General features: G+C 71.4%; 35 protein-coding genes (1 of these 35 running past the window's edge). 13 read left to right on the forward strand and 22 right to left on the reverse strand.

The features are described 5' to 3' along the window. Nucleotides 1-163 precede the first annotated feature (163 nt). Both LIU39_RS16755 and LIU39_RS16760 read left to right on the forward strand, forming a co-directional pair. Nucleotides 164-1,006: a nitrilase-related carbon-nitrogen hydrolase gene (locus LIU39_RS16755; protein WP_227047523.1), complete on the forward strand. Its 843-nt coding sequence runs from the start codon at nucleotides 164-166 to the stop codon at nucleotides 1,004-1,006. Next, complete coding sequence (locus LIU39_RS16760) at nucleotides 1,003-2,316, forward strand: aspartate aminotransferase family protein (RefSeq protein ID WP_227047524.1); 1,314 nt, start codon at nucleotides 1,003-1,005, stop codon at nucleotides 2,314-2,316. The genes LIU39_RS16755 and LIU39_RS16760 overlap by 4 nt, the downstream gene beginning before the upstream one ends. A 77-nt stretch (nucleotides 2,317-2,393) precedes the next feature. On the opposite strand, the gene LIU39_RS16765 is transcribed toward LIU39_RS16760, so the two are convergent. The 5 genes from LIU39_RS16765 to LIU39_RS16785 form a co-directional block, all read right to left on the reverse strand. Beyond that, nucleotides 2,394-2,660 (reverse strand): hypothetical protein, encoded by a 267-nt coding sequence (locus tag LIU39_RS16765; RefSeq protein ID WP_227047525.1) that lies wholly within the window; start codon nucleotides 2,658-2,660, stop codon nucleotides 2,394-2,396. Between the two features lie 13 nt (nucleotides 2,661-2,673). Beyond that, a complete protein-coding gene (locus LIU39_RS16770; protein ID WP_227047526.1) occupies nucleotides 2,674-3,696 on the reverse strand; it encodes a hypothetical protein in 1,023 nt (340 codons plus the stop codon). Further along, a complete protein-coding gene (locus LIU39_RS16775; RefSeq protein ID WP_227047527.1) occupies nucleotides 3,693-4,007 on the reverse strand; it encodes a hypothetical protein in 315 nt (104 codons plus the stop codon). The genes LIU39_RS16770 and LIU39_RS16775 overlap by 4 nt, the downstream gene beginning before the upstream one ends. A gap of 220 nt (nucleotides 4,008-4,227) precedes the next feature. Continuing rightward, nucleotides 4,228-5,067, reverse strand: a complete 840-nt coding sequence (locus LIU39_RS16780; RefSeq protein ID WP_227047528.1) for a heparin lyase I family protein — start codon at nucleotides 5,065-5,067, stop codon at nucleotides 4,228-4,230. Between the two features lie 156 nt (nucleotides 5,068-5,223). Continuing rightward, entirely contained in the window at nucleotides 5,224-7,035 is a 1,812-nt protein-coding gene (locus LIU39_RS16785) for a helix-turn-helix domain-containing protein (protein ID WP_227047529.1), read from the reverse strand. A gap of 329 nt (nucleotides 7,036-7,364) precedes the next feature. Here LIU39_RS16785 and LIU39_RS16790 point away from each other — a divergent pair, with 329 nt between their 5' ends. After that, complete coding sequence (locus LIU39_RS16790) at nucleotides 7,365-8,276, forward strand: YceI family protein (protein ID WP_227047530.1); 912 nt, start codon at nucleotides 7,365-7,367, stop codon at nucleotides 8,274-8,276. Nucleotides 8,277-8,370: 94 nt separating this feature from the next. Here the strand turns inward: LIU39_RS16790 and LIU39_RS16795 are convergent, their stop codons facing one another. Beyond that, nucleotides 8,371-9,249, reverse strand: coding sequence for a substrate-binding domain-containing protein (locus LIU39_RS16795; protein WP_227047531.1), 879 nt, complete (start codon nucleotides 9,247-9,249; stop codon nucleotides 8,371-8,373). Between the two features lie 432 nt (nucleotides 9,250-9,681). Between LIU39_RS16795 and hydA the strand changes: the two genes are divergently transcribed. Both hydA and LIU39_RS16805 read left to right on the forward strand, forming a co-directional pair. Beyond that, nucleotides 9,682-11,091, forward strand: a complete 1,410-nt coding sequence (hydA, locus tag LIU39_RS16800) for a dihydropyrimidinase (protein ID WP_227047594.1) — start codon at nucleotides 9,682-9,684, stop codon at nucleotides 11,089-11,091. 79 nt (nucleotides 11,092-11,170) lie between these two features. Then, complete coding sequence (locus LIU39_RS16805) at nucleotides 11,171-11,362, forward strand: DUF1059 domain-containing protein (protein WP_227047532.1); 192 nt, start codon at nucleotides 11,171-11,173, stop codon at nucleotides 11,360-11,362. Nucleotides 11,363-11,427: 65 nt separating this feature from the next. Here LIU39_RS16805 and LIU39_RS16810 read toward each other — a convergent pair whose 3' ends face one another. From LIU39_RS16810 to eccD, 11 genes are all read right to left on the reverse strand, one after another. After that, nucleotides 11,428-14,913, reverse strand: a complete 3,486-nt coding sequence (locus LIU39_RS16810) for a right-handed parallel beta-helix repeat-containing protein (protein ID WP_227047533.1) — start codon at nucleotides 14,911-14,913, stop codon at nucleotides 11,428-11,430. Nucleotides 14,914-14,968: 55 nt separating this feature from the next. Continuing rightward, a complete protein-coding gene (locus LIU39_RS16815; RefSeq protein ID WP_227047534.1) occupies nucleotides 14,969-16,492 on the reverse strand; it encodes a hypothetical protein in 1,524 nt (507 codons plus the stop codon). A gap of 99 nt (nucleotides 16,493-16,591) precedes the next feature. Beyond that, nucleotides 16,592-30,769, reverse strand: coding sequence for a WXG100-like domain-containing protein (locus tag LIU39_RS16820; RefSeq protein ID WP_227047535.1), 14,178 nt, complete (start codon nucleotides 30,767-30,769; stop codon nucleotides 16,592-16,594). A gap of 4 nt (nucleotides 30,770-30,773) precedes the next feature. Further along, the gene (locus LIU39_RS16825) at nucleotides 30,774-31,103 is read right to left on the reverse strand and encodes a hypothetical protein (RefSeq protein WP_227047536.1); all 330 of its coding nucleotides are present in this window, start codon (nucleotides 31,101-31,103) and stop codon (nucleotides 30,774-30,776) included. 133 nt (nucleotides 31,104-31,236) lie between these two features. Beyond that, nucleotides 31,237-31,575 (reverse strand): YbaB/EbfC family nucleoid-associated protein, encoded by a 339-nt coding sequence (locus LIU39_RS16830; RefSeq protein ID WP_227047537.1) that lies wholly within the window; start codon nucleotides 31,573-31,575, stop codon nucleotides 31,237-31,239. Beyond that, nucleotides 31,490-33,601 carry a WXG100 family type VII secretion target gene (locus LIU39_RS16835; RefSeq protein ID WP_227047538.1) on the reverse strand — a complete coding sequence of 704 codons (2,112 nt, stop codon included), beginning with the start codon at nucleotides 33,599-33,601 and terminating at the stop codon, nucleotides 31,490-31,492. The genes LIU39_RS16830 and LIU39_RS16835 overlap by 86 nt, the downstream gene beginning before the upstream one ends. 79 nt (nucleotides 33,602-33,680) lie before the next feature. Beyond that, on the reverse strand, nucleotides 33,681-34,166 hold the full coding sequence (locus LIU39_RS16840; protein ID WP_227047539.1) for a hypothetical protein: 486 nt from the start codon (nucleotides 34,164-34,166) through the stop codon (nucleotides 33,681-33,683). 174 nt (nucleotides 34,167-34,340) lie between these two features. Further along, a complete protein-coding gene (locus LIU39_RS16845; protein ID WP_227047540.1) occupies nucleotides 34,341-34,658 on the reverse strand; it encodes a WXG100 family type VII secretion target in 318 nt (105 codons plus the stop codon). Between the two features lie 78 nt (nucleotides 34,659-34,736). Further along, nucleotides 34,737-35,048: a WXG100 family type VII secretion target gene (locus LIU39_RS16850; RefSeq protein WP_227047541.1), complete on the reverse strand. Its 312-nt coding sequence runs from the start codon at nucleotides 35,046-35,048 to the stop codon at nucleotides 34,737-34,739. 105 nt (nucleotides 35,049-35,153) lie between these two features. Next, complete coding sequence (gene eccB / locus LIU39_RS16855) at nucleotides 35,154-36,680, reverse strand: type VII secretion protein EccB (RefSeq protein WP_227047542.1); 1,527 nt, start codon at nucleotides 36,678-36,680, stop codon at nucleotides 35,154-35,156. Nucleotides 36,681-36,800: 120 nt separating this feature from the next. Continuing rightward, entirely contained in the window at nucleotides 36,801-38,195 is a 1,395-nt protein-coding gene (gene eccD / locus LIU39_RS16860) for a type VII secretion integral membrane protein EccD (protein ID WP_227047543.1), read from the reverse strand. 449 nt (nucleotides 38,196-38,644) lie between these two features. On the opposite strand from eccD, the gene eccCa reads away from it, so the two are divergent. Then, the gene (gene eccCa, locus LIU39_RS16865) at nucleotides 38,645-42,616 is read left to right on the forward strand and encodes a type VII secretion protein EccCa (RefSeq protein WP_227047544.1); all 3,972 of its coding nucleotides are present in this window, start codon (nucleotides 38,645-38,647) and stop codon (nucleotides 42,614-42,616) included. Between the two features lie 118 nt (nucleotides 42,617-42,734). On the opposite strand, the gene LIU39_RS16870 is transcribed toward eccCa, so the two are convergent. Further along, the gene (locus LIU39_RS16870) at nucleotides 42,735-43,949 is read right to left on the reverse strand and encodes a S8 family serine peptidase (RefSeq protein ID WP_227047545.1); all 1,215 of its coding nucleotides are present in this window, start codon (nucleotides 43,947-43,949) and stop codon (nucleotides 42,735-42,737) included. Nucleotides 43,950-44,168: 219 nt separating this feature from the next. On the opposite strand from LIU39_RS16870, the gene LIU39_RS16875 reads away from it, so the two are divergent. The 3 genes from LIU39_RS16875 (at nucleotide 44,169) to LIU39_RS16885 (ending at nucleotide 47,267) form a co-directional block, all read left to right on the forward strand. Then, nucleotides 44,169-44,960 carry a nucleotidyltransferase family protein gene (locus tag LIU39_RS16875; RefSeq protein ID WP_227047546.1) on the forward strand — a complete coding sequence of 264 codons (792 nt, stop codon included), beginning with the start codon at nucleotides 44,169-44,171 and terminating at the stop codon, nucleotides 44,958-44,960. Nucleotide 44,961: 1 nt separating this feature from the next. Next, nucleotides 44,962-45,828, forward strand: a complete 867-nt coding sequence (locus LIU39_RS16880) for a TIGR03620 family F420-dependent LLM class oxidoreductase (RefSeq protein WP_227047547.1) — start codon at nucleotides 44,962-44,964, stop codon at nucleotides 45,826-45,828. A 437-nt stretch (nucleotides 45,829-46,265) separates the two neighbouring features. Further along, on the forward strand, nucleotides 46,266-47,267 hold the full coding sequence (locus tag LIU39_RS16885) for a TIGR03842 family LLM class F420-dependent oxidoreductase (RefSeq protein WP_227047548.1): 1,002 nt from the start codon (nucleotides 46,266-46,268) through the stop codon (nucleotides 47,265-47,267). Nucleotides 47,268-47,341: 74 nt separating this feature from the next. Here the strand turns inward: LIU39_RS16885 and LIU39_RS16890 are convergent, their stop codons facing one another. From LIU39_RS16890 to lplAB, 3 genes are all read right to left on the reverse strand, one after another. Then, nucleotides 47,342-48,208 carry a hypothetical protein gene (locus LIU39_RS16890; protein WP_227047549.1) on the reverse strand — a complete coding sequence of 289 codons (867 nt, stop codon included), beginning with the start codon at nucleotides 48,206-48,208 and terminating at the stop codon, nucleotides 47,342-47,344. Then, a complete protein-coding gene (locus tag LIU39_RS16895) occupies nucleotides 48,208-49,482 on the reverse strand; it encodes a VWA domain-containing protein (protein ID WP_227047550.1) in 1,275 nt (424 codons plus the stop codon). Before LIU39_RS16895 ends, LIU39_RS16890 begins: the two co-directional genes overlap by 1 nt. 98 nt (nucleotides 49,483-49,580) lie before the next feature. Next, nucleotides 49,581-50,642, reverse strand: a complete 1,062-nt coding sequence (lplAB, locus tag LIU39_RS16900; RefSeq protein ID WP_227047551.1) for a lipoate-protein ligase LplAB — start codon at nucleotides 50,640-50,642, stop codon at nucleotides 49,581-49,583. Between the two features lie 201 nt (nucleotides 50,643-50,843). Between lplAB and LIU39_RS16905 the strand changes: the two genes are divergently transcribed. From LIU39_RS16905 to LIU39_RS16915, 3 genes are read left to right on the forward strand one after another with little or no spacing between them, the layout of a single operon-like run. Beyond that, nucleotides 50,844-51,794 (forward strand): hypothetical protein, encoded by a 951-nt coding sequence (locus tag LIU39_RS16905; RefSeq protein WP_227047552.1) that lies wholly within the window; start codon nucleotides 50,844-50,846, stop codon nucleotides 51,792-51,794. Further along, nucleotides 51,791-52,474 carry a hypothetical protein gene (locus tag LIU39_RS16910; protein ID WP_227047553.1) on the forward strand — a complete coding sequence of 228 codons (684 nt, stop codon included), beginning with the start codon at nucleotides 51,791-51,793 and terminating at the stop codon, nucleotides 52,472-52,474. The genes LIU39_RS16905 and LIU39_RS16910 overlap by 4 nt, the downstream gene beginning before the upstream one ends. Further along, the gene (locus LIU39_RS16915; RefSeq protein ID WP_227047554.1) at nucleotides 52,455-53,297 is read left to right on the forward strand and encodes an inositol monophosphatase family protein; all 843 of its coding nucleotides are present in this window, start codon (nucleotides 52,455-52,457) and stop codon (nucleotides 53,295-53,297) included. Before LIU39_RS16910 ends, LIU39_RS16915 begins: the two co-directional genes overlap by 20 nt. Before the next feature lie 25 nt (nucleotides 53,298-53,322). Here LIU39_RS16915 and LIU39_RS16920 read toward each other — a convergent pair whose 3' ends face one another. After that, nucleotides 53,323-54,513: an SLC13 family permease gene (locus LIU39_RS16920; RefSeq protein ID WP_227047555.1), complete on the reverse strand. Its 1,191-nt coding sequence runs from the start codon at nucleotides 54,511-54,513 to the stop codon at nucleotides 53,323-53,325. 151 nt (nucleotides 54,514-54,664) lie between these two features. Between LIU39_RS16920 and LIU39_RS16925 the strand changes: the two genes are divergently transcribed. Continuing rightward, nucleotides 54,665-57,671 carry the 5' portion of a WD40 domain-containing protein gene (locus tag LIU39_RS16925; protein ID WP_264482881.1) on the forward strand. 2,828 nt of this gene lie beyond the right edge of the window, so the window shows 3,007 of its 5,835 coding nt (coding positions 1-3,007); it begins with the start codon at nucleotides 54,665-54,667; its stop codon lies beyond the right edge, outside the window.

Here is a 57,671-nt window from a genome sequence, read left to right on the forward strand (position 1 = left end):
GCCCGGCCCCGCGTCCACCCCCGTCGCGCGGCCCACCCCCACCCCCGTCGGCCACGCCGCACCCGAGATGGTCTTGCCACCGCCCGTAGCCGGGCTTACGGTCGCCTCCACACGCGTGGAACCGCGTGGGCTGCAGGCTGACGCACCGACAAAGGAGCAGCTCATGGCCGATGTTGTGCGTGCCGCACTGGTCCAGGCGACCTGGACAGGCGACACCGAATCGATGATCGCGAAGCACGAGGAACATGCTCGGGCGGCGGCCGCGCAGGGCGCGAAAATCATCGGTTTCCAAGAGGTCTTCAACGCCCCCTACTTCTGCCAGGTCCAGGAGCCGGAGCACTACCGCTGGGCCGAGCCGGTGCCCGACGGGCCGACCGTGCGCCGTATGCAGGACCTCGCGCGCGAGACCGGCATGGTCATCGTGGTGCCCGTCTTCGAGATCGAGCAGCCCGGCTTCTACTACAACACCGCGGCCGTCATCGACGCCGACGGCACCGTCCTCGGCACCTACAGGAAACACCACATCCCACAGGTCAAGGGCTTCTGGGAGAAGTACTACTTCAAACCGGGGAACGCCGGCTGGCCGGTCTTCGACACCGCTGTCGGGAAGGTCGGCGTCTACATCTGCTACGACCGGCACTTCCCGGAAGGCTGGCGCCAGTTGGGGCTCAACGGCGCCCAGCTCGTCTACAACCCGTCCGCCACCTCCCGCGGCCTGTCCGGCTACCTCTGGCAGCTGGAGCAGCCGGCCGCCGCGGTCGCCAACGAGTACTTCGTCGCCGCGATCAACCGCGTCGGCGTCGAGGAGTACGGCGACAACGACTTCTACGGCACCAGCTACTTCGTCGACCCGCTCGGCCGGTTCGTCGGCGAGGTCGCCAGCGACTCCAAGGAGGAACTGGTCGTCCGCGACCTCGACTTCGGGATGATCGACACGGTGCGTCAGCAGTGGGCGTTCTACCGCGACCGGCGCCCCGACGCGTACGAGGGGCTGGTGCAGCCGTGACCCAGGGATCCCAGGGCCTGCACGAACGCCACCGAGCCGTACTGCCCTCCTGGCTCAGCCTCTACTACGAGCGGCCCGTCGAACTCACCCACGGCGAGGGCCGGTACGTCTGGGACGCCGAGGGCAACCGCTACCTCGACTTCTTCGGCGGTATCCTCACCACCATGACGGCGCACGCGCTGCCCGAGGTGGCCAAGGCCGTCAGCGAGCAGGCCGGCCGGCTCATCCACTCCTCGACGCTCTATCTCTCCCGCCCCATGGTGGAGCTGGCGGAACGCATCGCCGCGCTCTCCGGCATCCCCGACGCCCGGGTCTTCTTCACCGCGTCGGGCACCGAGGCCAACGACGCCGCTCTGCTGCTGGCCACCACGTACCGCCGCTCCAACCAGATCCTGGCGATGCGCAACAGCTACCACGGGCGGTCGTTCTCCACCATCGCCGTCACCGGCAACGCCGGCTGGTCGCCGACCAGCCTCTCGCCGCTCCAGACCCTGTACGTGCACGGCGGGGTGCGCACCCGCGGCCCGTACGCGGAGCTGTCCGACGCCGACTACATCGCGGCCTGCGTCGCCGACCTGGAGGACATGCTCCAGCAGACCGCGGGCGGCATCGCCGCGCTGATCGCCGAGCCCGTTCAGGGTGTCGGCGGCTTCACCGGGCCGCCGGACGGCCTGTATGCCGCCTTCCGCGAGGTGCTCGCCCGGCACGGCATTCTCTGGATCAGTGACGAGGTGCAGACCGGCTGGGGCCGTACCGGCGACCACTTCTGGGGCTGGCAGGCGCACGCGGACAACGGTCCGCCCGACGTCCTCACCTTCGCCAAGGGCATCGGCAACGGCATGGCCATCGGCGGTGTGGTGGCCCGCGCCGAGGTGATGAACTCGCTTCCCGCGAACTCCATTTCGACCTTCGGCGGCAGCCCGGTCACCATGGCCGCGGGCCTCGCCAACCTCACCTACCTCCTGGAGCACGACCTCCAGGGCAATGCCCGGCGCGTCGGCGGACTGCTCATCGAGCGGCTGCGGGCGGTCACGGCCGGTCTTGACGTGGTGCGCGAGGTGCGCGGCCGCGGCCTGATGATCGGCATCGAACTGGTCCGCCCCGGCACCGACGAGCGGTCGGCGGAGGCCGCGTCCCTGGCCCTGGAGGCGGCCCGCGCGCGCGGCCTGCTGATCGGCAAGGGCGGCCAGGGCGGCGCGGCACTGCGCATCGCACCCCCGATGACGCTCACCGTCGCCGAGGCGGAAGAGGGCGCCGCCCTCCTCGCCGACGCGCTGGGGGAGATCCAGGGCCGGCTCGCCGCATCTTGAGAGAGTGGCAGGCGGGAGGTCAACCCAGGCTGTGGCAAGCAGAGTTGACCTCTCGCCGCTTTCGGTGGGCGGTCGCGTCAGCCCAGTACGGCTGCGAGCGCCGCCGCGTCCTCCGGCTTCTGCACCCGGAGCGCGATCCAGGAGGCGTCGGCGAACTCCAGGTCGGCCCGGAACTTCTGACGGGCCGGGTGCGGTGCGCGGCGCCTGCCGTACGTGCCGCGCGGGTACGCGGCGAGCAGCCGGGCGGGGAAGTGCTCGTGAAGGCCCCACGGTTCGCTCAGGACCAGCAGCCGGTGGGTGGTGACGGTCGGCACGAAGTCGTCGTTCTCGCCGCTGAGCGGCATCTCCGGTGTGTTGTCACCCGAAAGTCCTCTCGATGCTGCCCGGTTCCTTGTGGTCCGGGTCGAGGCTGCCGGTGTCCACGCGGTAGGGCGCGGGAGCCTCGGAGCCGTCCTGGAGGACCGAGCGCTGCCCGGTGTCGCTCTTCGCGTACTCCTCCAGCGGTTTCTTCCGCTTCTGTTCCAGGCCGGTGCTTTCCCCGGCCTTGTCCACCAGCTTCGCGGCCTGTTTGCAGGGCTGTCCGATGGCCTGGCGCTGCAACAGGCTCAGGCCGTCCTCCTTGCCGTCCTTGCCGCTCAGGGCCTTGGCCGTGGTGCGGACGTGCGACGCGGCCTGCCGGACCTTGCGGGCCTCGGCCAGCACTTCCTTGACGGACTTTCCGCTGCGCACGGTCTCCTTGAGTTCCTTGACGGCCTGCTGGAGTTTGCGCAGCGTCTCGGCGAGCTTCTCGGAGATCCGGGCGATCCGTGCGAAGGCGGCGGTCACCTCGGCCCCGCTGACCAGGGCGTCGACGACGGTGGCCAGGCCCGCGGTGACCAGGTCGAGGATGAAGCTGGTGGCGAGTTCGGCGATCAGCATCGGGACCGGATCACTGAGCAGCTCGATGACGGTTTCTTCGGCGAGCGCGCGCTCCTTCGCCGCCTGGCCGAGGATCTTCGCGCTCTGCGCCATGTCGTACGCGGTGTCGTCGACCGCCTTGACGACGTGGCCCATGTGCGTGCCGAAGCCGTCCGACGACCGGCCGTGCCGGTGCTCTGCGAGTTCCCCGGCGCCGGTCCGCAGGCCGTTGGCCACCTCGCGCAGGTCCTTGGCCTGCGCGTGCCGGATCTCGGCCGCGGCGGACAGTTCGGCGGGGGCGCCGGTGCCCTTGTCCAGTGCGCCGGTCTTCTCCAGCGTCCACTGGACGGCTACGTCCATGGCGCCGCTGATGGCGCCCCGGTCCGGGCTCTCGGCCTGGGGTGTCCCGGGGAACCCACGGTGGTCGGGGCGTCCCGTCCAGGCGTACGCGGCGCCGGGCCCGCCCGTGGCCGTGCCGCTCACCGCTGGATGTCCTGGATGCTCGACACGGTGACCTGCTCGCTGTCCTCGTGGTGCAGGGCGGAGTGGGTGGGGCCGTCCGCGGTGTGCCGCAGGATGTCGGCGAGGTCCTTGCAGTCCTGGACGTCCGTATCGGCGTGGTCCTCGTAGGACCGGAACAGGCCGTCGGCGTCGGGCAGTTTGCCGAACGCGTCCGCCGGGACGCGGATCGCGCCGATGCTGCTCGTGATCTGCGAGACGCGGTCCGCGGCCCGGTCGATGGCCGTGGCGTAGGTGTGCAGCGCGTCGGGATGGACGCGGTACCCGGCTTGCATGGTTCTTTCCCGGTTGGCGCGCGTGGGTTCACTGGGCGTGCGTCAACTTAGGGGGCCGGTTCGGCGATATGACCCGATGCGGGGGTTCGATTGCCGGGAACGGGGAGGGAAATGAGGCGCTGTTGACGCCGGGGCGGGGATTTCGTTGCTTGCTGCGCAGGTCGGGTGCGGTCCCGCCGGGTGGCGGCGCGGGGCCGTGTCGTCCGCGCCGCCGCCGGGATCAGGGGGCGACGTCCTCGTACGAGCGGCCGACCGCGGGGCTGTTGAGGTAGGCGGTGGCCGGTCCCTTGACGCCGTCGGAGCGGTAGACGCCCCATTTGTCGGTCACCCAGTCGGCGCGCAGGGTGGCCGCCTTGTACGGTGCGGTGCTGCCGGCCAGTTTCTGGGCGGTGCCGTTGTGCCAGAGCTTGACCCAGCCCTTGGCGGGATCCTTGGAGATCTTGATGCCGACGACGAAGTCGTGCCAGGTGTTGAGGGTGAGGTTGGTGTGCCACAGGTAGGTGGTCTTCATGTCCGGGTCGCAGTAGTCGAGGTCGACGGTGCCGTCTCCTCGCGCGCGCAGTGACAGCGGTGGCGTGGCGGCGCCCGATCCGTAGTCCTTGAGCTGCCACAGGACCACCCAGTCGCCCTTGGCCGTGGGCAGCGGGCCCCACATCGACCGCCAGCCGATGTAGAAGACGTCGCCCTCCTTCGAGAAGCGCAGCCGGCCGCCGTCCGCGGTGCGCTGCCCGCGGGTCTCGACCCGTACCCGGGTGGGGGCGTCGATCTTGTCGCCTGATGTGTGCAGTGCGTACGTCGGGCCGTAGCGGCCGGTGGGGTCGTCGACGGTCTTGACGGAGCCGGGCTTGGTCTCGGTGCCTTCGAAGGACTTGGTTCCCTTGGTAGGGTCGGCGCGCCACAGGGGGGCCGCCAGGTGCTGGTGGGTGGTGAGGGGGGCGTGGTGGCCGGTGGTGTGCTGCGTGGTCTGTCCGTTGGCGGTGGCCGCCCAGGTGCCGGCCAGTGCGACGCTGGTCAGAAGAGCAACTCCCCAGAGAACAGGGCGTGTTGAAGCTCGTTTCATCGCAGGCTCCCGATGTGGGGGGTGGGATGCGAGTGAAAGTTAGGTTTGTTTCCAGTTGACGTCAAGGGGTGCGGCAGGGTGAGGTTCCGCCGCTGTGCGCGCCGATGACGGGCCCGGAAACCGTGGGGCCGGTGTCGTCGCAGGCCGGGGGTGTGGTCAGCGGTAGCCGCGGAGTTTGCGGTAGAGGGTGGCCCGCGCGATGCCGAGTGCGGCGGCCGCGCGTGCCTTGTTGCCGCCGTGGGTGCGCAGCGCTTCGAGGATGGTTTCGCGCTCGGCGCGCTCGATGGTGCCCAGGTGCCGGGAGGCCGGCTGCTCCCGTACGGCGTCCGGCAGTTCGTCCCGCCGGACCGGGCCCGTGGCCCGCCGATGCCAGGCCATCTCCCTTACGAGATGGGCGAGTTGGGTGACGTTGCCGGGCCAGGAGTGCCGTTCGAGTGCCTGCACGGCGTCCAGGGTCCAGGTCAGCCGGGGGTGTCCGGGTGCCGGGGCGGGGGTCAGGTGCGACAGCAGGGCCGTGAGGTCTTCCGGGCGCTCCCGCAGCGGGGGAAGAGTGACGGAACGCGCCGCCATCGTGTCCAGCAGCCGGGACAGGCACGGGCCGATCTCGGTGCCGGGGGTCCGGGTGACGACCAGCGGCAGCTCCGGGCGCGCCTCAAGGAGTGCGATCAGCGCGGCCACGTCCCGCTGGCCCAGCCGTTCGACGTGCCGCAGCAGCAGCGGCCGGGTGATCCGGTCGTCGGTCCTTCCGCGCCTGTCCTGGTGGGACGTCAAATAAGGCCGCAGGTCCTCCAGTTCGCCGTCGGGTGCGCTGGCGGCGTCCACGGTCAGCGGCTCCGTCGCCCCGTCGGGGCCGCGGAGGACGGCGCGGCCCAGTGCCGTCTTGCCGGTGCCGCGTTCCCCGGTCAGCAGCAGCGGGCCCGGCGTGCGCGCCAGGTCCACCGCGCGGTCCACCGCGTGCCGCCACGGCACCGAGTCCCCGGCCAGCGCGCCCGCGGGCCCGGCCGCGACCGGACGCCGCGTGGCACGGCCCGCCGCATCCGCCCGCGCCACCGCGACGACACCGACGACGGCGTCCGCCTGCCGCACCGGCACCGGCCGGGCCACCAGCCCCTCGCCCAGCCGGATCTCCGGGGCGCTGTCCGGCCGGGAGCCGGGAGCCCCGTCGCCCGCGTGCGCCTCCGGAACGTCGCCGCCCAGCAGGGCCGCCGCATACCGCTCCAGTCCGCGCAGCGCCTCGGGGGACAGCAGCCGCGCGGCCTCCTCACTCACCAGCCGGCTGCGCCCGTCGAGGGCGACCGCCGGCTGCCCGCCCGCGCTCTCCCGGAGGAACGCGTCCAGGATCAGCCGCTCCGGCGGATGCGGCGCACGCCCCGCGAGCCCGGCCTCGATGGCCGCGGCCGTCGCCTCGACGAGCGCCGCGTCCGGATGCGGGCCGCGGTCCGCGCACAGGCCGGACACCACCGTGACGGTGCCCAACGCCCGTGCCGCTCCCGGCAGGCGCAGCGGCACGCTGACGGCCGACACGTCCTGCCACAGGTCCAGGAAGTGCTCAGGCCCGTGCACCTCGGCCCGCCCACCACGGCGCAGGGCCAGCGCCGCGCTGTTGTGCCCGACCGCCTCTTCCGACAGGTCGCGGCGCAGGGTGTGCTGTGACCTGCGGCCGAGCCAGCACAGCACCCGGCACCGCTCGTCGGCGACGATCACGGAGCGGTCGCCGGTCTCCAGCGTGGGCGCCAGGCGCTCCAGTACGGGGCGCGCGGCGGCGGGCAGCGGCGCGTCAGGGCCGGTCGGCGCGGCGGGCACCGCGGCCAGGTCGGGCCGCACGCCGAAGAAGGAGGCACGGCGCCAGGCGGATCCGAGGTCGCCGGGGACGCCGTCCGGCAGTGGCCGGCCTGCGAGGAAGTGCTCACGGGCCTGGCGGATCCGGGACAGCTGTGGCGGTACGCGGAAGGAATCAGTACGGGTCACGACCTCACCACCGTAGTGGGGCGGCCGGCCTGCGGGGTGCGGTGGGGCGGCCGCGGGGTGCCGGCAGGCCGTGCGGTGTGTCCAGGTGTCTCGAAATGAGACACCCATGCGTCCGGTGCGTGTTCCAAGATCATTAGTTGTCCGTGCTCTGCGGCGGGAAGCCCGGCAGGGCGGCACACACCGGGCACGCAGTGCGGGAGCCGGGTACGCGGTACCCGGCGGGACCGGGCACCCGGGCCACGGAATCCGGCCGCAGGCACCGGCCGCGTGGCAGGCCGCGCAGCAGCACGACCACGAAACACGCACGCCGATGAAAGGGTGCACACACCATGGCCCTCGCATTGTTCCGGCGCAGCCGGGCCCACGGCTCACGCGGCGGAGCGGGCTTCCGGCTTCCCCTCCCGGTGGGGGCGGGCGGGGTCAGCCGTACGGTGGCCGACCCGATGGGGCAGCCGCTGGGCGGCGCCGACGTCACGATCACATCGACCGCCACCCAGCGGGTCGTACAGCGGGGCAGCACCGACCCGTTCGGGCTGTTCTGCGCGGCCCTGCCGCCGGGCAGCTACAGCCTGATGATCTCGGTGAACGGCCTCCAGCCGCACCACGAGACGCTGGAGGTCGTCGCGGGCCGGACCCGGCCGCCCGTGCACGTCCAGCTGGCCACCGCCCGGCCGCTGGAGCTGCCGCCGGCCGGCACCTGGCTGTTCGATCCGCCGCACACCGCCATCCGCTTCATCGCCCGGCACGTCGGCATGGCGAACGTGCACGGCCGCTTCACGCGCTTCGAGGGCGGCATCCGGGTCGGCGCCGACATCGAGCACTCGCACGTCGAGGTACGGATCGACGCGTCCAGCCTGACCACGGGCAACAAGACCCGCGACGACCACCTGAGGTCGGCGGACTTCCTCGACGTCGACGCCTACCCCTACCTCCACTTCTCCAGCAACCGCTTCCTCTCCCGCGGCGGCGCCAAGTGGTCGGTGCAGGGTTCGCTGACCATGCACGGCGTCAGCCGGTCGGTCGCGCTGGACACCACCTACCTCGGGGTGGTGAACGGCGGATACGGCCAGGAACTGCGCTGCGCCGCCCTGGCCAAGGCCGAACTGCACCGCGAGGACTACACGTTGAACTGGCGCAGCATGCTCGCCCGGGGCATCGCCGTCGTCGGCCCGACCGTGAAGCTGGAGCTGGACGTCCAGGCGATGTACCGCAGCCACGACACCCCGACCCCGCCCGAGTGACCCCGCTACGGTCCGGGTCGGCGGCCACGGCGCGCGCCGTCCCGGACCGGTATGGCCCCACGCGGCCGTACACCGGGCCGCGCCGGACCCGGCCTCATCCCGCCGCGGCCCGCATCGCGTCCGCGACCTCACGGAAGAAGCGGGTGTGTGCGCGCTTGCTGGACGGCGCCTCGGGGTTCCACGGCACCAGCCGGGCCGTGGACTCCAGGGCGCGCCAGTGGGCGTTGGTGCGCAGCGTGCCGACAGGCGCGGCATTGGCGCGGACGTCCGTCAGGACGATGTCGGCGCCCAGCGACGCGGCCTCGGCCCAGCCGACCGTGCACCAGTTCGCGCCGGGCCCTGCGGTCGGCTCCAGCAGGTCCACGCCGTGCTCGATCAGCGTCCGCAGGTCAGGCCAGGCGCCGGGCCGCGCCAGATGCGCCTGCTCAGGTCCCGCGGCGGACAGCGCCAGCACGCGGGGCCTGCCCCGGCCGTGCGCGCTCTCCCGCACCGCGTCCTCCGCCTCGTCCAACTCCACTGCCGCGGAAGCCGGTTCGCCCGCGCCGAGCGAGCCGGCGAGCGCGGCGAACCGCTCGCGCACCGTCGCCAGGCCGCGGCCAGGACCCACGCCCAGCGCCACCACCGGGACGTGCGCCTCCAGTTCCTGCGCGGTCTTCGACTCCAGGCCGTACACCGCATCGCCGTCGTAGGTGACGGCCACCACCAGATCCGGCTCCGCCTCCAGGACGGTGTCCGGATGCAGGTCGCTCCCCGCACCCAGGTACGCGATCTCCCCGAGCGGCAGCTCGCCGCTCTTCGTCCGGTCGGGAGTCGCGCCGTCGTGCTGGGAGCCGAAGAGCCCGACGGGGCGGATGCCGTGATCCCACAGCGTCGCCCCGGCCGGTATGTACGCGACGATCCTCGATGGGCGGGCCCCGGCCACCACCAGGCGCCCGCGGTCGTCGGAGAACTCCCATGGTGTGCTCCGCTCCATGACGTGCCGCCTTTCCGCTCTGCGCTGATCCGCTCTGTTTGCCGCTGCGCGCTGTCCGTTGCCGCGCGGCCCCGCCGTCCGGGCGGGACAGCACCGGGGTGTGAGGGGTGCCTGCGGGCGGCGTCGGTTACCTGCCCAGCGCGTGGCCCCCGCACCCCTCCGCTGCCCCCTTGGTACGTACCGCCCAGTACGCCGGCGTGCACCGGTCCGTACGGTGGACGGCCGGCGCAACACGGGCACCTGACGGATCAGCAGTCACGGTCTTGCCGCCGTGGGTGACATGCTTCTACGGTCTCCTTCTTCACCGGAATCGCCCGGTGTGGACCAGTTATGACGTGGCGTCAGGAAAGCGGGCAGGTCCGGGAGACGGCGCACGGCGGGCTCTCCGCCTTCCGGCGCCGCCCGGTGGCGCCGGTGTGGAAGGGAGCAGGGATTGTGAGCCGTACGGTCATCCTGGGCGGTCTTGTCATCACCGCCGCCGACGAGGTCCATGCCGATGTCCTGGTGGAGGACGGCAGGGTCGCCGCACTCGCCGCCCACGGCAGCCAGGCCGCGGCCGGCTGGAGCGGATCCGCCGACCATGTCATCGACGCCGCGCAGAAATACGTGATCCCCGGCGGCGTCGACGCCCATACGCATATGGAAATGCCCTTCGGCGGCACCCAGGCGTCGGACACCTTCGAAACGGGAACCCGGGCCGCGGCCTGGGGCGGCACGACGACCATCATCGATTTCGCCATCCAGCCCAAGGGCGGCTCCCTCATGGCGGGAATCGACACCTGGCATGGGAAAGCGGAGGGGAAGTGCGCGATCGATTACGCCTTCCACATGATCATGTCCGACGTGAACGCGTCCTCGCTCAAGGAAATGGACAGGCTCGTCGAGTCCGGCGTCAGCTCGTTCAAACTCTTCACCGCGTACCCCGGGGTATTCCTTTCCGACGACGGGCAGATTCTCCGGGCCATGCAGCGCGCCGCGTCGAACGGCGGCCTGGTGATGACGCACGCGGAGAACGGTCCCGCCATCGACGTGCTCGTGGAGCAGGCGCTGGCGCGCGGTGAACGGGATCCGCGCTATCACGGCGAAGTCCGGAAGGCGCTCCTCGAAGCGGAGGCCACGCACCGGGTGATCCGGCTCAGTCAGGTGGCGGGTGCGCCGCTCTACGTCGTACACGTCTCGGCGCAGGAAGCCGTGGCCGAACTGATGCGGGCCCGTGACGACGGCCTTCCGGTATTCGGCGAGACCTGCCCCCAGTACCTTTTCCTGTCGACGGACAATCTGGCCGAGCCGGAATTCGAAGGCGCCAAGTACGTGTGCTCCACCCCGCTGCGCCCGGCCGAGCATCAGGCGGCACTCTGGCGAGGACTGCGCACGAACGACCTCCAGGTGGTGTCCACGGACCACTGCCCCTTCTGTTTCAAGGGGCAGAAGGAACTGGGCCGGGGCGACTTCTCGAAAATCCCGAACGGTATGCCAGGCGTCGAGAACCGCATGGACCTGCTCCATCAGGCTGTCGTCGACGGACACATCGGCCGCCGCCGCTGGATCGAGATCGCCTGCGCGGCACCGGCCCGGATGTTCGGTCTGTACCCGAAAAAGGGCACCATCGCCCCGGGAGCCGACGCCGACATCGTCATCTACGACCCGCACGCCGAACAGATCATGTCCGCCGATACGCATCACATGAACGTCGATTACTCGGCCTATGAGGGAAAGCGCGTGACAGGGCGGGTGGAGACGGTGCTCTCCCGCGGAATTCCGGTGATCGACCACCGCGATTACGTGGGCCACGCGGGACACGGGGCGTATGTGCCGCGCGGAATCTGCCAGTACGCGCAGTGAGGGCTCCGTAACGCCGTCGGGGCCCGTGCTCGACGGGCGGGCGCGGGAGGACGACACTGGAAAGGCGAGGAGGTGCCTCATGCGCAAGGTGATCGACTGCCGGAATTTCCCCAGCGAATCGGGATGCACGCTCACCATCTCCGGTGAGGAGGAGGAAGTGATCCGCGCCGCCAGTGAACACGCCGTTTCCGTCCACGGGCACACGGCGAGCAGGGATCTGCGTGAGCAGATCCGGGCCTCGCTCAAGGACGAGATGCCGCAGCACGCCTGAGCCCGCGGGCCCGCGCCGGCCGTCGCAGCGGTGGAAGCCGCTCCGGCGGCCGGCGTCGCGTCTGCCTAGGTCAGCGACGTCGCCCTGAAGTCCTCCGGGACCAGTTGCAGCAGCTCCTCGCGGCTGGGCGTGGAGTGCCGGCTGAGGCGTCCGGCCTGGCGCGTCACGAGCGACTCGAAGACCTTGCGGGCGTAACGGGCGTTGCCGAAGGAGCGGTCCCGCGGGACCGAGGCGAAGTGCTCGTGCAGCAGCGCCTCCAGCTCCGGAGCGCAGGTGTAACCGCCCGCCGTGGCCTGCCGGTTCACGATGATCACCAGCTCGTCGGCGTCGTAGTTCCCGAACTCCACCCGCTGCGAGAAGCGGGAGGTGAGCCCCGGGTTGGAGGCGAGGAAGGAGCCCATTTCCTCCTCGTAGCCTGCGGCGATGACGACGACGTCGTCGCGGTGGTCCTCCATCAGCTTGACCAGTGTGTCCACCGCCTCCTGACCGAAGTCGGAGCCGCCGCGCTCGGACGGCGTCAGCGTGTACGCCTCGTCGATGAACAGCACCCCGCCGCGCGCCTTGTCGAACGCCTCCGTGGTCATCTGCGCCGTGTGCCCCACGTACCGGCCGACCAGATCGGCGCGGGCCACCTCCACCACCTGGCCGCCCGCGAGTACGCCCAGCGCCTTGAGCAGCTTCGCGTAGAGCCGGGCGACGGTCGTCTTGCCCGTGCCGGGAGGGCCGACGAACACCAGGTGCCGGCTCAGGGACGGGGACGGCAGTCCGGCCGCCTCCCGCTGGCGCGCGTTGGCCAGCAGATGCACCAGGTCGGAGACCGAGCGCTTGGCCTCCGCGAGACCGACCATCTGCTCCAACTCGGCCAGCAGCACCTCCAGTTGCCCTTCGTCGCCGCCCGCCGCATGTGCGCCGACTCCCGGCCCGGCCACCTCGCCCAGGTCCTGCGGCAGCAGGCGGACCATGTCGGCGGGGGAGGCGTCCGGCTCGTTCGCCAGGCGGAACGCCTGCCGGTCCACCATCTCCTCGAACACGCCGCGGGCGGCCCGCGCGTTGCCGAAGGTCTCGTCCCGCGTCATCTGCCGGAAGAGCGCCGAAAGACCGTCCTTGGCGGCCGGGTCGAGGGCGTACTGGTGCCGGGCGCAGATGGTCTCGACGATGGTCACCAGCTCGTCCACCGTGTAGTTGGGGAACTCCACGGTCCGGTTGAACCGCGAGGCCATGCCCGGGTTCGACGACAGGAAGCTGCGCATCTGCGAGGAGTAGCCTGCGGCGATGACGACGACATCGTCGCGGTGGTCCTCCATCAGTTTGACCAGCGTGTCCACCGCCTCCTGCCCGAAGTCCGGGCCGCCGGAGCCGGACTGGGCGGTGAGCGTGTAAGCCTCGTCGATGAACAGCACCCCGCCCAGCGCCTTGGTGAACGCCTCCGTCGTCTTGATCGCCGTACCGCCGACGACCTGCGCCACCAGATCCTGGCGCGCCACCTCCACCAGGTGCCCGTACCGCAGGACCTCCAGCTCGGCCAGGATCGTGCCGTACAGGCGGGCCACGGTGGTCTTGCCGGTGCCGGGCGGGCCTGCGAAGACCAGGTGCCGGCTCATCGGCGGCACCGTCATGCCCATCTCCTCGCGGCGCCTGGCCATGCGGTTGAGGCTGACCAGCGTGGTCACCTCGTGCTTGACGGAGGCCAGGCCGACCAGCTCCGCCAGCTCGTCCAGCGGCGAGGACGGCGCCTCCTTGCCGCCCGGCCGGCCGGCGCCGCCCGCGCCCTGTGCGTCCTGGCCGGATTCCGCGGGCCGCTGCTCACCCGCGTTTCCCGCGGCCCCCGTTGCTTCGTCCCAGGCGGCGCTGCCCGCGCCGGGCAGGTCGGCCCCGGCGCCGTCGCCGCGCGCCGCCGCCGCGTCCCGTGCGGCATCCCGGTCCGTGCCGTTCGCCGCCGCGAGCCCGGCGTCGCCGTGGATGTCCGGCACGCCGTTGCCGCGCGACATGACCTGCTCCAGCACCGCGTTCTCGCTGACCACCGTGCGGTGCACGCCAGCGCGGCCGTTCTCCCATGTGGACACGTCCCGCAGCGCGAACTGCTCGCCGGTGTGCGTCAGCACGCCGTCGCCGCGGTTGCCGAAGACCTCGCAGCCGGTGAACGTGCCCGAGCCGCCGGCCGCCACCAGGATGCCGTTGCGGTCACCGTCGTGGAAGCGGGAGCGCGTCACCACGACGTTCGCGCCGGAGCCGACCGACAGCCCGTCGCCGCCGGTACCGGCCACATCGCAGTCCCGCAGCCGCACCGACGCCTTCCCCGCGACGGCGATCCCGGCCGCCCCGCTCTGCCGCACGACGATCAGGTTCATCCGGGCGCGGGCCTCGCCCGCCACCTGCACGCCGCCCCGCCGCGTACCGGTGATCTCCACGTCTTCGAACCGCCCCTCGCTGGTGTCGCACACCTCAAGGCCGTGGCCGCCGCCGCCCGTCAGCACCGCCCGGCGCAGCGTCGGCCGGGCGTCCTCGGCCACCCGCAGCCCGACACCCAGCGGCTCCGTCACGGTCAGCCGGTCCAGCTCGGGTGTGCAGTCCTGGGTCAGCTCCACCCCCGTACCGCGCACGTCGGCGATCCGCAGGTCCACGAAGACGGGCCGGGCCGCGCCGCCCACCCACAGGCCGGTGTCCTCGCTGGCGCTGACCTCGCAGTCCTCGAACCTGCCGCGCGCCGAATCGGTCACCTTCAGGCCCCGCCCTGCCGTGCGCGCCACCCGCAGCCGCCGCACGAGCGGGTCGGCGTGTTCGGTGACCGTCACGCCTTCCTTGCCGGTCTCCTCGATGCGGCAGTCCTCGATCAGTACCTGGTTGCGGCTGGCTATGTGCAGGCCGACGGCCTTCGTGCGGTGGATGCGGCAGCGCAGCAGGCGGGTGGCGCTGTCGTCCTCCAGGGCGACGGCCGGCTGTGTGGTGCCGGAGAAGTCGCAGTCCTCGATCGTGCCCTGGCCGTGGCCGCTCACGAACAGGCCGTTGCCGCGCGCGTCGCGCACGGTGCACCGGCGCACCAGCGGATCGCCGTGCTCCCCGATGACGATGCCGGACGCGCCCAGGTCGGCCAGCCGGCAGTCCTCGATGACGCTCTCGGCCTCGCTCGTGACGACGATGCCGGCGCCCTTCGGGTTGGTCACGTCGCAGTTGCGCATGGCGAGCGTGCCCGTGTCCCGGGCCAGGACGGTGGACCACGCGGTACCGCTGATCTCGCAGTCGTCCAGCTCCAGTTGGCCGTCGGCCACGTCCACGGCCGGGCGTTCCTCATCGCTGCCGTGCACGACGAGACCGGTCAGTTTCACGGCCTCGGCGGCGACCGTGACCGCCGATCCCGTCCGCGGGGTGATCCGCACCGTGCCGCGGCCCTCCGCTGCGACGACGGTCACGACGCCGGTGAAGACCAGCGCCTCGGCGTACCGGCCCGGAGCAACGGTGATCAGCGCGCCGTTCGGCGCCGCCTGCACCGCCTCCGCGATGGTCGAGAAATCCCCGGACCCGTCTGGCCCCACGGCCAGCACCTGACGGCTCATCGCCGCTAACTCCCTCCAGGGCCCGGCACCGAGGCGGTGCCGGGCCCGAACGTGCTCACTCTGCGCGGCATTCGGCCTTCACCTGGGAGGCGGCGACGTGTGCCTGCGTCGGCCCGTCATCGTCCCAGTCCTGCCCGGCGTTGGTCAGCCGGAGGGTGAACCGACCGCCCTCCACGGTGACCGTGGTGCCGAGCACCCAGCTTCCCTTGTTGTGCGGCTGGTCGATGTGGAAGCCGGCGAGGTCGCCGCCGTACGCCTTGGTGCCCTTGTGCACCGAGTATCGCGCGGGAGAGCCCCCCACCTCCAGCGGGCTCTTGCCCTGGGGGATGTAGACCGAGATGCGGCAACTTGCCGATTTCATCCCGGAATTGAACTGCCAGTACGAAGTCACGTCCGAGTCCGGCCTGTCCGCGTCACCGGACATCGGCAGCGCCCGCACCCCGCCCTGGCAGCCCCCGGCCGACGAGCCCCCGGTCCGCGTCAGCCACCCGTCCTTGCCGTCGCCGTACGCGCCGATCTCGTGGTATGAGCCGCTGCCGGTCGAGGGGCAGGTCGGCCCGGCGTACGCGGTGAACGTGTGGGTGGCGGTCGCCTGGGAGCGGGTCTCGGCGTGCGTGCCCTTGTCGGCCGGCGCGTCCGCCTTCTTCCCGTGGTCGTCCCCGCCCGCGGGGGCCGCATGGGCGCCGGCGTTGCCGTCGGTGTGCGGGCCTGCCCCGCCACCGGTCCCGTCCGTGCCGCCGCCACCGTCCCCGGGGCCGTTCCCGGAGCCCTGGTCGCCCGCCTGATGAGGGGCCTTGCCGGCGTCGTTCTGGGCGGCACCCGGGACCGGCACGAAGCCCCGGCCGCCGTCGCCGCCGTTGTCCGGCAGCGGCTGGGCCGCGTTGCCCGCGGCGCCCGTGTGCGCGGAGGCGAAGGCGTTGCTCAGCGCGGAGATCGCGAACGGCGAGGCCAGCAGGACCACGCCGGCCAGCGCCGCGCCCGCCACCACGCCGGGGGAGACCCGGCTGCCGTCGGCCTTGGCGTCCGTGCCCGCTGCCGCGCCCGCCGCGGCGTCGGTGCGGCGGAAGAGCCCGAGCCCGCGCCGCGCGCCGGCGGCCTGCTTGCCCGACTGCTTCGGGGACGCGTCGGATGCGGCCGCCGTGGCGTCACCGGACATGGCAGGCGCGGCAGTTACGGCCGATGCCTGGGCAGCGTCGTCCCCGGCATCCCGCACCGTCGCCGGATCCTCCGCTTCCGCTTCCGCTTCGGGCTCCGCGTCCTCCGCCGTGCCGGGCAGGGGGGAACCCGGGCGCAGGACGGTCGCACCGGAGCCGGTGCCCGTGGCCGCCGGCGCGTCGGGGTCCGGGCCCGTCGGCGCCTTCGTCTCCGGCCGCTCCTCCGGGCGCAGGGTCAGGCCGTCGGCCGATCCCTTCACGGTGCCCGCGGACGCGGACGACGTGCGCGCGTCCGCGGTGCCGGTCCGCCCGGCCTGCTCCTGCCGCGGCGCAGAGGCGTCGGACGCGTCGGTCACGGGCACGGATGCCGCACCGGCGCCACCGGCCTCTTGCGCGCCGCGGGAGTTCGCCGTCTCGTCGGTCATGATGAGTTCCGCTTCACTCGTCGGGTGTTGGGGGGAGAGAAGGTCGCCGTCGGGTGGGGCACGAGGGTGTCCCCCCACCGGCGGCGGCCCGGACGCCGCTCAGGTGTACTTCTGGAGCACCAGGTCCAGATCCACGTTGAGTGCGTCGGCCCACTTCTTGAGGCCGTCCGACCCCTGGCCGGCGTCCTGTTGGCTGGTCTTCGGGTCGGTGACGTCGTGGGGGACGTCTTCGGTTGTGGCCTCCGGTTCCGCAGTGGGAGGGGGGCTCGGGGTCTGCGGGCGCGGCCCGTGCCGGCCGATCGCGTCCGTCGGCACGTCGAGGTGGAGCAGCAGCCCCGCGCCCGCCCCGCCGCCCTCCCAGTGCACCAACTCGGCCAGGGTGTCGGCCTGTTCGGAGGGCAGCAGCGGCCTGACGTAGCGGTCGATGAACTCCTGCCGGGACAGGTGCTCGCCGCGCACCAGGACGCCGCCGTCGTCCGTGGCGGTCAGGTGCCAGGTCTGCCGGCCGTCCGTCACCGCCGTCTCCTGGGCCGTCAGCAGGGCGTCGAGCATGGAGTCCAGCCGCGTCCCGTCCGCCTCGTCGGCGGGGTACGGCGGGAAGTACCAGCCGGAGTCGACGCGGACCGCGCTCTCCTGCACGCCGCCGGTGCCGCGCAGCACCGCCTCCGGCGAGAAGCGCAGCTGCAGGGCGTCGTTGAGGGTGAAGGTCCCCTCGAAGACGTCCTTGCCGGAGATCTTCGGCAGGCCGAACGTGTCGAACGTGTCGTAGGTGGACAGCGTCACGACCAGGTCCACGGACGTCGGACTGTGCCGCAGCCAGTGCACGGTGCGGTCGACGGAGTTCTTCTGCAGCGCGAGCTGGCCACCGGAGTCGTGCTCCAGCGAGTGGGTCACCGCCGAGGAGAACGACAGGTTCTGTTTGACCGGGCCGCCGAAGCTGCCGGTCGCGCCGCCGCCCGCCTTCGTGCCGCGGCTGTCGACGGACGCGTCGATGTCGTTCTGCAGGTCGTAGTCGGCCCGCTCGCCGGTGCCCTTGTGCCAGCCGTCCGCGTAGCCCTGGGACCTGGGGACGAATGAGACGCTGAGCCGCCCGTGCGTGAACGTGGCCACGCCGCCCTCGGCGGACAGCCGCACCCGGAACGTCGAGGTCTGCGTCGTCGGCGTGCCCAGACCGGCCCGGACCAGATGACGGGCCATCTCGCGGGCGCCCATCAGGTGCTTGAGCTGCGTGTGACCGCCGTGCGCGGGGTCGGCGAAGAGCCGGGGGCCGCCCTGGTGCCGGGCGAGCTGCGCCATCAGGTCGGTGAACAGCGCGGGCGCGGCCGTCTCGTCCATGTCCACCAGCACGTCGTGCCGCTGGAAATCCTGCGTGCTGATGAGGGACAGCGGCCCGCGCTCCTCGATCAGCGGGTCCGGCAGCTCGGACCGCGGCACGAGGACTTCCTCCCGCACCGGCAGCGTGATCTCGTGCCGGGCGTCCTTGCCCGTCGAGAGCCAGTCGGCGGCCTTGGCCAGGCCCGCCTTGACGATCTGCGCCTTGCCCAGCAGCAGGGCGTTGACCAACTGCGAGGCGTGCGAGGAGGTTTCCACGGACAGCGTGATGGTCCCGTCGGCCTCATACCCGCACAGGTCCTCTTCGGAGGTCGTGTAGCCGTCGTGCCTGCGGATCATGACGCTGCTGTTGTTCGCGGTGTCCGTGGACTTGCTGAACGTCAGGGAAGCGGACGCGGAGCCGCCGCCCTGCGGCCTGCTGCCCGATCCGCCGAGCGAGATGCCCTTGGTGTTCTTGCTGCTGTGGCTGAACTGTTCCTCGACGCGGGTGTTCGACTGGATGTAGCGGGAGAGGACGCCGGGCGCCGTCTTCCCGGCGAAGCGGGCGTCCGTCGGGTCGCGGTCCATCCGGAGGGAGACGTCGACGTAGGTGTGGTGGCCGACGCCGTCCGTGCGCACCCGGATGGTCAGCCCGGTGTCCAGCAGCAGACTCGCCAGCGTCCGCAGCGATGCGCCGTCCAGGATGCTGTCCCCCATGGACGAGAGCGCGCTGCCGGGCTCGTTGAGCGAGTGGACGGGGCCGAGCGTCCCCGGGGCGGCCTTGGCCAGCAGGGGGACGAGGTTGCTGAGCACCTGGTGGGTGAGGGTCGGCGGCAGCGTGGTGTGCCGCTCGTCCTGGGACAGTTCCTCGCCGGAGAGCTCCTGCGGGGTCTCGTCCTGCGTGCCCTGGTGCCGGTCGGTGACGGGGGCGGGGGCCAGGCCCGTCGTCATCGACATGACCGGCAGGCGCGGCAGCGTCTTCGGCACGTTGGCCTCTTCGGCCGTCCGCACCGTCATCTCCGGGCGCTGGAACGTCATGCCGCCCGGCGCGTGCAGCGTGCTGCTGAGCCCCGCCGCCTGCCAGGTGCCCAGCATGTTGTTCTGCGTGACGGCGATGTTCAGCTGCCAGACGACGTCCATGGAGTAGTGCTTGTTCGGCAGCGTGATCTCGAAGAACTGGCCCGGGTGCGTGTCGTCCACCTCGATGTCGGCCCGCCCGGTGGAACGGTTCCGCGACGCCGTGAAGCCCGCCGACCCGTCGCCCGTGGTGTCGCCCCGCTCCCCCTCGTACGTCATGCTCGCGCCCGCGTTCTGGCTGTTGGTGCCCGTCACCTGCGTCTTCTGCGTGTAGCGGAGCATGTACTCGTTGAGGCCGAAGGTGGACAGCTCCTGCGGCTCGTCGCCGAGCGGCTTCTTGTTGCCCGTGACGGCCTGCGCCACGAGGTACACGTGGGTGTCGGCGAACTGGTGCCCCACGACGAAGCGGCCGGGCAGCGCGTTCGACTCGCTGCTGAGCGCCCCCTTGAGCTGGTCCGTCGTCACCAGGTGCTGGAGGTAGGAGGCGACGTACGGGGGCACGTTCAGCTCGGCCATGAGGGCGGCCGCGGCCTCACGCAGGACGCGCGCGTGGTACGCGTGGTCGATCCGGTCGCTCGGCTGTAGCCGCTCCTGCACGAAGGCGTCGGGCAGCTGGACCGGGGCGAAGGACAGTGTCTTGCCGTTCCACGTCGCCGCGGGTGCCTTCTGCGGGGCCGGCGGCGGCGCGTCGGCGTTCCTGTCGTCCCCGTCCTGCGGGGACGACAGGTCGGACAGCGACTTCGGCATGAGGTACTGCACGCCGCCGTGCCGGGTGTCGTGGACGGGGGTGCTCTGCGACGACTCGGATCCGGTGACCTTCTCGGCGTACACGGAGACGTCGTAGGTCGCCGGGTAGTGGTCGTGCCACATCGGTCCGGACGCGTTGGTGCCGTTGTGCGCGAACGCGTATGTCGTGATGCTGTTCATCAGGGAGTGGTCCCGCGAGCGTCCGATGGACAGGTCGGCCGGCGTGAACGTCAGCCCGCCGCCGGACTCGGACAGTGCGAATCCGGCCGAGAAGGACTGCCCGTTGCCCATGGACGAGGCCATGGCCAGCCAGTTCCAGTGGGTCGGCCAGTTCTGGACGGTGGCGTTGTCGACCGGCAGGCGCCAGGCGGTGGTGTCGCCGTCCCCGCCGGGGTGGCGCGTCCCCTTCACCTCGAAGTGCAGGAGCAGCTGCGTGCCGTTGTCGCCGCGCGGGCCCAGGAACGTGAGGTGGATGCCCTCGTCGAACAGCTCCGTGGTGTTGCGGGACAGCTCGTTCACATGGAAGTTGACCTCCAGGAAGCGGTTGAGCTGTTCCAGGTGCTGCGTCCGGTGCCGGAACGACCGGTGCGTGAAGCCGACGTTCTGCTCGGCCGTGACCGCGCTCCGACGGAAGTGGTCCACGAGGTGCGTGAGCCCTGAGACCCCGAATCCCTCGTAAAGACCGAACTTCGGCGGGCGCGGCGGCGGAGTCGTCAGCTCCCGGGGCGGCTGCACGCTGCCGTCCCCCATGGCGTGCGCCAGGCGGTACTCGAAGTAGCTCGCCAGGTGCTCCGGGACGTGCACGACCACCCGCACCGGGACGGTCTTCGACGGCATGGGCGGCTCACCGACCTGCGTGAGACCGGCCTCCAGGTTGACCATCACCTCGTACGGGACGCTCTTCCCGTTGAAGCGGACGGTGCTCAGCGTCCCCCCGGTGTTGCCCTCCGTCAGCGACATGGAGTCGCTGCTGCTGAGCGCGAACGAGAAGGGGAACGAGAGATCCAGGCCCTCGTGGGACAGGTCGGGCCCGACGGTGAGGTCCACCTCGAACGCCTTGCCGCCCCCCTTCGACGTGCTGTGGAACACCGACTTCCACATCCGGACGTTGTGCGCCAGACCCACGTCCGTCGGGTCGCCGCCCCGCTTGACGGAGAGGACGTCGGCCCGGATCTCCGAGGTGTAGTGATGCCCCTGGCTGTAGACGGCGGGCAGCTTGGTCGAGCTGAGCATGCGGGAGAAGTTGGCGATGGTGGCCATCTCGCTGAACCAGTTGTCCAGGAAGCCGCGCGCCCGCGTGCCGGGCCCCATCCCCGCGTACGGAGTGGTCAGTTGGGGCACCAGGGCTTCCTGCCCGCTGCTCTCCCGGGGGAGGAAGAAGAGTTCCTGGAGGGCGCGGTTGAGCTTGCGCCGCTCGTGCGCGTTCCGGGGGGTGACCTCCCAGGCGTGGTCGGTGTGGTTGGCCTGGTGGCTGGTCAGCTCGCGCGGGAAGGACACCTCCACCGGGACGGTCTGCTCGCTCCGGCCCGCCCGCCCGGCCTTCGGGACGCCGCTCAGCTCCAGCTTCAGGGCGGCGTCCTTGAACGCGAAGTGCTCATGGTCCCCGCTGAGCACCATCTCGGGCCGGTCGTAGGAGTTGGTGAGGAAGCTCTGTCCCTTGGACGCGCTCGACGAGCCCGTGATCTTCAGCACGAGCTTCACCGCCTCGGACACGACGGGCGGGGCGACGGTCGTGCTGCTGGTCAGGGCACGCGACTCGGCGGTCGAATGAGTGCCGCCCGCCTGCCGGTTGAGGATCGCCTCGCGCTGGCCCTTGATCTTCGCGCCGTACGGCAGCAGTTGCGTGGCCGCCCGGTGACTGCCGTCGGCCCGGTGGGGCAGGAGGGAGACCTGCTCACGGGAGAGTGCTTCGAGCCGCAGCGTCACCCGGTACTTCTTCTGCCGGTCGTCGCCCAGCTCCAGCTTCAGCCCCTCCTTCGACAGGAGCTTGCGGGCCAGCAGGGGGCCGTCCGCGCCGGAGACCTTCTGCCACACATCGTCGGCCAGCTTGTTGGCCAACGCCTCCCGATTGCGGTCCTTGAGCGACGTCCCGCTCTGCGCAATCGCGGACTTCATCAGCTCCTTGAGCGCATGGGGGCGCGGTCCCGGCGTACCGAAGGAAATGTTCCCAACCCGCAGCACACGGCCGAACTGCCCCAGCGGGTAGTGCCCCTGGTGCCCGAACCCGGTGGGCACCTGCGGCTTGTGGTGGACGAGGGATGATTGCCCGCCGGAGGGGGAGTGCTGCTGCTCCTGCTCCTGCTGTGGTGAATCCTCCTGCTGTGGTGAGTCGTCCTGCTGCTGCGAGTTCTCCTGCTTCTGCTGCTGCGCCTCGTCATCGGAGTGGTCCGAGCGGTCGGAGCGGTCCGAACCATCCGAACCATCCGAGTGGTCCGAGTGGTCCGAATCGTCGGGCGAGGACGAGGAGATGGGCGGCGTCGGAGCCTCGTTCGTGTGCTGCCGGCCGGTGTCGATGTGGAGCCGGAGCGGGGAGCCGTCGGTGTCCGCGCCTTCCCACCGCGTCAGTTCGCCCAGGTGCGCGTACTGCTCGGGCGTCACGTGCGGGCGTACGTACTGGTCGAGGAAGTCCTGCCGGCCGATGCGCCGGTCGCGTACCCAGACGTGGCCGTCGCCCGCGCTGGTGACGTGCCAGGTGTTCCGGTCCTCCGCGGCCGCGGTCTCCTGGGCGGTGTGGAGGGCGTCGAGCATGGCGGCGTTCTGCTGCTCGTTCGCGTGGTGTGGTGCGAGGTACCAGCCCGAGTCGACCCGGATCGCCGCCTCGGTGACGCCGCCCACTTCGCGCAGCACCGCTTCGGGCGAGTAGCGCAGTTGCAGCATGTCGTCGAGGACGAAGCTGCCCTGGTAGACGTCGTCTCGGGTGAGGACGCCCAGGTCGAAGCGGTCGAGGTTGCTGTCGGCGGCCAGGTGCACGTCCACCTTGACCGCCGTGGGGCTGTGGCGCAGCCAGTGCACGGTGCGGTCGATGGACTCGGTGGGGCGCGAGGTGAAGCCGCCGCTGTCGTGGGACTCGGAGCGGCCCTGGCCGAACTTGCCCGCCAGGCCCTGGGTCATCTTTCCTGTGGTGGCGGTGAAGTTGGCGGTGACGTCGCCGCCGATGCTGCTGTCCTCGCCGGCCGCGAACGACTGGGTGTTGTACTGGTACTGGTAGTCGGAGCGTTCGGATGTGCCCTTGACCCAGCCTTCCGACGAGCCGAGCCCGAGCTGGGTGAAGGTGACGCGCAGCTTCCCGTAGGTGAGCGTCGTGACGCCGCCCTCGGTCGTCAGACGCGGCGCGAAGGTGCTGTCGTCGTCGGTGGCGCCGCCGAGGCCGGAGCGGTGCAGGTGCCAGGCGAGTTCGCGGGAGTTGAGGAGCTGGCGGAGCTGTTCGCGGCCGGCCTGGCCCTTCTCGGCGAACTTCTGCGGTGCGCCACTGTGCTCGTCCAGCTTCTTCATCAGGTCGTCGAAGAGCTTCCGCGACGAGGACTCGTTCATGTCCACCAGCACGCCGTGGTTGCGGAATTCGTCCTTGCTGATGGCCGTCGGGGTCTTCGGCTGCTGTTGCGGGGACTGCCCGCCGCCGGGCTCGTCGTCGGTCGCGGTGTCGTTGCCGCCGTCGGCGTGTTCGTTCTGCTCGTTCCGTCCGGTCTGTTCGTTCTGCTCGACTTCCTTGAGGAGCGCCGGGGGCAGTTCGGAGCGGGCGACCACGACTTCTTCCCGTACGGGGAGGGAGAGGGTGTGCGACCCGTCGTCGTGCTCCGTCACGTACTGCCACAGCGTCTCGGCGCCGCTCTTGAGCGAGGCGGCCTGGCCGAGGAGGAGGGCGTTGACCAACTGGGAGGCATGGCTCGCGCTTTCGACGGCGAGGTCGATGGTGCCGTCGACCTCGTAGACGTACAGCTCCTCCTCGGCGGTCGAGTAGGCGTCGTGGCGACGGATCATGATGGCGTCGCTGTTCGAGAGGCTCGTGCTCTTGGACTTGCCGAGGGACAGGGACGGGGACGCGCCGTTGCTGCCCAGGCCGCCGGAGCCGCCGCCGCCCGCCGATCCGGACTTCTTGACGGTGTGGACGACCGCCTTCTCGCTCCGCGTGTGGGACTGCGTGTAGCGGGAGATCATGCCCTTCGACGTCTTGCCCGTGAAGTGCGCGCCGTTGTCGTCCCGGGTGAGCTGGGCGATGACGTTGGTGTAGGTGTGGTGGCCGATACCGTCCGTCCGCATGCGGACGTGCACGCCCGTACCGCGCAGGACGCTGCTGAGGCTCTGCAGGGTGCGGGAGTCGAAGAGCGTGTCGCCCATGCCCGTCAGCGTGGTGCCGGGCGATTCGAGGTGGTGCGCCGGGCCGAGGGCACTCGGTGAGTTCTTCCGGAGGAGCTGCGCCAGGTTGTTCAGGATGGTGCCGGTCAGGGGCCGGGATTCCTGGTTCTCCTGATTTCCGCGGTCGTCGCCGTCGGCGTCGCGGGGTGCCAGGTCCACCGTCATGGCCGTCAGCGGGAGGTGGGACAGGCGCTCGGGGACCTTCGCCTCGGCGGCCGTGAGGTGGGTGAACTCGGGGCGCAGGTACGAGACGCCGCCCTCGACATGGACGTCCTTGACCAGGGTCTGCGGCTCTCCCCACGAGCCGAGCATGTTGGTGTCGTACTGGATGACGCTCAGCCGCCAGATGACGTCCGCCTCGTGCTGGCGGTGCGGCAGCGTCTGGTCGACGAACTGGCCGGGGTGGATGTCGGTCACGGTGACGGTGGTCTTTCCGTGCGAGACGGCCTTGCTTCCGGACGCGTCGCCCGAGCCGCCACCGGACCCGTCACCGTTCTCGCCCGTGCCGCTCAGCGAGATGCCGAGGCCGTGGGAGTTGGTGAGCACGGTCTTGTCGGTGCTGGTGAAGCGGCTCATGCCTTCGTCCAGCGTGAAGTTCGACAGCTCCTGGGTGTTCTGGAAGGTCGTGTCGTTGACCGTGATGGCCTGGACGATGAGCTGCACGTTGTTGTCGGTGAACCGCTTCTCGCGCACCAGACGCCCGGACGACGCCTGCGCGTCGCGGTTGAGTATGCCCTTGAGCTGGTCCGGCGTGAGCAGCTTCTCCACGTACGGGACCGCGTCCTGCCGGGGGATGCCCAGCTGCCGGAACATCTCCGCCGCCTCGTGCTGGAGCTGCCGCGAGCCGTGGACGTGGTCGATCCGGTCCTGGGGCCGGATGCGGTTCTCCGTCGCGTGCTGCGGCGGCTTGAGCGGCGGGTACTTCTTGTGCTTGCCGTGCTCGGTGGGCTCCACATCCCGGGAGGTGACCTTGTGCTCGTTCGCCGTGGGGGAGCTGTGGTCCTCGACGGTGAGCGACTTCGGCACCAGGTAGTCGGCCCGGCCGTTGACGTGCTTCGTCAGCACCTGCTTCTCGTCCAGCACCGTGGTGCCCAAGACGTGCTCGGCGTTCACGTTCAGCTCGAAGACCACCGGGTAGGAGTCGTGCCACATCTCGCCGGAGGCGTTGGCGCCCATGTGGGAGAAGCCGTAGGTGGTGATGCCGTCGGACTGGGTGTGATCGCGGCCCCGGGAGAAGAACGCGTCGGCCGGGGTCATGGTGAAGCTGTCGGTGACGTCCCCGGACAGGGTCGTGCCGATCGTGAACGACTGGCTGCTGGTCCGGCTCTGCGCATCGGAAAGCCAGGCCCAGTTCGTCGGCCACTTCTGCACGGTGGCGTCCTTGACGGGCAGCCGCCAGGCGTGCGCGTGCGCCTCCTCGCCGGGTTCGGCCGGGCGTGCCGTGACGCCGAAGTGCAGCAGGAGCTGGCCCTTCTTGCCCTTCGGGCCGCGGAAGGTGCGCTGGACGCCGTCGCCCAGAACATCGGGCGCCAGATGGGACACCTGGTCCGGGTGGAACTGGGTGTTCAGGAACTCCTTGAGCGCCTGGCGGTACTCGCGTTCCGCCTTGACGCCGGTGTGCTCGAACTTCAGGAGCGTCTCGGCGCGCCGCCCGGCATGGAGGAACGTCTGCGGCAGGTCGGCGAGTCCCTTCAGCCCGAACACGCCGAAGAGCCCGCGGGACGGGGGCGTGGGTGGCGGCGTGTGCGGCTGCTGATCGGTGGTGTTCTGCGAGCTGGAGTCCTCGGAGCGGGATTCCTCGTCGCGCGGGTGGGTGGTGACCTGGCCGCCGCCCTCTTGCGCCACGGTCGCCAACTGCTGCTCGAAGTGGTCCGCGAGGTGTTCGGGGACGCGGATGACGACGACGGCCTCCTGGGTGTGGGAGAAGTCGCCGCGGCCCACCGGGTTGAGGCCGGCCTCCAGGTTCAAGGTCAGTTCGTACGGGACGCTGGGGCCGTTGAAGCGGGTGGTGTTGACCATGCCGCCGGTGTAACCCTCGGTCAGTGACGCCGAGTTGCTGGTGCCGAGGCCGAAGCCGGCCGAGAACGACAGCGGCAGCATGTCGGGGCCGAGGACGACCGCGCCGTCGACCGACTTGCCGCCACCCTTGGACGTGGTGTGGAACACCGAATTCCAGTCGCGGGTGTTGCCGGCCGTGCCCACCTTGGTCGCGTCGCCGAGACGCCGCACGGACGTGACGCCGCTCCGCACCTCCGAGGTGTAATGGGTTCCCTTGTGGGCGAAGGACGGCAGCGACGTGCCGCTGAGCATGCGGTGGACGTTCCACAGCGTCGAGTGCTCGCTGAACCAGTTGTCTAGCAAGCGCCGCGGCCCCGAGCCCGGCCCCATCGAGGCGTACGGCTTCGTCAGTTCGGCGGCCAACGGCGCCTGGCCGTGACTGTCCTGGGCTATGAAGAACGTGCTCTGCACGGCCTCCGCGAGCTTGCGCCGCGCGGCCTGCGTATTGCCGCTCTCCACCTGCCAGGGACGGTCGGTGTGGTTCGCCTTCGGGTCGGTCAGCTCGGTCGGGAACGACACCTCCAGGGTGTCCTTCGTGCTGCCCTTCCAGTCGGGGCCGCCCGCGTTGCGGCGGATATCGACGGACAGCGAGGCGCCGTCGAAGCCGAAGTGCTCGCGTGTACCGGAGAAGTTCAGCTCCGGACGCACGTAGGTGTTGGTGAGGTTGCTGTGTCCCTTCGACGAGCTGGAGGAACCGGTCAGGGTCACCTTGGGCTTGACCGCCACGGTGTCCGCGGCCGAGGCGTGCGTGGTGGTGACCGAGACGCTGCGGCTGTTGCTCACCGTCGTGCTGTCGCCGGTGTTGTAGTTGACCGACGCCTCGCGCTGGCCCTTGTCGCGCTCGCCGTGCAGGAGCTGCTGGGTCGCCTTGGTGCTCTTGGCCGCGCCCGTTTCCGGGGAGGCGGACGAGGTGGATGAGGCGGACGGCGCAGGCTGCGGCGGCGCGTTGAGGTGCTCCGCCCTGTTGCGGTCCACGTCGCCCAGCCGCAAGGTGACCGTGTACGGGTTGCTGAACCGGCCCACCGGCACGGTCAGCGTCACACCGCCCTCGTCGAAGAGCTGCCGGGCCAGCTCCTGTCCGTTGTCGCCCGACAGTTCCTTCCACAGCCGGTCGGAGATCTGGTTCGCCAGCCGCTCGCGGTTCTTGGGCGACAGGCGCTCGGGCCGGCTGTCGATGGCCGACTTGACCAGCGTGTGAAGCCCGGCGGGACGCCCGCCGCCCGCACCGAAGGAGATGTCCCCGAACCGCAGCACGTGCCCGAACTGCCCCAGCGGATAACGACCGTCGCGCCCGAAGCCGTACGGGACCTCGACGGCCTTCGGCTCGGTGTCCTGCCGCCCGCCATCGGACCCTTCATGGCCGTCGGGGTCGGTTGGGTGGGTGTGCTGGGGGGGCTGGTCGTTGTCCGAGGTGTCGTCGTGTCCGTCGTGTGTGTCACGGCGGTCGTGCTCATCGTGTTTGCCGGGAGGGCCCTCCTCCTTCGACGGGCCGTCTTCCTCCTTCCCGTCCTCGTGAGGCTCTTCCTGGCGCTCGTTTCGTTGTGCCTGCTCCTGCTCCTTCTGCTGCGACGGGCCGGGTTGCTGCTCGTGGGGCGGGTCGTCCGACGACGCACCGGACACGGTCTTGGCCATGGCCTGGTAATGCGAGCCGCCGCGCTCGAAGAACACGTACAGCGGGCCGTTCGTGGCATCGGGGGCCGTCGCGTAGGGCGGCTGACCGTTCTCGACGACCGTGAGATTGACATCGAGCGCGTTGGCCACGAGCTGCGGGAGGTTGTCGGCGAACGGGGAGTTCCACAGCCTGGTTTCCGCGGCGGCCTCGACGATGAGCCTCTTGGTTCCCAGCCGCTGCGCCGCCTGCGGGGTCGGCGCCAGATCCAGCAGGTGCGGGTAGTTGCTGCCTGCCAGCAGATCCTGCCACTTCCGCCGCGCGGCAGGGCTTTCGCCGCCGCCGTGGTTCAGGAGCGCGCGAGCCGCCTGCCGCTCCCGCCCCCGTTCCGCTTTCTCGTTTTCCCACCGGCGCTGCTGCTCCGGGGCCGGATTCCGGTGGAGCGTCGGCGGGTCCGGGAACAGGTCGTGCAGCACGACCTCGACGGGGTCGTCACCGAGGAACCCGGCCACATCCGTCTCGTCGTGGTCCCTCGTGTGCTCGGCCACGCGGTCGCGCAGTTCCTGGACGGAGAGGTGCCGGATGTCGGGCAGCGCGTTCTGCTGGTACGCGCTCACCAGGACGGACGTGAACAGGCAGTCGCCGTCCCCCGGCACACGCAGCACGCGGTACGTATCGCCGTCCACCAGGTGCTCGGTGACGACGTGGCGCTCCTCGGCGATGTCGGGGTGCGGCGGAAGACCGTTCCCTTCCGGGGCGTCGTTCGACGCCTTGTCCGGCTCTTTGTCCGGTTCCTTGCCCGACGCCTTGTCCGGTTCCTTGTCGGACCCCTCGTCCGAACTGTCCGTGGGGTCCTTCAGGGGGTGATGTTCCGTGGTGACGGGCGGGTTCAGCTCGCTCCACTTGTTGCCGGTCGGCGGGGTCTTCTCCTCCTGCGGATGCGGCTGTTGCCCCTCATCGGAGGTCTTCTCGGACGTGGTCGGTGTGGTCGACGGTGTCGAGGTCTGCTGTGGGGCCTGGCGGTCGTCGTGGTCCGTGGGCCGGTTGTTGCCGGTGTCCGAGGACGAGGGCGAGGGCGAGGACGTCACGACCTTCTTCGGCTCGACGGCTTCGCCCGTGATGGGTTCCTTGCCGGTCGTGTTGTCCGTTTTCGAACTGTCCTGCTTCTGGGCGGTGTTCGGGGTGTTCGGGGTGTTCGCCGTGTTCGTGTGGGTCGGCGTGGGGGCCGTCTGTTGTCCGGTCGTGGTGGTGGCGTGCGCGGTGGCCGCGTTCTGGAGATTCGCGCTCTCCGCACCCTGTGGCGCGGGATGGTCCTGCGATGAACGAGCGTCCTGCGAGGCCGAGTTGGCATGGTCCTCGTTGCCGTCGCCGCCCTCGCTGCTGACCTCGTTGTCGCCTTCGTTGTCGCCTTCGCTCCCGCTGCTGTGCGTGGAAGCGGTGTCGTTGTCCTCGACGTAGTGCCCGCGGCCCGGATCGTTCCCGCCGTTGCCGTTGCCGTTGCCCCCGCCACTGTTGCCGTTGTCGCCACTGCCGCTGTGGTGCGACGGGCTGGACTGCGTAGGCGTGGTGGGGCTGTTCGCTCCGGCGCCGCCGGGGCCAGGGTTCGTGCCGGAGGTGTTCTGCTGCCCGTCGCCGGCGGTGTCCTGGGCGGTGTCCGTGTTCTGGTCGGTGTACGCGCTCGGGCCGGCGTTCGTGTTCTGGTCGGTGGCCGTGGCCGTGGCCGGATTCCGGGTGTCGGGAACGGTCGTGTCGGAGCCGGTGGTGATCGGTGTCGGTATTGCCGTGCTGTTGACGGAGCCGGCCAGCTTGGTCGCCGCGGTGATGCCGCCGATGGTCGCGCCGTGCGTGGCACCCTCGGCCATGGCGGCCGATACGCCGGTCATCGGTGAGACCTTGAAGCTGTGCTCGTCGTCGAAGAGCAGGTTGTAGAAGCCCTCGGAGAGGTAGCCCTGGCCGGCGACCGCGGCGCTCATGCCGGCGAAGTCGCTGCTCTTGGTGATGATGCTGTTGTGGTGCTGCTGGATGCTCTTGAGCGTGGTCTCGGGCAGTTTCGCCAGCGAGTTGTGCACCGCGGGGTCGATGTGCTGACCGCCGTTGTTCCTGAGGGTGTCGCGCAGCGCGTGCTGGCTTTCGGTGCCCCAGTTCTTGGCGAACGTGTTGCCGTAGGCGTTGCCGAGGTTGCGGGCGGTCTGCTCGCCCAGCGTGTCCTTGAACGAGTGGGCGAAGACGTCCCCGAAGTCGTCGCTGAGCTTCTTCGTCGCCGTCGCGCCGAGCTGCTTGCCCTGGCCGGAACCACCGAGGGGACGGAGCAGGTCGTCGGCGTTCTTGGTGATGACGTCCTGGATGCCGTGCGTCAGCGTCTTGACGGTGGAGTCCGTCGCCGTGTCGATGGTGTGGGACAGGTCCTTGGAGATCTGCTTCGCGATGTCCTTGGCCACCGTGCCGCCGAAGAGGTCGGCCAGCTTCTTGCCGGCCTTCCCGCCGAACATCGACAGGGGCCCCTCCAGGAGGCCGTCGAGCAGGCCGCCCAGTGCCGCGTCGTTGGTCAGACTCTTGTCCCAGACGCGGCGGGAGCCCTTCCCCATCTGGATGCGCTGCGCGAGGCCGTCCAGGGCGACGCCGATGGTCTCGTTGATGACGACGTGCATGATCAGCTGCTGGAACAGGGAGCGCATCAGCTGTTGCAGGCTGGCGCCGGCCTTCGCCTTGATCTCCGGGATCAGCTCGTACTGGAACGTGGCGATGGCGATCAGGATCTCCACCAGCATCTCGGCTATCTGGAGAATGGCCATGATCTTCATGTACTCGACGTTGACCGCGGTGGTCTTCGCCATCGTCTCCAGGCCGCCGGTGATCTCCTGGCCGGCCTTGACGTAGTTCTGTCCCCCCGAGGTGAACTGCGCGACCGATGCCGCGTACGAGTCGGCGGTGTCCATCTCGAAGCTGTTGCGGACGGACTGGGTGACCCGCACCACGTCGTTCGGCAGCTGTTCCAGGCGCCGGCGGGTGTGCCCGTAGATCTCGCCCATCGCGTTCAGGGCGTCCTCGTCCGCGTTGGGGAGCGGAGAGCCCGTCAGGATGAGGGCGATGACACGGAACTCGTCGGACACGTGGATGGTCATGAGCTCACCGCATCCGGTGCTTCATGCGGTTGGTCTCGGCGAGGTTGAGGTCCTCGGCGTTGGCGAGCGACTTCTGCGTGCCGAGGGTCTGATCGGCGGTCTGCTGGAAGGCGACGGACAGGTTCGTCAGCAGTTCCTCGCACGCGTCGGCGGCCGGAATGAGCGTCTTCCTGAGCTGGTCCGCCGTGTCGTCGCCGTAGCCACAGGCGTCGTTCGCCATGCGGTTGGCCGTTTTCGCGTGGGTGAGGATGTCTTTGGTGATACGGGACAGCTCGTCCGTCTGGAAAGCGCCGTGCGCCATTCCGCTCATATCGGCTGCCATGTAATCGGCCATGACCGTCTCCCTTCGTCCCCATCACATCCACTCGCACTGCCGGCACCTGGGTGCCCGAACGCCGTTCCGCACGGGGCCACCCGTGCGGAACGGCTCCTGCCATGTCCTGGGCCGCTCCGCGGCCACCGATGAACTAGCCCTGCTGGCCGGGCAGAGCCCCTCGGGTGAACGCCGCGATCACGTCGTCCAGCGTGGAACGCCCCTCGGCCGCCGCCCGCAGGTCGAGCCCTTCGGGCATGTGCGGCGCCATGGTCCGCTGCGCCGCTTCGGAGGCGTCCTCCTGCGCCCGCTGGACCGTCTCCAGCAGCACCTTCGACAGCTCTGCCGCGGCCATCGACCGGTAGCGGGTGCTGTGGAGCTTGACGCCCGTCACCCGTCCCCGGGCGTCAGCCGTGACGCTGAGCAGATGATCCTTGGCCGTGGCCGTCACGCTGACCCGGCTGAGGCTCTCCCGTGCCTCCTTGGCCTGCACGCGAGACGCCTCCAGACGTTCCAGGGCGTCCTCCATACGGGCCTGGAGCGGATTGCCACTCATCGGTCTCTCCCGGGTACGAGGTGTCGGCATACAGTTCGGTGCCCGTGCCGGGCCGGCCGAGCACGGTGGGGGCGAGTTCCGGGTCGGTGCCCCACACGGAGGCGTCCTCGGCCAGCCAGGTCGTGCGCTCGCGCTCCTGGTTCTCCTGGCCCTTCCCGCCCATTCCGTTGGCCATCGGCGGGAACAGCGGGACGCCGGAGCCGCTCTTGCCCGTCGACGCGGTGGACATCGGCCCGCGCACGCCGGTGGAACCGTTCGTCCCGGAGCTGCCGCTGCCGCTGGAAGTGGTCTGCAGGCCGCCGGATCCCGTACCGGTTCCGGTGCCGGTTCCGGTGCGGCCGGAGGAGAGCGGTGGCGGCGTGTAGTTCTTGATGTCGTGGGGCGCCCACCGCTTCAGGTCGGTCTGGCCGGGGCGGGGCGGCTTGTAGGTGATGTTCTTGTTGCCGTTGCCGGTGGTGCCCCTGTTGTGGGTGTTCAGGCCGCTGTTGGGGGGCTTCCGGTTGATGTCGTTGTTGCCCGGGTTCAAGTTCCGCAGGTACGGCGGTACGTAGTGGTTCTGGTCGTGCTTGGTGTCGGTCTGGCCCGGGGGCAGATCCTGCTTGTCGAGGTCGCCCGTCCCACCGGTGCCGGTGCCGGTGCCGGTGCCGGTGTCGCCGGAACCGTGGTTCAACAGGTTCTTCAGCGCGCTGCCGTCGCCGTTGCCGGTCTGGCCTTCGCCGAGCCCGCCGCTGCCGTCGCCGTTGCCGGTCTGGCCTTCGCCGAGCCCGCCGCTGCCGTCGCCGTTCCCCGTCTGGCCTTCACCGAGACCGTTGCCGTCCCCGAGTCCCTTGCCGTCGCCGTTGCCGGTCTGGCCCTCGCCGAGGCCGTCCGAGCCCGGCGGCTGGGTTTTGTCGTCCGAGCCCGGCGGCTGGTCCTTGTTGTCCGAGCCCGGCGGTTGATCCTTGTTGTCCGAGCCCGGGGGCTGGTCCTTGTCGTCCGTCCCGGTGCCACCCGGTGGATTGGCGCCGTAGCCACCGCCGTTGATGGCGTTCTCGATGCTCGTCGGTACGGGCTTGAGCGAGAGCACCGCCCCGTTGTACGCCTGCGCCAGCTTGACGTGGACGTCGTTGACCATGCCGTCGAGGTACTGATGGGCGGTCTGCAGCCACAGGTCCTTGGCCTTCTGCTCGATCAGGTCCCAGGTCCCCTGCTGGTCGACGTAGCCGATGTCCTGCCCGTTCAGGGTGAGCTTGGTGGTGCCGAGGCCGCCGCCCGGATTGTCCTTGTGGTCCACGTTCAGGCCGGACAGCACCTGTTGCAGCGCCCCGGCCGGCGACCATGTCGGCTGGGATCCCCAGGTGTTGTAGATGTTCTGCATCTCGTCCACGGCGGCCCGCAGCCCCGCCTGCGCCCGGGCGATGCCGTCCAGATAGCCGCCGGAACCGCTCGGGCCGCCGGTGAGGGTGTTGATCTCCTCGAAGGCGCGGGAGAGCCGCAGCAGGACGTCCGCGAACGCCGAGGAGGCGGAGCCCTTCCAGCCGCTCTCCGGAGAGTCCAGCTTGGCCCGCCACTGGTCGATGCCGATGTGGAAGTTGTCGAAGTACTGGATGGCGGCCTTGAGTTGCTGCTCGGCGTTGGTGAAGCTGGGGATCGAGGTGACGTCGGTTCCCGAGCCGGCCAGTGCCTGGAGGATGTGGTAGGCGCCCATGTTGAACTTGGGCCAGGCCGCTTCCTTGCCGTCCGGTCCCTCGTCGCCGTCGAGCATGGCGATTCCCGCGGTGCGCGAGAGGCCACGCCCGTCGTCGTACCGCGTGACCCACTGGCCCTTCCACGGGTCCTGCCCGAGGGCGTAGTTCCAGTAGGCGTGGGTCCAGCGCGGTGCCGTCACGTCGGTCGCCTTCGGGATCTGGGCGGCGGACGCACCGTCCGGACTCTTCGTCTGGAAGGAGTTCAGCAGGGAGGGCCAGTCCGTGGGGTCAGCCAAGGGTCTGCTCCTGAGCGAGTTGCGGTCGGGAAGCGGAATGCGGTCCAGGCGCCGTGACCGGTCCTGCCGCCGTGACGCGTCAGGTGGTGGTCTGACCGTCGGTGTTCGACTGCTGCCCGGAGTTGCCTCCGGAGTTGCCCCCGGAATTCCCGCCGGAGTTGCCCCCGGAGTTGCCGTCGGACCCCGAACTTCCCTTGCCGCCGCCCGCGGCCAGGGCGCTGCCGATGATGCTCTGGAGCTGCTGGGCCGTCAGCTCGGTGTTCTCGTCCTCGATGTTGCTCATGGCGGCACTGGTGGTCATGAGCTGCACCATCATCTTGTCCGAGAGGGTGTACGCGGTGTTCAGCTCGGTCAGGAGCGCGTTCGCCGCCTCGTTGAAACGCGTCTTCAGATCGACGGCAGGCTGGTAGTTGTCCCCGCCCGGCAGCAGCTTGTTGGCGCCCTGGAACGCCTTGAGGGTGACGCGTGCCTGGTCGGCCGCGTCGCGCAGGTTGGTCAGCTCGTTCGCCCGGAAACCCTCCAGGGTCTCCTTCGAGAACGTGATCGTTCCGTTGTCATCCGCCATTTTCGCTCCTGCGGGGTGAGAGCGCGCACGCGGCGCGGGCCGCGATGATCAGCGCGGAATACGAAGAGTAAGGGGACGGGGCCCGTAACGGAATGGGGTTCCCGGTACGGGCCGGCGTGCGGAACCTCGGTGCTCCGCACGCCGGTCGTAGGGGCGGTCAGGCCGCAGGGGCGGTCAGACTGTGGTGTTCTGCCACTGCTTGTTCTGGTCGCCGTCCACCTGCTGGTAGTTCTGCGCCACCTGCATCAGCGTCTTGTGGCCCATGCCCAGGGTCTCGCGCATGTCGTCGACCTTGGCCATCCACTGCTGGTGTGCGGTGTTGTACGCGTCGATGGTCAGACCGTCCATCTCGCCGCGCACGGTCATGACCTGGCGGGACAGCTCCTCCAGGTAGTTCTCGATCTGGATGGTGTAGTTGACCAGCTCCTGGCGCGTGTTGTCCATGACGCCGTGGTTGGCGCTGAAATCCGCGAAACTTCCGCTACCGGGCATGTGAGACGTCCTCACGAATCGATGGGGTGAAGGAGAGGGGGAAGCCGCCGGCCGGCGGCGCGGGCGCGGGCCGCGGGGTCAGACGCCCGACCAGCCCTTGCCTTGCTGCGCGGCCAGCTCTTCGTTGGTCACGAAGTCCTTGTGCGTGGCGCCCAGTTGCAGGCCCATCTGCTCCAGGGAATCCATGAGCGACTTGAGCTGCGTCTGCCAGGTCTCCAGCGCGCCGCCGAACCCGTTCGACGCGTTGCCCGTCCAGCCGCCCGCCAGCGTCATCTTGCTGTTGGTGACGTTGGTCTGGATGTTGTCGCAGCTGTGGTGCACGTTCTCGATGGCGCGGGCCGCGACTTGGAGGGCGTGCTCACTGCTTGTGAACTGGTTGCCAGCAACCATGCGATCACTCCTTGAGGTCGGTGCCGGAGGCGGGCGGAGTGTCCGCGCCCCGGCAGCGGGAATCGGTGTACGACGTCAGGGTCGGGCCATACCGGCGGTGGCTCGTCATCCGGCTGCCTTCGTGCCCTTCCCCGAACCTGCGGTGGAGCTTCCGGAGGCGCGGCACTCAGGGTCCTGCGGCGCCTGCGGAGCCGCCAGCGCGGGCTGTACGGCGGCCGACGGATCGAGCACGGGGCCCGTCGGAAGCAGTCGCAGCAGCGCCGACGGCAGTCGGACGGCCTCCCGATCGGTGTACGAAAGCTTCTTCAGCACCGATGCGTCGGCCAGCGGATATTTGGTTCCGTCCCCGGTGACCAGGTACGGGGCACCGGCGCTCGTGCCGCTGCCCTCGCCGCCCCGGCCCGGCACCGGCCGTGCCAGCACCGCCGTGCCCGGCTGTGCGGTCACGAGTCCCGGCTGCGGGCAGCCGGGCGCGGTGCTCTGTCGCGGCACGATCTGCCGGCCACCGGCCAACTTGCGGTCGGTCAGGGTGATCTGCTGCTGCGGGGAGCTGCCGCGAGGGGCGACGGTCAGGCAGGGTACGGCGCCGCCCACGGTGACCGCGCGGGGCGGGGAGGCCGGCAGTCCGGCGGTCACGTCCGGCTGCTTGCCCTTGGCCAGCGCCGACTTGACCTGGTCAGGGGTGAGTTCGACGGCGGTGGGCGCGGCCCCGCCGTACGCCTTGCTCCGGGTGGCCGCGTCGCCGCGCAGGAGCTGGGTGCCGGTGAGGGTGAAGGGCACCAGGCCCGACTCGGTCAGCAGGTAGTACTGGTCGGCCGAGCTGGGCGTGTGCACCACGAAGAACTGGCCCACCAGCCGCTTGTGGCCGGCGATCACCGGCCCGGCGGAGCCGCGGCCGGACACGTCGGGCGCGCTCAGGTCGGGGCCCGCAGGTACCGCGGCGAGGAAGGAGTCGTCGACGGAGACCGGGTCGGTGGTGCCGTAGCCGAGCGCCTGCACGGCGCCGCTCCCGCCGTCCAGGCGCAGCCGCTGGCCGTGCCACAGCAGGTAGGCGTTCTCCTTGGCGTCCTGGACGAGCACGGCCTTGCCGTCGGGCAGCGGCGGGCTGCCGGCGCTGACGCCGATGCCCACCGACGTGGCCGCCAGCTCGGCGCCGTCGTCGCCGGTCCTGCTGGTGGCGCACACCTGCCAGGCGCCCTGCGAGAGTGCGTCGCCCGCGGGCAGCGAGTCGGGTGCGTCGGGGATGCCGATGGGGGTGCCGCGCGGCACCCCGTTCAGCGACTCCCGCGAGACCTCCTGCACCAGGCCCTTCTCGCCGGCGGCCAGTTTGGCGGAGGTGTAGTTGAGTACCGGGCGCAGCTCACCGTCGCCGTACAGGTACCTGGCCCCCGTCTCCTTCTCCACGATGATGGCGTTGGCCTGGCGCCAGGCCGTGGAGGTGCCGGGGAAGAGGAGTCCGGAGAGGGCGAAGCCGACGCACAGCAGCAGGCCGATGACCAGGCCGATCACGGTGCCGCGCTTGGTGCGGCCCAGGTGTGTGTCGACGGCGTCGGGGTCGGCGGAGAGCATGCTGGAGGTCAGGCGTCCCACCACGAAGGAGTACGCCTGGACCTGGTCCCGCCGTGACTGCATGTGCTCTCCTACTACGTGCCGTGACGTCGGTGACCGGACGGCGCCGCCCGCGGGGCGCGGTGACGCGGGGGAAGCGGAAGTCGGGCGGCGGGGCCGGTCGTCCGCCGCGCGCCGCGTGCGTCAGCTCAGCCAGCCGCGCAGGGCACCGAGCGCGCCCAGGTCGACGAGGACGAGGGGCAGCAGCGCGATGGCGCAGGCCGAGTGGAGCAGGTCGGCGGCGCGTCCCCAGTACGGGACGAGACGGCGGCCGGGGAGCGACCACGAGGCGATGACCAGGCCGGTGCCGGCGACGAGCAGGGCCAGCAGGACGAGGGCGCGGGCGCCCAGGGAGCCGTCCCAGGCGAAGCCGAAGGCGGGCAGCAGCAGCCCGAGGCAGCCGGGCAGCGCCACGGACAGCCGCTGCCGGGTGCCGGCCATCGCGCGGGCGTGCAGGATGAGCAGCACGCTCAACACGGCGCCGAGCACGAGCGGTTCCCAGCCCACTCCGGTGGACAGCGCGATCAGGCACACCGCGCACATCAGGCCGCAGGCGGCGTAGAGCGCGGTCATGTAGCGGTCGGCGACGCGGGTGCGGTCCAGGACGTCGGTGGAGGGGACGGGGTCGATTCCCTCCTGGAGTTCCTGGGCGTTGGTGGGCAGTGGCGGCAGCCGCAGGCCGGCGAGGCGGAAGGACAGTATGGGGACGAACGTGCCCAGCACCACGGCGAAGGCGGCGACAGGACCGGCCGCTTCCGACGGTGCCAGGCCGGCCGTGAGGCCGAGGACGCCGCCCACCGCTCCGAGGAGGAAGGCGAGCAGCACGGCGGTGAACAGGGGTGCCGCGGACGCCGCGGCGGCCAGGGCCAGAATGGCGCCTCCCGAGCCGGCCGCGGAACCGGCCAGCAGCCGTGCCCCCGACAGCGCGTCGCCCGGTGGTCCGGCGGGTATGAACCAGCCGGCCACGAAGAGGAACGGCACGGCCAGCAGGCCGAGCACGGTCCCCGCGACGGCGTCGCCCACCGCACGGGAGGCGCAGACCGCGCCGAGGAGCAGCAGGAGGGCGACGACCGCACAGCCGCCGGAGCGCAGCAGGGGCAGGTCGCTGGTGGCCAACGGGGCGAGTCCGCAAAGGAGTACGGCGGAGCCGAAGCCGAGGGCCAGTCGGCGGGTGCCCTGGGGGCCCCACTTGTCGGCGCGCTCGCGCATGCCGGTGGCGACCCCGTCGACGAGGTCGTCGAAGTGCACCGGGGGCAACTGTTCGCGGCGTGGGCGCAGATGAAGTGTTTCGCCGTCCCGCAGCCCCAGATCGGCCGGTGTCGCATCCTCGTCGAGCGCCGGATGGCCGAGTCGCTGGAGGACCCAACCGCCGTGCTCCACACCGGTTTCTTCCAGGTCACCGCCCGGCACGGAGCCGTGTTCGAGCAGTGCGGGCAGCAACTCGGCAAGGGGCATGTCGGCCGGCAGACCGATGTCGAAGGAGCGCTCAGGTGCCTTGACGACGACTTTGCAGATATCGGCAACGATGGTGCTGCTCACGTCAGTTCTCGCCTTCCGCCCCGACGTCGAGGGTCATCAGCCGGACGCTCTTACCGAGGCAACAGTTGCTTCGGACGCAACGATGCGGAAGGAGTGGACGTCCGGAGGCTGTGCCGACATCGTCGTGCTCGATGACTGGAACCCCTGCACAGGCCACGGAACATCACGCTCTCGGCGCGACAGCATCGCTCTGCCTGCGGGGAGGGCGCCCGGGTGGAGAGGAAGTTAACACAGGTCTCATTAACATTGGTCTGTTGCCTGAAAAGTTGTGTGATCTTCGTGAGAACGCGACCGATGGGGCCCGAGAGGCGCCATGGCATCATCGGGGCCCACGAGCTCGACGCGCCACCCTCCGACCGCCTTGAGCGGCCGCCCCCTGCCCGTACGCCTCCCGTACGGCCGGCCGGCCACGGGGGCGGCCGCACCCCGTACGCACCGAGAGGACCTGTGTGAGCCTCATCCTCTTCCGCCGTCCCCCGCGCCGGCCAGGGCCCGAAGTCCCCGGCGGCGAGCTGGAATTGCAGGAGCCCCCCGTCCTGCCCGAGCGGGTCAGCAGCATGTCCGCGCTGTTCACGTACCTGCCCATGGCCATCGCCTCCACCGGCATGGTGCTGATCTTCCTGCGGCCCGGCGGCGGCAGCAGCGTCTTCACGTACATGGTCGGCGGCATGATGCTGATCAGCACGCTCGCCATGCTGATCGGCCAACTCGTGCGCACCGCAGGGGAACGCAAGCAGCGCCTGAGCGGCGACCGCCGCGACTACCTGCGCTACCTGTCGCAGAACCGGCGCCGGGTCCGCGAGGCCGTCGTCGGCCAGCGCGACGCCCACTCCTGGCGCAACCCCGACCCGGACGCCCTGCGTTCGCTCGTGCGAACGTCGCGGCTGTGGGAACGGCGCACCACCCACGAGGACTTCGCCGAGGTCAGGATCGCCGTCGGCGACCAACGGCTCGGTATGCGCGTCGCCCCCATGGAGACCAAGCCGGTCGAGGACCTGGAGCCACTGGCAGCCCACGCCCTGCGCCGCTTCATACGGGCCTACACCTCGGTCGCCGACCAGCCCATCGCGCTCTACCTGCGCGGCTACGCACGCGTCCAGCTCCGCGGGGACGACGACGCGGCGCGCGCCATGACGCGGGCCCTGCTCGGCCAGCTCGCGGTCTTCCACGCCCCCGAGGAACTTCGCATCGCGGTATGCGTGAACGAAGGCGACCTGAAGCACTGGGAATGGCTCAAGTGGCTGCCGCACGCCCTCCATCCCACCGAGCACGACGGCGCCGGCCAGCGCCGCCTGGTGACGGACGATGCCACCGAGTTCACCGAACTGCTCGGCAGCGTCCTCGCCGACCGCCCGCGCTTCGACCCCCAGGCCACGCCCGGCAAGGAAGACCCGTTCACCGTCATCGTCCTCGACGGCGCGCAGGTCCCCGCCGACGACCGGCTGGCCGGCGGCGGCTACCGCAACAGCGTCATCATCGACATCGCCGGCAGCATCGCCTGGAACGGCGGCCCGCACACCCTCGGCCTCGAAGTCGAGCCCGGCCACCTCCGCGTCGTGGGCCGCGACCGCAATGGACGCGAGACCCTCTCCCGGCTCGGCAGCCCCGACAGCCTCAGCATCGTCAGGTCCCGCGCCCTCGCGCACCTGATCGCGCCGTACCGCATGAGCGTCACCACCGAGGTCGCCGAGCCGCTGGAGTCCAACTTCCAGCTCACCACCCTGCTCGGCATTTCGGACCTGCACACCCACGAGCTGGAACGGCTCCACGAACACCGAGGCCCCGGCGAACGCGACCGGCTGCGCGCCCCCATCGGCGTCGCCGCCGACGGATCGCCCGTCGAACTCGACCTCAAGGAGTCCGCGCACAACGGCATGGGCCCGCACGGCATGCTCATCGGCGCCACCGGCTCCGGGAAGAGCGAACTGCTGCGCACGCTCGTCACCTCGCTCGCCCTCACCCACTCGTCCGAGATCCTCAACCTCGTCCTCGTGGACTTCAAGGGCGGCGCCACCTTCCTCGGCCTGGAGGACCTGCCGCACACCTCCGCCGTCATCACCAACCTCGCCGACGAGGCCGCTCTGGTGACCCGCATGCACGACGCCGTGCACGGTGAACTCATCCGCCGCCAGGAACTGCTGCGCAGCGCGGGCAACTACACCAACAACCTGGAGTACGAGAAGGCCCGCCTCGCCGGCACCCCGCTCGCACCCATGCCGTCCCTCGTCATCATCGTCGACGAGTTCAGCGAACTCCTCGCGGCCCACCCCTCGTTCATGGACCTCTTCGTCATGATCGGACGGCTCGGCCGCAGCCTGGGCGTGCACCTGCTCCTCGCCTCCCAGCGCCTCGACGAGGGCCGCGTCCACCAGCTCGAATCGCACCTCTCCTACCGCGTCGGACTGCGCACCTTCTCCGCCATGGAGAGCCGCGGCGTCCTCGGCGTCCCCGACGCCCACCAGCTGCCGCCCGCCCCGGGCAACGGCTACCTCAAGAGCGACACCGCCACCCTCACCCGCTTCAAGGCCGCGTACGTCTCAGGCCCCTACGAGGCCAGGCGCCGCAACACCCCGAGCGCGCAGGGCGGCGGCGTGGCCGTGCCGTACCGGTCCGGCTACGTCCCGCCCACCCGGCCCCTGGTACCCGTCGAGCCCGATCCGGCCGATGAGGAGCAGGAGAAGCTCACCCTCCTGGAGGCCGCGAACCGGCGCCTGCTGGGCAGCGGCCCGGCCGCCCGCCGCATCTGGCTGCCCCCGCTGGACGTCCCGCCCACCCTCGACGAGATGCTGGCGGCCCAGCCGGAGGACGTGGCCCGCCTCTACGACCCCGAGCGCAAGCAGGCGGGCCCGCTCAGCGTGCCCGTCGGCGTCATCGACCGGCCCTTCGACCAGCGTCGCGACCCGCTCGTCGCCGACCTGTCGGGCACCGGCGGCCACCTCGGCGTGGCCGGCGGACCGCAGACCGGCAAGAGCACCCTGCTGCGCACCGTCATCGCCGCACTCGCCCTCACCCACACCCCGCGCGAAGTGCAGTTCCACTGCTTCGACTTCGGCGGCGGCAACTTCAACGTCCTGTCCGGCCTGCCGCACATGGGCACCATCAGCAGCCGCGTCCACACCGAACGCGTCGACCGCACCGTGGGCGAGCTGAACACCCTGCTGACCCGCAGGGAGGAGCAGTTCGCCGAGGAGAACATCGACGGCATCTCCGACTACCGCAGGCGCCGCGCCGCCGGGGAGTTCGCCGACGACCCCTGGGGAGACGTCTTCCTCGTCGTCGACGGCTGGTCGACGCTCCGCAACGACTTCTTCGACCTCAGCCAGGACATCGCCCAACTCGGCGCGCGCGGACTCAACTACGGCGTCCACCTGATGATCGCCTCGCCGCGCTGGGCCGACATCCAGTCCGCACTCCGCGACCAGATCGGCAGCCGCTTCGAGCTGCGTCTCGGTGACCCGGTGGACTCCGTCGTCAACATGCGCAAGGCCAAGGAAGTCCCGCGCATTCCCGGCCGCGGACTGACCGAGGACACCTACCACTTCCTCACCGCGCTGCCCCGCACCGACGGCGACGGCAACCCGGCCGGCCTCACCGAAGGCACCCAGGAACTCGTCCGCTCGGTGCGCGACGCCTGGGGCGACCGCCCCGGCGCCCCCGCCGTGCGGATGCTGCCCCACACGGTTCTCGCCGCCGACCTCCCCGAGCCCGAGGGCCGCAACGTGGCACTCGGCCTGGAGGAGAACGAACTGGCCGCCTTCCGGCAGGACTTCGACGCCAGCCCGCACCTCATCGTCATCGGCGACACCGAGAGCGGAAAGACCAACCTGCTCCGCCTCGTCGCCGACTCCATCGTCCGCACCCACACCAGCACCCAGGCCAAGTTCGCCTTCGTCGACCTGCGGCGCGAGCTGTACGACGCGGTGCCCGAGGACTACCGGCTCGACTACGCCGTCTCCCTCGACGCGGTCCGTGAAATGGTGCGCAACGCGGCCGCCTCGATGCGTCCGCGCGTCCCGGGACCGGACATCACGCCGGACCGGCTGCGCAAGCGCGACTGGTGGAACGGTCCGCAGGTCTTCCTCATCGCGGACGACTACGACCTCGTCGGCGGGGGCGGAATCGGCGCCCAGACGCCGTTCGAGCCGCTGCTCGAACTCCTCAGCCAGGGCGCGGAGATCGGCTTCCACCTGATCATCGCCCGCTCGGCAGGCGGCGTCAGCCGCGCCATGACCGACCCGCTGATGCGCCGCCTCGTCGAGGCGAACACCAACCGCATCCTGCTGTCCTGCCCGCCGGCGGAAGGCATGCTCTTCGGCGACATCCGCCCCCGCACCCTCCCTCCGGGCCGCGCCCAGTGGATCTCCCGCCGCCGCAACGTCCAGGTACAGACGGCACTGTTGGGGGAGAGCGAGGGGCGGTAGGCCGCGCGTTCTCCGCCGCCTCTGCCACCTGCGACGAAGCGAGGAAAGCCAGGGGCGGGCCGGGCCCGCACCCGAGGGCGGACCCGGCCCGCACCGGTTCAACTCCCGCGCCGTCCGGCTACGGTGCGCGCCAGCCCCGCGCCCGGCCCCGGGGGATGAGCACCGCCAGCATCGCCACCACAGCCGCTACTCCGGCAACCGCGCCCACGACCGCCCACACGGGCCCGGACGTCACCTCCGCCGGCGTCGGGTCCGCCCGGTAGGCGGCGGCCCCGTCCCGCCCGCCCTTGCCGTCACCGGGCCCATCGCCCGTGGGCAGCGCGGCCACGGCGCCCTCCGGGTCGACCGTCCCGTAGCCCGTCACCGGGTCGGGGACCGCGCCGGCACTGCGCACCGCGGTGGCCCGCAGCCGCTCCCGTACCGCGTCGGACGACAGGTGCGGGTCGCGCGCGCGGACCAGAGCCGCGGTACCGGCGACGAACGCCGCCGCCACCGCATCCCCGCTCCCGGTGAAGTGCCCGCCGCCGGGCCCCACGCTCAGCACCCGGTCACCGGGCGCCGTCAGATCGACGCGGGCCGTCGCCCCGCCGTCCGCCACGGCCCGGCCGGTGCTGCCGCCCGTGCCGAGCGGGGCACCCTCCACGTCGACGGCGGCGACGCTCACGACCTTCGGATAGGCGGCGGGGTAGGCGACCTTGCGGCTGCTGGACCCGGTCGCGCCGGCGACCACGACGGCGTTCTTCTCCTGCGCGTACGCCACGGCCGACTTCAGCGCGTCACTGGAGCGCACGGCGCCCGTGCCCACCAGGACCACCTGCGCTCCGTGGTCGACCGTCGAGCGGATGCCCGCGGCCACGGAGTCGGGGTCGGCGTCGTCGCCGTAGCCCTCGGCCTTCACCGTCGCCCCGATGACGCGCGCTCGCGGTGCGACGCCCTCGAAGCCGACGCCCGGGGTGTGCGAGGCCGCCACGACTCCGGCGAGGAAGGTCCCGTGCCCCGAACAGTCCGTGTGTGCGCCCGAGACCCGCCCGGCCAGGGCCGGTACGCCGCCGTCGAGCCCGCCGTCCACCACACCGACGGCCACACCGCTGCCCTCGCTGAGCGGATGCGCCCGCTCGATGCCGATGAGCTTCTGCGGCCACGGCGTCGCTTCGGCCGTACGGGAACTGTGCTTGACGCACTTCGTGCCGTCGAGCGACGAGGTGACCTGCGGCAGCACGGCGGAATCGGCGAGCGGGGCGGCGGCGGCCGCCGTGACCGTTCCCATGCCGGTGAGCAGTACGCAGCCCACCGTCGTGGCCCGTAGGGAAAGCTTCCGCCGGCGGTCGGACACGAACGTGCCTCCTCAAGCAGGGGTCGAACAGCAGCCGTCAGAGAACAGCCGGCCTCCGTATGCCGGGGATCATACGCAGAACCCCTCCACCTGCGAACGGCCAGGCGGATCAGGGCAGTCGGGCCGTTCTTCCACGGGCGGACCGGGCCGGCCTTTCGGCGTCACGCGGCCCGCGGCGGCGCCGTAGAGAGCCGTAGAGGTGTGATCTACCCTGCGTGAGTGCGGCATTCAAGGGACATGGACGGGCCCGGCGGGTGCCGAGCGGGCCGGGGCGCGGTGAGCGGGGGACGGGCCATTCGCCAGGCCGTCGTGCTGGCGGGCGGCTTCGGGCGGCGGATGCGGCCGCTCACCTTCAGCCGGCCCAAGCCGATGGTCGAGGTGCACGGTACGCCGATCCTGCGGCACCAGATCGACTGGTTCGCCGAGTGCGGTGTGGAGCAGGTCGTCGTGGCGGCGGGCCACCGAGCGCAGGTGATCAAGGACTACGTCGCCTCGCAGGAACTGCCGCTGCGCACCGACGTGGTGGCCGAGGAGCGGCCGCTGGGCCGCGGCGGAGGGCTCAAACGGGCCGCCGCGACGCTGGCACGCCCGGACGAACCGTGGCTGGCCGCCTACGGTGACATCTGGACGCGGTTCTCACTCACCGACATGTACGCCCACCACCGGCGGCACGCCGCACCGGCCACGGTCGCGCTGGCCCGCCCGTGGCTGCCCCGGGGCAGCGTCGACTGCGATGAGCAGGGCCGGGTTTCGGCCCTGGCCTCGAAGGCGCCACCGCAGTTACGGGTCAACGCCGGCATCTACATCTTCGAACCCCAGGTCATCGAGCTGCTCCCGGACGAGGGCGACCACGAGGACAGTGCCCTCGCCCACCTGGTCCGCACCCGCCGGTTGATGGGCTATCCGTTCGACGGGCCCTGGCGGGCGATCAACACACCGCGCGACCTGGAAGACCTCGAACGTGAACTCGCCGCGCAGGCCGCGAACACCACGACTACGAAGGGGACGTGACGTGGATCTGGGAGTCATCGGCGTCTGGAGCGTTGCACTCACCCACGGGGACCGTGCCGAGGCGGCCGACGCCGCAGCCGAGCTGGAAGCGCTGGGCTACGGCACGCTCTGGCTCGGCGGCATCCCCGGCGGCAATCCCCGGGGCGATCTCGTCACGGCATCCGAAGTGCTGGCGGCGACCCGCAGGGCCGGGGTGGCGCTCTCGTGCGTATCGATCTGGAAGCAGCCCGCAGCCCAGCTCTCCGCCGCCTACGGCGCGCTGCCCGCGAGGCAGCGTGACCGCCTGATGACGGGCCTGGCCGTGAGCCACGCGCCGTTCGCCGACCGCTACGAGAAGCCCTGCACGGCGATGCGCCGCTACCTCGACGCCCTGGACACCACCGCCACGCCCCTCCCGCCCGCCGCGCGGATCATCGGCGCCCACCGGCCGCAGATGCTCCGCCTGGCCGCCGCCCGGACCGCGGGAGCACAGCCGTACCTCGTCGGGCCCGAACAAGTGGCCCGTGCCCGGGAGCTGCTGGGCGCGAGGCCGGTCCTGGCGCCCGTACAGACCGTCGTCCCGCACACCGATCCGGACGTGGCGCGTGCGAGGGCACGCTCAGTGCTCGCTCCGTACCTCGCCCTGCCGAACCTCACCGCCACCTGGCTGGGCTCCGGCTTCGGGGAGGAGGACCTGGCGGGCGGCGGCAGCGACCGGCTCGTCGACGAACTCGTCGCCTGGGGAGACGCCGAGACCATCGCCGCCCGCATCGCCGCGCTCCGCCGGGCGGGTGCCGACCACGTCGCGGTGCAGGTCGCCACCGATGACCCGCGCCATTTTCCCCGCGCCGCGTGGCGCGAACTCGCCGATGCCGTGCGCGCCGCCTGACCGAATGCGAGCGCAGGGCAATCGGAGGAGAAAAGCGAACAGTCATGGAGAAGGCCGGGTAAGAGCGTAGGGGGACGGGGGAAATGGGGGTGCGGAACGAGAATTCCTAAGGGTGCGCGACGGCCCCGGAATTCGTTTTGTTGAGCCCGGTGACGATAAGCAGCCGAACCGGCGCAGTACCCGGTCCGGACCGCCGGAAACGGTCGGGATGTCGCGTCCGGGCCATGTGGGAGGGCCTCTTCCCAAAGTCCGGGAAGCGGTCCAGGATTGTCCCTTCGCGACTCGCGTCAGAGCGTCGTTGCGCACGGCTCGGTACGGCCTGATAGGGAATGGTGTCCCGGGAAGTCACGCGCGCGACCGGCGCGATGCCGCCGGGCGCGCGGGCGGCCGGTCCCTCCCGCGCGGCACCCGCCCGTACCCCGAGCAAGGAGCGCAGCGTGGACTTCGGAGTTGTCCTGCAGGCCGACCCGCCCGCATCGGCCCTCGTGAGCCTGATGCGCCGCGCCGAGCACAACGGCTTCCGCTACGGCTGGACCTTTGACTCCTCCGTCCTGTGGCAGGAGCCTTTCGTCCTCTACAGCCGCATCCTGGAGCACACCGAGCGGCTGATCGTCGGGCCGATGGTGACCAACCCCTCCACCCGCACGCCGGAGGTCACCGCATCGACCTTCGCCACCCTCAACGACATGTACGGCAACCGCACCGTCTGCGGCATCGGCCGCGGCGACTCCGCGATGCGGGTGGCGGGACGGCCGCCCAACACCCTTGCCAGGCTGGGCGAGGCGATCACCGTCATCCGGGATCTCGCCGAGGGCCGAGAGGCCGTCATCGGCGGCCACCCGCTGCGCATCCCCTGGATCAAGGACGGCCGGCTGCCGGTCTGGATGGGCGCGTACGGTCCCAAGGCGCTGGCGATGACGGGGCGTCTGGCGGACGGTTTCATCCTCCAGCTCGCCGATCCGTTCCTGACGGAGTGGATGGTCAAGGCGGTGCGGGACGCGGCGGCCGACGCCGGACGCGACCCGGACGAGATCACCATCTGCGTCGCGGCCCCCGCCTACGTCGGCGACGACCTGGCGCACGCCCGCGAGCAGTGCCGCTGGTTCGGCGGGATGGTCGGCAACCACGTCGCCGATCTCGTCGGCCGCTACGGCGAGCACTCCGGGATGGTGCCGGACGAGCTGACCGCGTACATCAAGGACCGCAGCGGCTACGACTACGCGCACCACGGCCGGACCGGCAACCCCGACACCGCGTTCGTGCCGGACGCGATCGTCGACCGCTTCTGCCTGCTCGGACCGGCCGATGCGCACATCGACAAGCTGCGGCGGCTGCGGGCGCTGGGCGTCGACCAGTTCGCGCTGTACGCCATGCACGACGCGAAGGAAGCCACCATCGACAGTTACGGGGAGCGGATCATCCCGGCGCTCGGCGACTGAGCCGTCCGCCGGAATGCCGCGGCGGCCACGGTGTCCCGCACCATGGCCGCCGCGACCGGTCCTCCCGCCGGATCTCAGGCGCCCGGAGGCACCCGGGACGGGCGGCCGCGGCCCTGGGTGAGGCGGTAGCCCGCGATGCCGCCGAGCGCGGCCAGTACGCCGCCCGCCGCGGTCCAGATCCAGCGGTCCGACCAGCGGCCCGACGACCAGCCGCCGTCCGGCTCGCCGGCCGCCGCCTGCGGACCGGGGGAGGCGCTCGCCGTTGCGGATGGCGAGCTGTCGTCGTCCGCCGCGTCGGCAGGCACTGCCCCCGGGACCAGCGGCGCGGCCAGCGCGCCGTCCACGGCGTGCCCGCCGCCCGCGTCGGAGACCGCGGCCTCCACCTCGGCGTGCACCGGCTGCCCCAGGTCCTGCGGCGACAGGTCGGTGGCCGTCAGCCGCAGGTAATACCGGCCGGGCAGCGGGTCGTTGGCCCACGGCTCCGCCCAGGAGCGGACGGTGCGCAGGGTGCAGGACAGCTCCACCGAGCCGGCGTCCGCCGCGACCTTGCGGGCCTGCATGCCGTAGCGGCACGACTGGCGGCGGCGCAGGCCGTCGTACACGTCGAGCTGCCAGGTGGCGGCGCCGTGCCGGGCGGTCTCGGGGAGCTTGACCTTCGCCCGTACCGTGGCGTTCTGCCCCTGGTCGAGGGGGACGGCCCAGTACAGGTAGTCGCCGGTGGAACCGTCGGCGGTGGCCCGCTGCCCGGCCGCGACCAGGGTGGCGGTACGGAACGAGGTGCCCGCCTCGGTCGGCGCGGGCGGGGAGTCCGGGTCGGAGCCGGGGCTCGGGGTGGCGCTGCCGGATGCCGGGGGCGGGTCGTCGGCGAGGGCGGGCCCGGCCGTGGCGAGCAGGCCGCCGGCGGCCAGCAGGGCGGCCGTCACAGTGCGCAGGGTCCGCATCAGTTGGTCCTCCAGACGGAGATGCGCCAGCGGGAGATCCAGCCCCAGACCAGGCCGCCCACCAGACCGGCGAGTGCCAGGGTGATCAGCAGCCACCAGCCGCGGCCGAGACCGAAGGAGGCCGGGTCGGCGGCGTCGTGGGGTGCGTCGACGAGGTCGATGGCCAGCTCGACGGGCAGGCCGGGATCCCGCTTCACGGACGCGGGGGCCGAGAAGGAGTTGCTGACCTGGAGGCAGACCGTCTCGGCGGGCGGCTCACCGCCGCCGTCGGGTGTGTCCGCATCCGGCATGGGGTAGCGCAGCCCGGTCGAGACGGCGTCGGTCCGTCCGTCGCCCGCCTCCGAGCCGCGGACGATCTCCCGGCCGTGCGCGGACACCGCCCGCAGCAGCACGCCGTAGTCGTTGTCCACGGCACGGTCGGCGCCGATGCTCACCGACGCCCGCAGTTCCTGGCCCGGCCGGACGCCGACGCGGTACCAGCGGTGCTCGGCGAACTTCTCCCGGTCGTTGTAGAGGCCGGGCTTGAGCTCGGGTGCCGTGCTGCACTCCTGCGCGCCCTGCGTCGCCACCGGCGTGACGACGGGATCCGCCGCCCGGTCCACCAACTGGTGCACCCGGTCCCGCAGTTGGCCGGTGTGCTGCACCGAGGTGTAGGTGCCGCCGGTCGCCTCGGCGATGCAGCTCAGCTGCTTGCGGGTCTTGTCGTCCGGCAGCAGGCCGAGGGTGTCGACGGTCAGGTGGATGCCCTTGGCCGCGATGTCCCGGGCCACCTCGCAGGGGTCGAGCGGCTGGCAGGTGTCCTCGCCGTCGGTGATGAGGACGATCCGGCGGGTCGCCTCGCCGCCCTTGAGGTCGTCGGCCGCGGCGAGCAGGGACGGGCCGATCGGCGTCCAGCCGGTGGACGTCAGCGTCGCGACGGCGGTCTTGGCCTCGGTACGGTCGAGGGGGCCGACGGGGTAGAGGAGCTTGGTGTCCTTGCAGCCGACCTTGCGGTCCTGCCCCGGGTAGTTCGCGCCGAGGGTGCGGATGCCGAGCTGTACCTCGCCGGGCACCGCGTCCAGCACCTCGTTGAAGGCGGTCTTCGCGGCCGCCATCCGGCTCTGCCCGTCGAGGTCGCGGGCCCGCATGGAGCCGCTGACGTCGAGGACGAGTTCCACCTTCGGGGCGGGTTTCGTGTCCGGCTCACCGGCCGCTGCGGGTGTGGGGAGCAGGCCCACGGCCAAGGTGGCGAGCAGGCCGCACACCCCGGCCGCCAGCCGCTTTCTTATGATCATCGAGGGATCGTATGGAGGATCGGCCGCCAAGCCAAAACGGGGCGTCAGATGCCGGACACCGGCCCGCGGTTCCCGGCCCCTCAGAGCACCCGGCCGCCCTACGGCACCCGGCCCAGCCACTCCGGCGAGCTGAACTTGCCGGCCGCCAGCTCCTGGGCGCGGGCCAGCTCCGACGCGCTCACCGTGCCGTCCGTGCCGCCGTAGCGCGACCGGAACGACGCGATCATCCGGTCGATGACCTCGGCCCGCGGCAGCCCGGTCTGCCGGCGCAGCGGATCCACCCGCTTCTTCGCGCTGGTGGTGCCCTTGTCCGACAGCTTCTCGCGGCCGATCCGCAGCACCTCGACCATCTTGTCCGCGTCGATGTCGTACGACATCGTCACGTGGTGCAGGACCGCGCCGGACGCCACCCGCTTCTGCGCGGCGCCGGCGATCTTCCCGGCGTCGGTCGCGATGTCGTTGAGCGGCTTGTACCAGGCGTTGATGCCCATGTCGCCGAGGGCTGCCAGCACCCAGTCGTCCAGATACGCGTAGCTCTCCGCGAACGACAGGCCCTGGACCAGGGCGTCCGGTACGCACAGCGAGTAGGTGATGGTGTTGCCCGGCTCGACGAACATCGCGCCGCCGCCGCTGATCCGCCGCACCACGCTCACGCCGTGCCGGGCGGCGCCCTCGGGGTCGACCTCGTTGCTCAGCGACTGGAAACTGCCGATGATCACGGCCGGGCGGTCCCACTCCCACACCCGCAGCGTCGGCTGCCGCCGGCCCGCCGCGACCTCCTGCGTGAGCACCTCGTCCAGCGCCATGTGCAGCGCCGGGGACTGCGGGCCCTCGTGGATCAGCTGCCAGTCGAAGTCGGTCCACTCGGCCGCGTCCGCCACCGCCCGCCGGACCGCGATGCCCACCGCCTCGCTGCTGAACCCGAAGAGCACCGCGCCGGCCGGCAGCGCCGCGTCGATCCGGGCCGCGAGCCCGCGCGCATCGGTGTCCGAAGGGGCGCCCTCCAGCGCGCCGTTGATGGCGTCCAGTGCCTCGTCGGGCTCCAGGAAGAAGTCCCCGGCGACGCGTACTCCGCGCAACGCCCCGCCCGCCACGTCGAGATCGACGACGACGAGCTTGCCGCCCGGCACCTTGTACTCACCGTGGTGCTTGCCCTGCACGGCAGATCCTCCTGTTGTCGCCCGTCGTCCCGCGGCCGGTCAGGTGCCCCGCGGTCGTCACCAACGGTAATGCGGGACGGGACATTCCAGGCGTCCCCGCGCGGGCCCGGGTGCATCCGCCGCCAGGGGGCCGCCCGGCGACCCTGGCCAGCGGGAAGCCGTTGCTCCTACGATGCGGTCATCACGGGGAGGGATGTACACGTGGCACAGCATGTGGGACGCGTGGAGACCGGCGTGGCCTGGGTGATCAAGAACCTGGATGTGGTCATCGCCGTCGGACTCGGCCTGACCATCGGCATGATGGACGTCTTCGGCGACGTCATCAGCGACGATGTCTCATCCGGAGCGACGCTGCTGGTGCTCGGCACCCTGGCGGTCGGCTCGATGACCGAGCGGACGCGGCGCAAGTCCGACATCCAGGAGGCGAACGGCGAGACCCGCCGGGCCCTGGAGGACCTCGCCATGGTCCGCTCGCTCTCCGGCGACCAGGTCGGCGAGGCACTGGAGAAGGCCAGACAGCAGACGAACCGGTGGTACTTCAAGGGCGGCACCGGCACCTACCTGCGGGCCGTGACGCTGCCCCGGTGCGTGGAGGCCGCCACCCGCCAGCGTGCCCAGCTCAGTGTCAAGATCGACATCATCAACCCCGGTGACGAGCGGACCTGTTCGGCATACGCCCGCTTCCGGCAGACGTTCGCACGGCAGCGCAACGTCACCGCGTCCAACACCTGGACGACGGACCGCACGCGCAAGGAGTCCTACGCCACCGTGCTGGCCGCCTGCTGGTTCCGGCAGCGCCTCGACACCCTGGAGATCAGCGTGCACCTCTCGTCGGGAGTGCCGACCCTCCGCTTCGACCTGTCCGAATCCTGTCTGATCATCACCCAGGACGACCCCAGTCGCGTCAACCTCCTGGTCGCCCGCGACCAGCCGCTCTACGACTACTACGTCACCGAGCTGCACCAGAGCCGGGAGCAGGCGGTCAAGCTCGACCTGCGCGGCATCGCACCGCTCGGCGAGGAGCCGACCGTCGACGAGGTCCGTACGGTCTTCGACGACGTGGGACTCTCGCTCCCGACGGTCTTCACCGACGCCGACGTCGGCGAGATCATCGAAAAGGCCCTGCACGCCGAGGACCCCTACCGGAGGTGAGACGCCTCGGGCGCAGCCCCATGGACTACGACACGCTCGACCAGCTTCTCCGGCCCGGCGCCGAACGGGACGCTCCGCGCGAGCGGGTCACCGGCGCGCTGGAGGACATCGCCTCCGGGAAACGGGAGCTGCGCGCCGTCCGGCACCCGCTCGGCTTCCTCTGCCTGCCGCTCGTCCGCGACGGCGCCCGCGGCGTCTGCGTCCACCTCTTCGAGAGCGGCAGCGGCGCCGAACCCACCGCGGCGCCCATGCACGCCCACAGCTGGGAGCTGCGCAGCTACGTGCTCTACGGCCGGGTCGGCAACCTCCCGGTACGGGTGACCGACGGCGGCGACGGCGCCACCCACCGGGTCTTCGAAGTCGTCAGCGCGCCCTCCGGCGTCGACGAACTGCGGCCCACCTCCCGCCTGGTGCGCAGCGAACCAGGACCCGCCCACTCCAGCGTCAGCGGCGAGACCTACGCGCTGCCGGCCGGCGAATTCCACGCCACCGTCGTCGCCGCGGGCGAACCCGCCGCGACCCTGGTGCTCGGCAGATCCCTGCCGGGCCACACCGACCTCTCCCTCGGACCCCTGCACGGCCGCAGGCACCGCACGATGCGCCGGCTGTGCGCTGCGGAACACACCGAACGGACCGTGCGCACTGCACTCAGGAGGATCCATGCCGAGCAGCGAGAGTGACCCGGGCGGCGCACCGTACGCCCGCGAACAGCAGGTGGCCGTCGCCGCCGCAGAGGAGGCGGGCGCGCTGCTGCGGGCCCGTTTCCCCACGGCGCAGGCGGTGGGCGTGAAGGACGCCGCGGGCGATGTCGTCACGGACCTCGACCTGGCCGCCGAGAAACTCGTCCTGGCCCGGCTCCAGACGCACTTCCCGCACGACCGGATCCTGTCGGAGGAAGCCGGACTGTTCGACGCGGTCGGCCGGCGTACCTGGCTGGTGGACCCGCTCGACGGCAGCAACAACGTCGCCATCGGGCTGCCCTCGTACGCCGTCGGCATCGGCCTGTGCGTCGACGGCGCGCCCGTCGTCGGCGTGGTGCACGAGCCGGTCACCGGCAGCACCTGGCGCGCGGCGGCCGGGCAGGGGGCGTACGGCGGGGGCGGCAGGCTGCCGGGGCCTGCCGGGCGGGTGCCGCAGGCCGGGCCTGTGGTGGCCTGGACGCAGGGGCACGCCGTCGGCCGGGACGACACGGTCGCCGCGGGCCTGCGCTGCCAACTGGAGCGCCGCTCCCGGCGGGTGCTCCAGCTGTGGGCCCCGCTGCTGGGCTGGAGCATGCTGGCCCGCGGCACCATCGACGGCTTCGTCGGCTACTGCGCCGAGGGCATCGACTTCCCGCCCGGCGCGCTCCTGGCGTCCGAGTCGGGCGTCGCCTTCCGCACGCTGACCGGCGGCGACTTCCGGGTGGGCTTCGCCGGGCCCGACGCGGGCCGCAGCTTCGTCGCGGCGCGTGCGGACACCCTGGCCTACCTGCTGGACGTGGTCGCTGCGGCGGACGTGTCCTGAGCGGCGGGCGGGAGCGGGCCCGGGGTCAGGCCGTGACGGTCAGTGCCGCCGTGGCCGCCAGCGTCGCCGTCACGGCGAGGACGAAGCCGGTGCCCATGAAGCGCCGCAGCGGGATGACCGTGCCGTGCCCCCGGCAGCGCTCGAACCAGAGCAGGGTCGCCAGCGAGGCCCACGGGGTCACGAGCGGGCCGACGTTGGTGCCGATCAGCAGGGACAGCAGCTGGTCGTGGTTGCCGACCGGGACCGCCGCCTCGCCCGCCATGTAGACCGGCAGGTTGTTGAGGACGTTGGAGAGCCCGGCGCCGACCCCCGCCGAGCGCAGCATGCCGAGCAGCCCGCCGTCGGGGCCGACCGCCGCCGTCAGCAGCTCGTGCAGGCCGTGTGTGTTGACCGTCTCCACGACCAGGAACATGCCCGGCACCAGCACCAGCAGCCGCCAGGGGACCAGCGAGAGCCGCAGATCGGCCCGGCGCCGGAACGCGAAGGCCAGCACGACGACCAGCATCGTGGTCAGCGAGGCCGACCACAGGGGCACGTCGGCGACGAGGATCGCCACCAGGAAGCCCGCACAGGCCACGGCGCAGATCCGGAACAGCACCGGGTCGTCGGGCTTCAGCGGGGGCGGCGGGACGTACGCGGCGGCCCCGCGGCGGCCGCGCCGCCAGTAGAAGCCCCACAGGCAGGCCATGGTCACGACGATGGCGGCCAGTTGCGGCAGCCCCATCCTGGCGGCCATCGCGGTGGGGGTCAGGCCGACGCGGTCCGACGCCAGCAGGTTCGTCAGGTTCGACACCGGCAGCAGCAGGCTCGCGGTGTTGGCCAGCCACACCGTCGTCATCGCCAGCGGCACCGGCGCGATGCCGACCCGGGTGGCCAGCGCCAGCATCACCGGCGTCAGCAGGACCGCCGTGGTGTCGAGGTTCAGCGCGATGGTGGTGACCGAGGCGAACAGGACGCAGAGCCCGAACAGGAGCAGGTAGTTCCCCTTGCCCGCGCGCGACACCCAGGACGCCACCGCGTCGAACACCTGGGCCTTGCCGGTCAGTTCCGCCATGACGATGACCGTGGCCAGGAACACCAGCAGCGGCCCGATACGCGTCATCGCCTCCCCGGCGGGGCCGGTCGGCAGCAGGCCCGTGGCGACGAAGGCCAGGCCGCACACGAGCAGTCCGGCGGCCAGCCAGTCCAGGGGATGCAGACGCTTCAGGATTCGCACGGCAGACAGGGTCGCACACGGTCACCGGCGGCACGGCGGGAGGCGGCCGCCCGCGGCCGGCGTCACGGCGACGGCCCGCGGCCCTGCCGTGCCGTGCAGATGATCCGTGAAGGACCTGCCCGTCCGCGGCCGCAGCTCATACGATGGGGGCATGGCGACCGACGGGGAACTGATGGACCACGCACGCGACTTGGACTTCTTCATCAGCTACTCGCCGGCCGACGAACAATGGGCCTCCTGGATCGCCTGGACCCTGGAGGAAGCCGGATACCGCACGGTGATCCAGGCGTGGGACTTCGTCGCGGGCACCAACTTCATCGACTTCATGGACCGCGGCGTCAGCGAATCCGTCGCCGTCATCGCCGTCCTCTCAGGCCACTACGGGCGCTCCACCTACGGCCGCATGGAATGGCAGGCCGCCCTGCGCGCCGAGCCCGAGGAGCCCGAACGCAAGCTGCTCACCGTCCGCGTCGAGGACATCCCGATCGAGGGCCTGCTCGCCACGATCACCTACGTCGACCTCGTCGGCGTCGCCGACCCCGAAACGGCCCGCGGCCTGCTGCTCACCCGCGTCGGACAGGCCGTCGAAGGACACGCCCGCCCGGGACAGCGCCCCGGCTACCCCGGCAACCCGACCGCATCCGGACGGCCCAGGCCCCCGGCGTCCAACGGGCACTCCGACGAACGCCAGCGCCCGCTCGGCCGCACCGGCTGGTCCGGGCGCCGCCGGCCGGCCAGGGCGCCGCAGTACCCGCAGGCACCGGGCGCCGCCGGCCCGCCGGACGCACTGACCGTGCTCCACCTCGCAGGCCCCGACTTCGGCCGCGGCCGCGAACCCGACGCGCTGCGCCGGGAGATCCGCAGCGACCTCGTCGAGCTGAAGGACGCCGGCGCCCCGTCCCCCGACCTCCTCGTCGTCACCGGCGACCTGACGGCATCCGGCAGCCCGCGCGAATGCGACCAGGCCCTCAGCTTCCTCACCGGCCTCCGCTCCCAGCTCGACCTGCCGCCCCAGCGCGTCGTCGTCGTCCCCGGCAACCAGGACGTCAGCCAGGCCGCCTGCCGCGGCTACTTCCACACCTGCGAGGCCGACGAGATCCCGCCGCAGCCCCCGTACTGGCCCAAGTGGCGCCACTACACCCGGCTCTTCCGCGGCCTCTACGAAGGACTCGACACGGTCTTCGACAGCGACCAGCCCTGGACGCTGTTCCCGGTGCCCGAACTCCACACCGTCATCGCCGGGTTCAACTCCTCCATCGCCTACAGCCACCGCCCCGACGACCAGTACGGCTTCCTGGGACGCGACCAGGCCACCTGGTTCGCCGAGGCACTGCGCGGCTACGAGGACGAGGGCTGGCTGCGCATCGGCGCACTCCGGCACCCGCTCACCGGCCGCAGGCGGCCCGGCGACGCACCCGGAGGACCGGGACCGCTGCGCGACGTCGACACCTTCACCCGCCTCACCGCGCCCCGGCTGCACCTCCTGCTGCACGGCCCCAGCGGCGGCCCCCGCACCAGCACCGCCGAGCCCGCGCACGACCTGCTGCCGCTCACCGCGGGCGAGCTGCCGCTGTTCGGCTCCGCGGCCCCCGCCCGGTTCGAACTGCTGCGGGTCAGCGCCGACAAGGTCACCCGCTGGACCGGCGAAGAACCCACCGAACCGGACGGGTTCCCGGTCTCCTGGCGCAGCGCCCACCGCATCTTCCTGCCTCCGGGCGAGCCCACCGCCCCGCTCCCCGCCGCCGCGCCCGCCGACAACCGCTCCGTCGAAGAGCCCGCCGACTCGCTCGCCGAACGCGTCAAGGAGGTCTGCCGGGCCCGGCAGGAAGGGGTACGCCTGCGCGACGTACCGCGCGGCACCCCCGAAGACCTCACCCAGATCATGGTCACCTGGAACGACGAGGGAGTCGTACGGCAGCAGCGGATCGCCGTCCACCCCGGCACCCCCACCGACGACGAACTCGACCGCTTCCTCGCCCAGGCGCTCGCCACCGACACCGGATCCGAAGCCGAACTGGTCCACGCCGGGCCGCCCCCGGAGCCCGCGCTCCGCGAACGGGCCGGCCGCCGCGGCATCCGGGTGCGCAGTTTCCTCGAATTCCAGGGCCTGCTCGACCTGCGCGCCTACGTCACGGCCCAGACCGCCAGGCTCGGCAACGACGACAGGTACGCACCCGACCTCTACCTCCCGCAGCGCTACCGCGACGCCGAACGCCCCGACGGCGAGGAACGTGAAGGTCTCGTCGAGGCCATGCTGCAACTCCTGGAGACCGACCACGGCCGCTTCATGCTGCTGCTCGGCGACTTCGGGCACGGCAAGACCTTCGCCCTGCGCGAGCTGGCCCGCCGCATCCCCGAACGGCTCCCGCATCTCACGCCCCTGCTCATCCCGCTCAACACCCTCGACCGCGCGCACAGCCTCGAAGGTCTGGTCGCCGCCCACCTCGCCGGGCACGACGTCGACACCATCGACCTGCGCGCGCTGCGCTACATGCTCGGACAGGGCCGCGTCGTGCTGCTCTTCGACGGCTTCGACGAACTCGTCAACCGCGTCAGCTACGACCGGGCGGCCGACCACCTCCAGGTGCTCCTGAACGCCGCCGTCGACAACGCCAAGATCGTGGTGAGCAGCCGCACCCAGCACTTCAAGTCCCGCGACCAGATCCTCACCGCGCTCGGCGAACGCGTCGGCCTGCTCCCGCAGCGCCGCATCCTCTCCCTCGAAGGCTTCGTCCCGGCCCAGATCCGCGCCTACCTCGTCAACCGCTACGCCGACGAGGAGAGCGCCGACCGCCGCTTCCAGCTCCTCCGGAACATCCCCGACCTGCTCGCCCTGTGCGCCAACCCCCGCCTGCTCAGCTTCGTCGCCGACCTCGACCAGGACCAGCTGCGCGCCGTCGCCGGAGCCGGCCGTGCCCTGAGCCCCGCCCGGCTCTACGAAGACGTGTTCACCGCCTGGCTCGCCCACGAGGAACGCCGCGGCCAGGGCGGCCCCGGCGCCGCCCCCGGCCTGAGCATCGACCACCTCTGGACCGCGGTCACCGCACTCGCCCGGCGGCTGTGGGAGAGCGGCCGCAGCGGCCTGCGCCTCGACGAGCTGACCGACACGGTCGCCGCCGCGCTCAGCGAACTGTCGGCCGGCACGCTGTCCACCCAGG

This window comes from Streptomyces pinistramenti, assembly GCF_020564935.1.
GTDB classification, from domain to species: Bacteria; Actinomycetota; Actinomycetes; order Streptomycetales; family Streptomycetaceae; genus Streptomyces; species Streptomyces pinistramenti.

Excerpts from the sequence above, each read along its gene's own strand:
- LIU39_RS16755 (WP_227047523.1), top strand. The coding sequence starts at position 164 with ATGGCCGATGTTGTGCGTGCCGCACTGGTCCAGGCGACCTGGACAGGC.
- LIU39_RS16765 (WP_227047525.1), bottom strand. The coding sequence starts at position 2,660 with ATGCCGCTCAGCGGCGAGAACGACGACTTCGTGCCGACCGTCACCACC.
- LIU39_RS16775 (WP_227047527.1), bottom strand. The coding sequence starts at position 4,007 with ATGCAAGCCGGGTACCGCGTCCATCCCGACGCGCTGCACACCTACGCC.
- LIU39_RS16780 (WP_227047528.1), bottom strand. The coding sequence starts at position 5,067 with ATGAAACGAGCTTCAACACGCCCTGTTCTCTGGGGAGTTGCTCTTCTG.
- LIU39_RS16790 (WP_227047530.1), top strand. The coding sequence starts at position 7,365 with ATGGCCCTCGCATTGTTCCGGCGCAGCCGGGCCCACGGCTCACGCGGC.
- LIU39_RS16795 (WP_227047531.1), bottom strand. The coding sequence starts at position 9,249 with ATGGAGCGGAGCACACCATGGGAGTTCTCCGACGACCGCGGGCGCCTG.
- LIU39_RS16805 (WP_227047532.1), top strand. The coding sequence starts at position 11,171 with ATGCGCAAGGTGATCGACTGCCGGAATTTCCCCAGCGAATCGGGATGC.
- LIU39_RS16810 (WP_227047533.1), bottom strand. The coding sequence starts at position 14,913 with ATGAGCCGTCAGGTGCTGGCCGTGGGGCCAGACGGGTCCGGGGATTTC.
- LIU39_RS16815 (WP_227047534.1), bottom strand. The coding sequence starts at position 16,492 with ATGACCGACGAGACGGCGAACTCCCGCGGCGCGCAAGAGGCCGGTGGC.
- LIU39_RS16820 (WP_227047535.1), bottom strand. The coding sequence starts at position 30,769 with ATGACCATCCACGTGTCCGACGAGTTCCGTGTCATCGCCCTCATCCTG.
- LIU39_RS16825 (WP_227047536.1), bottom strand. The coding sequence starts at position 31,103 with ATGGCCGATTACATGGCAGCCGATATGAGCGGAATGGCGCACGGCGCT.
- LIU39_RS16840 (WP_227047539.1), bottom strand. The coding sequence starts at position 34,166 with ATGGCGGATGACAACGGAACGATCACGTTCTCGAAGGAGACCCTGGAG.
- LIU39_RS16845 (WP_227047540.1), bottom strand. The coding sequence starts at position 34,658 with ATGCCCGGTAGCGGAAGTTTCGCGGATTTCAGCGCCAACCACGGCGTC.
- LIU39_RS16850 (WP_227047541.1), bottom strand. The coding sequence starts at position 35,048 with ATGGTTGCTGGCAACCAGTTCACAAGCAGTGAGCACGCCCTCCAAGTC.
- eccB (WP_227047542.1), bottom strand. The coding sequence starts at position 36,680 with ATGCAGTCACGGCGGGACCAGGTCCAGGCGTACTCCTTCGTGGTGGGA.
- LIU39_RS16890 (WP_227047549.1), bottom strand. The coding sequence starts at position 48,208 with ATGCGGACCCTGCGCACTGTGACGGCCGCCCTGCTGGCCGCCGGCGGC.
- LIU39_RS16895 (WP_227047550.1), bottom strand. The coding sequence starts at position 49,482 with ATGATCATAAGAAAGCGGCTGGCGGCCGGGGTGTGCGGCCTGCTCGCC.
- LIU39_RS16915 (WP_227047554.1), top strand. The coding sequence starts at position 52,455 with ATGCCGAGCAGCGAGAGTGACCCGGGCGGCGCACCGTACGCCCGCGAA.